General features: G+C 72.5%; 58 protein-coding genes and 1 tRNA gene (2 of these 59 running past the window's edge). 36 read left to right on the top strand and 23 right to left on the bottom strand.

The features are described from left to right. Positions 1-82, bottom strand: partial view of a hypothetical protein gene (locus tag OG715_RS17050; protein WP_266269648.1) — the 5' portion only. Its footprint begins 146 nt before the window's first position; 82 of the gene's 228 nt are visible here — the first part of the coding sequence; the start codon lies at positions 80-82; its stop codon lies beyond the left edge, outside the window. 275 nt (positions 83-357) lie between these two features. Here OG715_RS17050 and OG715_RS17045 point away from each other — a divergent pair, with 275 nt between their 5' ends. From OG715_RS17045 to mycP, 4 genes are all read left to right on the top strand, one after another. Continuing rightward, on the top strand, positions 358-1,104 hold the full coding sequence (locus OG715_RS17045; RefSeq protein ID WP_266269647.1) for an endonuclease V: 747 nt from the start codon (positions 358-360) through the stop codon (positions 1,102-1,104). A gap of 94 nt (positions 1,105-1,198) precedes the next feature. Further along, a complete protein-coding gene (locus tag OG715_RS17040; protein WP_266269645.1) occupies positions 1,199-1,663 on the top strand; it encodes a hypothetical protein in 465 nt (154 codons plus the stop codon). Further along, positions 1,660-3,183, top strand: coding sequence for a WXG100-like domain-containing protein (locus OG715_RS17035; RefSeq protein WP_266269644.1), 1,524 nt, complete (start codon positions 1,660-1,662; stop codon positions 3,181-3,183). The genes OG715_RS17040 and OG715_RS17035 overlap by 4 nt, the downstream gene beginning before the upstream one ends. A gap of 91 nt (positions 3,184-3,274) precedes the next feature. After that, on the top strand, positions 3,275-4,510 hold the full coding sequence (mycP, locus tag OG715_RS17030; protein ID WP_266269643.1) for a type VII secretion-associated serine protease mycosin: 1,236 nt from the start codon (positions 3,275-3,277) through the stop codon (positions 4,508-4,510). 3 nt (positions 4,511-4,513) lie between these two features. Here mycP and OG715_RS17025 read toward each other — a convergent pair whose 3' ends face one another. After that, positions 4,514-5,173 carry an NAD(P)-dependent oxidoreductase gene (locus OG715_RS17025; protein ID WP_266269642.1) on the bottom strand — a complete coding sequence of 220 codons (660 nt, stop codon included), beginning with the start codon at positions 5,171-5,173 and terminating at the stop codon, positions 4,514-4,516. 127 nt (positions 5,174-5,300) lie between these two features. Here OG715_RS17025 and OG715_RS17020 point away from each other — a divergent pair, with 127 nt between their 5' ends. Together OG715_RS17020 and OG715_RS17015 are read left to right on the top strand one after the other, a co-directional pair. Continuing rightward, the gene (locus OG715_RS17020) at positions 5,301-5,684 is read left to right on the top strand and encodes a winged helix-turn-helix transcriptional regulator (RefSeq protein ID WP_266269641.1); all 384 of its coding nucleotides are present in this window, start codon (positions 5,301-5,303) and stop codon (positions 5,682-5,684) included. 79 nt (positions 5,685-5,763) lie between these two features. Beyond that, positions 5,764-6,342 (top strand): DinB family protein, encoded by a 579-nt coding sequence (locus tag OG715_RS17015; RefSeq protein ID WP_266269640.1) that lies wholly within the window; start codon positions 5,764-5,766, stop codon positions 6,340-6,342. Between the two features lie 76 nt (positions 6,343-6,418). Here OG715_RS17015 and OG715_RS17010 read toward each other — a convergent pair whose 3' ends face one another. Both OG715_RS17010 and OG715_RS17005 read right to left on the bottom strand, forming a co-directional pair. Continuing rightward, positions 6,419-6,883, bottom strand: coding sequence for an RNA polymerase sigma factor (locus tag OG715_RS17010; protein WP_266269639.1), 465 nt, complete (start codon positions 6,881-6,883; stop codon positions 6,419-6,421). 540 nt (positions 6,884-7,423) lie between these two features. Then, positions 7,424-8,272: a hypothetical protein gene (locus OG715_RS17005; RefSeq protein ID WP_266269638.1), complete on the bottom strand. Its 849-nt coding sequence runs from the start codon at positions 8,270-8,272 to the stop codon at positions 7,424-7,426. A 256-nt stretch (positions 8,273-8,528) separates the two neighbouring features. Between OG715_RS17005 and OG715_RS17000 the strand changes: the two genes are divergently transcribed. Further along, positions 8,529-9,566, top strand: coding sequence for a hypothetical protein (locus OG715_RS17000; protein ID WP_266269637.1), 1,038 nt, complete (start codon positions 8,529-8,531; stop codon positions 9,564-9,566). A 73-nt stretch (positions 9,567-9,639) separates the two neighbouring features. Here the strand turns inward: OG715_RS17000 and OG715_RS16995 are convergent, their stop codons facing one another. Together OG715_RS16995 and OG715_RS16990 are read right to left on the bottom strand one after the other, a co-directional pair. Then, positions 9,640-10,230 carry an isochorismatase family protein gene (locus tag OG715_RS16995; protein ID WP_266269636.1) on the bottom strand — a complete coding sequence of 197 codons (591 nt, stop codon included), beginning with the start codon at positions 10,228-10,230 and terminating at the stop codon, positions 9,640-9,642. A gap of 221 nt (positions 10,231-10,451) precedes the next feature. Further along, positions 10,452-11,768: a nicotinate phosphoribosyltransferase gene (locus OG715_RS16990; RefSeq protein WP_266269635.1), complete on the bottom strand. Its 1,317-nt coding sequence runs from the start codon at positions 11,766-11,768 to the stop codon at positions 10,452-10,454. Positions 11,769-12,043: 275 nt separating this feature from the next. On the opposite strand from OG715_RS16990, the gene clpS reads away from it, so the two are divergent. The 9 genes from clpS (at position 12,044) to OG715_RS16945 (ending at position 18,258) form a co-directional block, all read left to right on the top strand. After that, a complete protein-coding gene (gene clpS, locus OG715_RS16985; RefSeq protein WP_030394235.1) occupies positions 12,044-12,337 on the top strand; it encodes an ATP-dependent Clp protease adapter ClpS in 294 nt (97 codons plus the stop codon). 106 nt (positions 12,338-12,443) lie between these two features. Next, positions 12,444-13,019: a DUF2017 domain-containing protein gene (locus tag OG715_RS16980; protein WP_266269634.1), complete on the top strand. Its 576-nt coding sequence runs from the start codon at positions 12,444-12,446 to the stop codon at positions 13,017-13,019. A gap of 225 nt (positions 13,020-13,244) precedes the next feature. Next, positions 13,245-14,699: an amino acid permease gene (locus OG715_RS16975; protein ID WP_266269633.1), complete on the top strand. Its 1,455-nt coding sequence runs from the start codon at positions 13,245-13,247 to the stop codon at positions 14,697-14,699. Positions 14,700-14,765: 66 nt separating this feature from the next. Further along, positions 14,766-15,197, top strand: a complete 432-nt coding sequence (locus OG715_RS16970; protein WP_030394232.1) for a Mov34/MPN/PAD-1 family protein — start codon at positions 14,766-14,768, stop codon at positions 15,195-15,197. Positions 15,198-15,346: 149 nt separating this feature from the next. Next, entirely contained in the window at positions 15,347-15,466 is a 120-nt protein-coding gene (locus tag OG715_RS16965) for a putative leader peptide (RefSeq protein WP_317621128.1), read from the top strand. A 103-nt stretch (positions 15,467-15,569) separates the two neighbouring features. After that, positions 15,570-15,848 carry a MoaD/ThiS family protein gene (locus OG715_RS16960; RefSeq protein ID WP_030394231.1) on the top strand — a complete coding sequence of 93 codons (279 nt, stop codon included), beginning with the start codon at positions 15,570-15,572 and terminating at the stop codon, positions 15,846-15,848. A gap of 104 nt (positions 15,849-15,952) precedes the next feature. Then, positions 15,953-16,921 (top strand): PLP-dependent cysteine synthase family protein, encoded by a 969-nt coding sequence (locus OG715_RS16955; RefSeq protein ID WP_266269632.1) that lies wholly within the window; start codon positions 15,953-15,955, stop codon positions 16,919-16,921. A gap of 156 nt (positions 16,922-17,077) precedes the next feature. Further along, the gene (locus OG715_RS16950; protein WP_266269631.1) at positions 17,078-17,269 is read left to right on the top strand and encodes a MerR family transcriptional regulator; all 192 of its coding nucleotides are present in this window, start codon (positions 17,078-17,080) and stop codon (positions 17,267-17,269) included. 242 nt (positions 17,270-17,511) lie between these two features. Then, a complete protein-coding gene (locus tag OG715_RS16945; RefSeq protein ID WP_030394228.1) occupies positions 17,512-18,258 on the top strand; it encodes an MBL fold metallo-hydrolase in 747 nt (248 codons plus the stop codon). Between the two features lie 79 nt (positions 18,259-18,337). On the opposite strand, the gene OG715_RS16940 is transcribed toward OG715_RS16945, so the two are convergent. The 4 genes from OG715_RS16940 to OG715_RS16925 form a co-directional block, all read right to left on the bottom strand. Further along, positions 18,338-19,627 carry an NtaA/DmoA family FMN-dependent monooxygenase gene (locus OG715_RS16940; RefSeq protein ID WP_266269630.1) on the bottom strand — a complete coding sequence of 430 codons (1,290 nt, stop codon included), beginning with the start codon at positions 19,625-19,627 and terminating at the stop codon, positions 18,338-18,340. Then, positions 19,624-20,739, bottom strand: a complete 1,116-nt coding sequence (locus tag OG715_RS16935; RefSeq protein ID WP_266269629.1) for an LLM class flavin-dependent oxidoreductase — start codon at positions 20,737-20,739, stop codon at positions 19,624-19,626. Before OG715_RS16935 ends, OG715_RS16940 begins: the two co-directional genes overlap by 4 nt. Before the next feature lie 571 nt (positions 20,740-21,310). Continuing rightward, positions 21,311-22,588 (bottom strand): PTS transporter subunit EIIC, encoded by a 1,278-nt coding sequence (locus tag OG715_RS16930; protein ID WP_266269628.1) that lies wholly within the window; start codon positions 22,586-22,588, stop codon positions 21,311-21,313. Positions 22,589-22,982: 394 nt separating this feature from the next. After that, positions 22,983-24,272 (bottom strand): PTS transporter subunit EIIC, encoded by a 1,290-nt coding sequence (locus OG715_RS16925; RefSeq protein ID WP_266269627.1) that lies wholly within the window; start codon positions 24,270-24,272, stop codon positions 22,983-22,985. Positions 24,273-24,652: 380 nt separating this feature from the next. Between OG715_RS16925 and OG715_RS16920 the strand changes: the two genes are divergently transcribed. From OG715_RS16920 to rdgB, 4 genes are all read left to right on the top strand, one after another. Further along, complete coding sequence (locus tag OG715_RS16920) at positions 24,653-24,886, top strand: glucose PTS transporter subunit EIIB (RefSeq protein WP_030060521.1); 234 nt, start codon at positions 24,653-24,655, stop codon at positions 24,884-24,886. A gap of 173 nt (positions 24,887-25,059) precedes the next feature. After that, positions 25,060-25,794 (top strand): ribonuclease PH, encoded by a 735-nt coding sequence (gene rph, locus OG715_RS16915; protein WP_266269626.1) that lies wholly within the window; start codon positions 25,060-25,062, stop codon positions 25,792-25,794. A 183-nt stretch (positions 25,795-25,977) separates the two neighbouring features. Next, positions 25,978-26,367, top strand: coding sequence for a hypothetical protein (locus OG715_RS16910; RefSeq protein WP_266269624.1), 390 nt, complete (start codon positions 25,978-25,980; stop codon positions 26,365-26,367). Between the two features lie 52 nt (positions 26,368-26,419). Then, complete coding sequence (gene rdgB / locus OG715_RS16905) at positions 26,420-27,025, top strand: RdgB/HAM1 family non-canonical purine NTP pyrophosphatase (protein ID WP_045938651.1); 606 nt, start codon at positions 26,420-26,422, stop codon at positions 27,023-27,025. Positions 27,026-27,100: 75 nt separating this feature from the next. Here rdgB and OG715_RS16900 read toward each other — a convergent pair. Together OG715_RS16900 and OG715_RS16895 are read right to left on the bottom strand one after the other, a co-directional pair. Continuing rightward, a tRNA-Leu gene (locus tag OG715_RS16900) sits at positions 27,101-27,185 on the bottom strand. A 62-nt stretch (positions 27,186-27,247) separates the two neighbouring features. After that, a complete protein-coding gene (locus tag OG715_RS16895; protein ID WP_266269623.1) occupies positions 27,248-27,886 on the bottom strand; it encodes an HNH endonuclease signature motif containing protein in 639 nt (212 codons plus the stop codon). A 434-nt stretch (positions 27,887-28,320) separates the two neighbouring features. Here OG715_RS16895 and OG715_RS16890 point away from each other — a divergent pair, with 434 nt between their 5' ends. After that, the gene (locus tag OG715_RS16890; protein ID WP_266271705.1) at positions 28,321-30,720 is read left to right on the top strand and encodes a chitinase C-terminal domain-containing protein; all 2,400 of its coding nucleotides are present in this window, start codon (positions 28,321-28,323) and stop codon (positions 30,718-30,720) included. A gap of 129 nt (positions 30,721-30,849) precedes the next feature. Here the strand turns inward: OG715_RS16890 and bcp are convergent, their stop codons facing one another. Next, on the bottom strand, positions 30,850-31,326 hold the full coding sequence (gene bcp, locus OG715_RS16885; protein ID WP_266269622.1) for a thioredoxin-dependent thiol peroxidase: 477 nt from the start codon (positions 31,324-31,326) through the stop codon (positions 30,850-30,852). Positions 31,327-31,466: 140 nt separating this feature from the next. Between bcp and OG715_RS16880 the strand changes: the two genes are divergently transcribed. From OG715_RS16880 to OG715_RS16870, 3 genes are all read left to right on the top strand, one after another. Continuing rightward, the gene (locus tag OG715_RS16880; protein WP_266269621.1) at positions 31,467-31,808 is read left to right on the top strand and encodes a DUF3618 domain-containing protein; all 342 of its coding nucleotides are present in this window, start codon (positions 31,467-31,469) and stop codon (positions 31,806-31,808) included. Between the two features lie 232 nt (positions 31,809-32,040). Next, positions 32,041-32,343, top strand: coding sequence for a GroES family chaperonin (locus OG715_RS16875; RefSeq protein WP_266271704.1), 303 nt, complete (start codon positions 32,041-32,043; stop codon positions 32,341-32,343). A 155-nt stretch (positions 32,344-32,498) separates the two neighbouring features. Then, positions 32,499-33,380 (top strand): MBL fold metallo-hydrolase, encoded by an 882-nt coding sequence (locus OG715_RS16870; protein WP_266269620.1) that lies wholly within the window; start codon positions 32,499-32,501, stop codon positions 33,378-33,380. A gap of 52 nt (positions 33,381-33,432) precedes the next feature. On the opposite strand, the gene OG715_RS16865 is transcribed toward OG715_RS16870, so the two are convergent. After that, positions 33,433-33,753, bottom strand: a complete 321-nt coding sequence (locus OG715_RS16865; RefSeq protein WP_266269619.1) for a hypothetical protein — start codon at positions 33,751-33,753, stop codon at positions 33,433-33,435. A 156-nt stretch (positions 33,754-33,909) separates the two neighbouring features. Between OG715_RS16865 and OG715_RS16860 the strand changes: the two genes are divergently transcribed. Continuing rightward, positions 33,910-34,554: a DNA glycosylase AlkZ-like family protein gene (locus OG715_RS16860; protein WP_266269618.1), complete on the top strand. Its 645-nt coding sequence runs from the start codon at positions 33,910-33,912 to the stop codon at positions 34,552-34,554. A gap of 80 nt (positions 34,555-34,634) precedes the next feature. On the opposite strand, the gene OG715_RS16855 is transcribed toward OG715_RS16860, so the two are convergent. Then, on the bottom strand, positions 34,635-37,115 hold the full coding sequence (locus OG715_RS16855) for a transglycosylase domain-containing protein (protein ID WP_266269617.1): 2,481 nt from the start codon (positions 37,113-37,115) through the stop codon (positions 34,635-34,637). Positions 37,116-37,502: 387 nt separating this feature from the next. Between OG715_RS16855 and OG715_RS16850 the strand changes: the two genes are divergently transcribed. The 9 genes from OG715_RS16850 to OG715_RS16810 all read left to right on the top strand — a co-directional run bounded on the left by OG715_RS16850 (position 37,503) and on the right by OG715_RS16810 (position 47,732). Continuing rightward, positions 37,503-38,303: an ABC transporter permease gene (locus tag OG715_RS16850; RefSeq protein WP_266271703.1), complete on the top strand. Its 801-nt coding sequence runs from the start codon at positions 37,503-37,505 to the stop codon at positions 38,301-38,303. After that, positions 38,296-39,168 carry an ABC transporter permease gene (locus OG715_RS16845; RefSeq protein ID WP_323182131.1) on the top strand — a complete coding sequence of 291 codons (873 nt, stop codon included), beginning with the start codon at positions 38,296-38,298 and terminating at the stop codon, positions 39,166-39,168. The genes OG715_RS16850 and OG715_RS16845 overlap by 8 nt, the downstream gene beginning before the upstream one ends. 29 nt (positions 39,169-39,197) lie before the next feature. Beyond that, positions 39,198-40,157 (top strand): ABC transporter ATP-binding protein, encoded by a 960-nt coding sequence (locus OG715_RS16840; protein ID WP_266269616.1) that lies wholly within the window; start codon positions 39,198-39,200, stop codon positions 40,155-40,157. A 318-nt stretch (positions 40,158-40,475) separates the two neighbouring features. Next, positions 40,476-41,774 (top strand): glycosyltransferase family 2 protein, encoded by a 1,299-nt coding sequence (locus OG715_RS16835; RefSeq protein ID WP_266269615.1) that lies wholly within the window; start codon positions 40,476-40,478, stop codon positions 41,772-41,774. Next, the gene (locus tag OG715_RS16830) at positions 41,771-43,114 is read left to right on the top strand and encodes a nucleotide sugar dehydrogenase (protein ID WP_266269614.1); all 1,344 of its coding nucleotides are present in this window, start codon (positions 41,771-41,773) and stop codon (positions 43,112-43,114) included. Before OG715_RS16835 ends, OG715_RS16830 begins: the two co-directional genes overlap by 4 nt. Before the next feature lie 145 nt (positions 43,115-43,259). Then, entirely contained in the window at positions 43,260-44,555 is a 1,296-nt protein-coding gene (locus tag OG715_RS16825) for a DUF445 domain-containing protein (RefSeq protein ID WP_407660986.1), read from the top strand. Between the two features lie 390 nt (positions 44,556-44,945). Next, entirely contained in the window at positions 44,946-46,010 is a 1,065-nt protein-coding gene (locus tag OG715_RS16820) for an adenosine deaminase (protein ID WP_407661113.1), read from the top strand. A gap of 230 nt (positions 46,011-46,240) precedes the next feature. Continuing rightward, complete coding sequence (locus OG715_RS16815; protein ID WP_266269613.1) at positions 46,241-46,807, top strand: toxin-antitoxin system HicB family antitoxin; 567 nt, start codon at positions 46,241-46,243, stop codon at positions 46,805-46,807. Between the two features lie 85 nt (positions 46,808-46,892). After that, the gene (locus OG715_RS16810; protein ID WP_266269612.1) at positions 46,893-47,732 is read left to right on the top strand and encodes a DUF4097 family beta strand repeat-containing protein; all 840 of its coding nucleotides are present in this window, start codon (positions 46,893-46,895) and stop codon (positions 47,730-47,732) included. Positions 47,733-47,875: 143 nt separating this feature from the next. Here the strand turns inward: OG715_RS16810 and OG715_RS16805 are convergent, their stop codons facing one another. Continuing rightward, the gene (locus tag OG715_RS16805; RefSeq protein WP_266269611.1) at positions 47,876-48,607 is read right to left on the bottom strand and encodes a TetR/AcrR family transcriptional regulator; all 732 of its coding nucleotides are present in this window, start codon (positions 48,605-48,607) and stop codon (positions 47,876-47,878) included. Between the two features lie 158 nt (positions 48,608-48,765). Here OG715_RS16805 and OG715_RS16800 point away from each other — a divergent pair, with 158 nt between their 5' ends. Then, complete coding sequence (locus tag OG715_RS16800) at positions 48,766-50,292, top strand: MFS transporter (protein ID WP_266269610.1); 1,527 nt, start codon at positions 48,766-48,768, stop codon at positions 50,290-50,292. An 81-nt stretch (positions 50,293-50,373) separates the two neighbouring features. On the opposite strand, the gene OG715_RS16795 is transcribed toward OG715_RS16800, so the two are convergent. From OG715_RS16795 to OG715_RS16765, 7 genes are all read right to left on the bottom strand, one after another. After that, positions 50,374-51,051: a peptidase inhibitor family I36 protein gene (locus tag OG715_RS16795; protein ID WP_266269608.1), complete on the bottom strand. Its 678-nt coding sequence runs from the start codon at positions 51,049-51,051 to the stop codon at positions 50,374-50,376. Between the two features lie 115 nt (positions 51,052-51,166). Beyond that, the gene (locus OG715_RS16790; protein WP_266269607.1) at positions 51,167-52,192 is read right to left on the bottom strand and encodes a CU044_5270 family protein; all 1,026 of its coding nucleotides are present in this window, start codon (positions 52,190-52,192) and stop codon (positions 51,167-51,169) included. After that, on the bottom strand, positions 52,189-52,815 hold the full coding sequence (locus tag OG715_RS16785) for an RNA polymerase sigma factor (RefSeq protein ID WP_266269605.1): 627 nt from the start codon (positions 52,813-52,815) through the stop codon (positions 52,189-52,191). Before OG715_RS16785 ends, OG715_RS16790 begins: the two co-directional genes overlap by 4 nt. A gap of 115 nt (positions 52,816-52,930) precedes the next feature. After that, positions 52,931-53,116 (bottom strand): DUF397 domain-containing protein, encoded by a 186-nt coding sequence (locus OG715_RS16780; RefSeq protein WP_266269604.1) that lies wholly within the window; start codon positions 53,114-53,116, stop codon positions 52,931-52,933. A gap of 113 nt (positions 53,117-53,229) precedes the next feature. After that, entirely contained in the window at positions 53,230-53,415 is a 186-nt protein-coding gene (locus OG715_RS16775) for a DUF397 domain-containing protein (RefSeq protein ID WP_266269603.1), read from the bottom strand. A 54-nt stretch (positions 53,416-53,469) separates the two neighbouring features. Next, entirely contained in the window at positions 53,470-53,655 is a 186-nt protein-coding gene (locus OG715_RS16770) for a DUF397 domain-containing protein (RefSeq protein ID WP_266269602.1), read from the bottom strand. 3 nt (positions 53,656-53,658) lie between these two features. Next, positions 53,659-54,510 (bottom strand): helix-turn-helix domain-containing protein, encoded by an 852-nt coding sequence (locus tag OG715_RS16765; protein WP_266269601.1) that lies wholly within the window; start codon positions 54,508-54,510, stop codon positions 53,659-53,661. Between the two features lie 210 nt (positions 54,511-54,720). On the opposite strand from OG715_RS16765, the gene OG715_RS16760 reads away from it, so the two are divergent. Further along, positions 54,721-54,760, top strand: the 5' portion of a protein-coding gene (locus tag OG715_RS16760; RefSeq protein WP_266269600.1) for an ATP-binding protein. It continues 323 nt past the right edge of the window; the window shows 40 of its 363 coding nt (coding positions 1-40); it begins with the start codon at positions 54,721-54,723; its stop codon lies beyond the right edge, outside the window.

The raw sequence follows: 54,760 nt of genomic DNA, 5'->3' as shown, positions 1-54,760 counted from the left end.
TGGCTGCCAGCAGGGCGACCGTGGCGGCGACCACGGTGAAGACACCGAGAGCGAACTGCGCGGTGGTCGGGCGGTGCGACATGGCGGAGTCCTTCGCGCGTCGGGGGGAACGGCGGGCCGTCGCCGGGGCGGACGCCGGCCGCCCGGGTGCCGCCCGGGCCGCGGTGGGGAAACCGTGCGGGGGAAGGGCGTTCGGCGCGTTCCGGCGGTCGTCCGCGGCATTCCCGTCCAGGCTAGCCCGGCGCGCCCGGGGCACGGGGGGCGCACGGGCTCACGGAACCGCCCCCGAGCCCGTCCGCCCCGCTCGGTACCGTGGGCCCGACCGCACCACCGCACCACGCACCAGGGGGAACCGCCGTGCCCATCCCCGCCGACTGGCCCACCACCGAGGCCGAGGCGCTCGCCGAACAGGAACGCCTGCGCCCGCTCGTCGACCCGACCGGGACGATCGGCGCCGGTGCGGCCCTTTCCTCCCCGGCCGGCGACGACCGACTGATCGCCGGCGTCGACGTCGCCTACGACGACGAACGGGACCTCGTCGTCGCGGCTGCCGTGGTGCTCGACCGCGCCACCCTCGCCGTCGTCGAAGAGGCCACCGCCACCGGGCACATCGCCTTCCCCTACATCCCCGGCCTGCTCGCCTTCCGCGAGATCCCCGCCGTGCTCGACGCCCTCGACGCCCTCGACCACCGCCCCGGCACCGTCGTCTGCGACGGCTACGGCCTCGCCCACCCCCGCCGCCTCGGCCTCGCCAGCCACCTCGGTGTCCTCACCGGCCTGCGCACCCTCGGCGTCGCCAAGACCCCGTTCACCTTCGACCACCTGCCGCCCGGCCCCGAGCGCGGTGATCGGACCCCGCTCACCGACCCGGCCAGCGGAGAAGAGGTCGGCAGCGCCGTTCGCACCCGGGCCGGGGTCAAACCCGTCTTCGTCTCGGTCGGGCACCGCATCGGCCTCGCCGAAGCCGTCGAGACCACCCTCGCCCTCGCCCCCCACTACCGCCTCCCCGAAACCACCCGGCACGCCGACTCGCTCTGCCGCCGAGCCCTCACTGCCCTCACTGCCCTCACCGCCGCCACCGGCGCTGTACCGGACGTGAACTGACGGCACGCCAGGGGCCCGGATCGTGTGTTAGACATGACCGGATCACCAGAACCGTGAACGACACACCGGCCGGACGCACGGGGGAGGCGCCGCAGTGGCAACGGGAAGCGGGACGGGGAACGGAACAGGATCGACCGGCGGGTCCGGCCGCGGCTACCGCGTCGAGGTCGAACAACTGCGCGCCTTCGCCGCCCAGGTACGGCTGCTCCTGGCCGAGTTCCAGCACCACGCGGACGGCACCGCAACCCACGGTCGCAGCGGCATCGGCCCCAAGGCCCTAGGCACCTTCGCCGAGGCCACCGACCTGCACAGCCGCTACCAGACCATGCGCGACGGCCTGCGCGACGTCCTCGACCAGCTCCAGGAAGCCGTCGACGAGGCCCAGAAGAAGGCCGAACTCACCGCGACCAACTACGAGGAACAGGAACACCGCACCAAAACCAAACTGAAACTCGGCGACGACGGCTGGTCCGTCGCCAACCCCTCCGCCACCAGCGCAGCCGCCTACACCCGGACCACCGCCCCGGCCCGGCACGACGACGGGAAGGGCGTCCGATGAAGTACACCGACTTCCGGCAGTTCAGCCACGCCGAACTCCGCGCCATGGTCCAGGCCCTCAACCCCGGCGAGGTGATGGCCGCCGCCGACCCCTGGCGCCGCGCCGCCGACACCCTCAAGGCCATCCGCACGACCCTCACCCGCGCCAGCACCGAGGCCGCCACCACCTGGGAAGGCAGCACCAGCGACGCCTTCCACACCCGCATGCTCCACCTCGCCACCACCATCAACACCGCCGCCTCCTACGCCAACGACGCGGCCATCACCCTCAAGGCGGTCTCCGAGGCCATCGCCGAGGCCAAACGCAACATGCCCGAGGAGCCCAGCGGCTGGGCCCAGTTCAAGGACGGCGTCGGCGACACCTTCTCCTCCCTCTTCGGCGCCGACGACGAGGACGCCCGCACGGACATCGCCAACCAGAAGAAGGCCGAAGCCGCCACCGTCCTCCAGACCCTCGCCATGCACTACCGCACCGCCGCCCCGATGCTGAAGCCACCTCCACCGCCGGGGCAGCCGCCGAAGCCGGGATCCACGAATCCGATCGACGACTTCACAGAGATCTCACCGGACGATTCGGGTGCGAGCGGCTACGCCGCGGTGGGTGGACTCCTCGGAAGTGCCGGCGCCGGCACGGGGACGGGGCCTGTGACCCGTGCGGGAGGATCGGGGGTGGCTGATCCGCGATTCTCAGGGGGAGGGCGATCGACCCCGAGTGAGAGTGGCCCCTCGCTGACCAAGACGCCGCCCGCCCCCACGGACCCTGGTGTCAAGGGTGGAGTCGCTGTGCCACCGGGCAAGGCCGCATCCGGGCGGTACGGCGCAGGGGCCGTCGTGGACGGCACGGTGCCTGCTCCGACGCCTTCACCGGCGTCTGGTGGGCAGTCATCGCCCGGGCCGAGCGGCACATCGATCCTTGGTACTCCAGGCAACAGCGGGAATCAACTGCCGAGCAGCCCCGCCCCGCAGTCGACCCTGTCGCCTCATGGCGGTGGGCTGGGTGGTCCACATCCCACGGGTGTGCCGCAGCCTTTCACTCCGACGGGGAAGCAGGGCGCCGGTGCCGGGGCGGAGCGGTCGGGCGGTCCGGCCGCACGGGCGAGTCGGGGAGGCGAGCCAGGGCGGACCGCCTTCGGCCGCAGTGGCGCCCTTTTTGGGGCCGAGGGCATGCCGTTGGTCACCGGGGGCGGCTCCGTCCCCGGTGGTTCCACCAGAGGACGGGGACCGGCCGGTGTCGGTGCCGGCCACGGGGGCGGCCCGGTAGCCGGTGTCGGTGACCGGTCGGGTCGGAGCGTCGGTGGCAAGCAGGCTTTCACTGAGGGTGGTTCGGGGGTGGGCGCACGCGCACGGACGCGGCCGGAGACCGGCGCGGCGGGCCCGATGACGCAGTCACCCATGGTCCCGTTGGGGGCTGCCGGGCGGCGGAGGCAGGACGACGAGGGGCGGAAGCGTCCCGACTATCTGGTCGAGGACGAGGAAACCTGGGCGTCGGACGAACCCGTCAATCCGAACGTGGTGGAATGACGGCCGGCCCTAGGGTTCGGGTGAATCGGTCGGTTGTCCCGTGGCTGCTCGGGCCGCTGGGCAGCCTCTGCGCTGAGTGGAGTGGCAGGGCTTGAAAGGCTGGCAGCTGAGTCGCGGAGCGGTCGTGTTGCTGGCGGGCGGACTGTTGGCGACCACCGCTGTACCGGCGTCGCGCGCCGATAGTGTGCGCGACGCGCAGTGGCCGCTGGCCGCCTACCGGGCCGAGTCCGCGATCTGGCCTGTCTCCCAGGGGGACGGTGTCACAGTGGCCGTCGTCGACACCGGCGTGCTGAAGGACCACCAGGATCTGACGGGGCAGGTACTGGCCGGAGCGGACTTCACCGGCGAGAGCACCGATGGCTCGGTGGACACCGACGGCCACGGCACCGGCATGGCGAGCCTCATCGCAGGCCACGGCCATGGGGCGGGGGCAGGCATCATGGGCCTGGCTCCCAAGGCCAAGATCCTTCCGATCCGGATCACCCTCGGAGAGAATCCGCCTTCGGGACGGTCGGAGATTGCCAAGGCCATCCGCTATGCCGTCGACCATGGTGCGAATGTCGTCAACATGTCGATCGGTGGACCCGTCGGCACCGATTCCGAGGAACGCGCAGCGGTCAAGTATGCGGTCGCCAAGGACGTGGTCATGGTGGCAGGAACGGGGAATGAGACGAGCTCCGTCGGTTACCCGGCGGCATTCCCCGGAGTTGTCGCGGTCGGGGCCGTCGACCGGAACGGCCAGCTCTGGAGCAAGTCCAATGTCGGCCCCGAGACCACTCTGGTGGCGCCCGGTGCCGACATCCCCCGGGCGAGTGCCAAGTCGACGAGCGGGCAGGGCATCGCCAACGGGACCTCCGATGCCACCGCCTACGTCTCCGCCACCGCCGCACTGATCCGCGCGAAGTACCCCCAGCTCTCCGCCGGGCAGGTCATCAACCGGATGATCAAGTCCGCCTCGGCACCCGGGGACGGTTCGGCCGTCCCCAGCAACCGCTACGGCTACGGGGTGTTGGCGCCGGCGAAGGCGTTGGAGGCGAATCCGGCGGTGGACAGCGGCCCGCGGGAGAATCCGCTGCTGGGCCGGGCGGAGTCGCAGGGCACGGTGCCGCCGCCGACCGAGGAGGCGTGGGAGTCGCCGGAGGCCGCGGCGCCGGTGGCGGACGGGGGGAACCGCGGGGTGCGGTGGGTGGCGGTCGGGGCCGCGGGGGTCGCCGGTGTCGTGGCGGTGGGGGGTGTGGTGGCGGTGCTGGTGGTGCGCGGGCGGCGTCGGCGGGAGCGGGCGGCCGCGGCGGCGTACCAGGGGTATCCGCCGCCGCGGCAGGGGTGAGCGCTACTCGGCGACGGCGATCTGCTCGCGGTGGCGGGCGGCCGGGCCGGTGAGTTGGTCGGTGACGGCGGTGGCGAGGTCGGCCTGGGCGATCCGTTCGCCGAGGACCTGGGGGCCGCCCACGCGGTAGTGGCCGGTGCCGGGGGCGGTGCGGTCGAGGTCGAGGGGCGGGGTGACGACGACCCAGTCGAGGGTGGCGGGGGAGTCGCGGAGCAGGTCGAGGGCGGCGGCGTGGCCGAGGGAGAAGGCGCGGTGGGCCTCCGGGAAGGCGGGGTCGTCGTGGACGGCGACGCCGGGGGCGGTCTCCAGGGTGGTGGCGATGCCGACGTGGACGAGGCGCCGGACGCCCGCGGTGGCGAGGCCGGCGATCAGGGCGCGGGTGGCGGCGGGGTAGAAGTCGCCGGCGGGGACGTCGGGCGTGTAGACGGTGCTGACGGCGGCGGCGTGGCCCCGGGCGGCGGTGGCGACGGCGGCGGGGTCGGTGATGTCGCAGGGGACCAGGGTGATTCCGGGGCCGGCCAGGTCGGGGTGCCGTTCGGGGGCGCGGACGGCGGCGGTGACGGTCAGTCCGCGGCGTCGCGCCTCTGCGACGACGGCGCGGCCGACCTGGCCGCCGGCGCCGAAGACGACGAGGTCGGTGGTGGTGGCGGGGGTGCGGTTCATGGCGGTCTCCGTCGGTGGGTCGGGGCGGGGCCGAGGGGGCCGTCCGCCGTCGCGGTGACGGTAGACCGGGGGGTGCCGGTTACTTCAACGGTACCGGCGGGGACCTCTGTTCGGTTACGGTCGGGGGATGACTCGGACCGTGCCCGCGCCGCTGCCACCGGACCTCTTCGACCCGGACTGCCCCGTTCCGACGGTCCCGGTGCTGGGCGGGAAGAAGTGGGCCTGGCGGATCCTGCGCTGTCTGGAGGGCGGCCCGCGCCGGTTCTCGGAGCTGCGGGTGCCGCTGCTCGGGATCACGGCGAAGGTGCTGACCGAGTCGCTGCGGTCGATGGAGCAGGACGGCGTGCTGGAGCGGACGGAGTTCGCGGAGAACCCGCCGCGGGTCGAGTACGCGCTGACGCCGCTCGGGCGGACGCTGCTGGGACCGATGGACGCGCTGTGCGACTGGAGCCGGGCGAATCTGGCGGAGCTGCTCGCCGCCCGGGAGGCCTCCGAGCTCGCGGAGCGGTAGGGCAGGCTGGCAGGATTTCGGTGGCCGCTGGCGCTGACGCCGCTGGTGGGAGCGGTCGGGGCGCGGTCATGCTGGGCGCATGACCAATTCCGAGCGCACCTCGCCCGAGCCCGTCCTCACCTCGGACCCGATCGTCCCCGACGCCAAGGACTGGACCTGGGTGCTGGAGCAGCCCTGCGCCGACTGCGGGCTGGACGCCGGCGCCGTGGTGCGGGAGGACGTGGCCGGGATGGTCCGGGCGAACGCGGCCGGCTGGACGGCGGTGCTGGGCGGCGACCTGGAGACGCTGCGCCGTCGTCCGCGTCCGGAGATCTGGTCGGACCTCGAATACGCGTGCCACGTCCGCGATGTCTTCCGGCTGTTCCGCGTCCGGCTGGACCTGACGCTGGACCAGGACGACCCGCTGTTCGCGAACTGGGACCAGGACGCGACGGCGGTCGCCGAGCGCTACGGCGAGCAGCGGCCGGCCGTGGTGGCGGTGGAACTGGCGGAGGCCGCGGAGGCGCTGGCGGCGGCGTTCGAGGGGGTGGCGGGCGCGCGGTGGGCGCGGACCGGCAACCGCTCCGACGGGGCGCGGTTCACGGTCGAGTCGTTCGCCCGCTACCTGATCCACGACCCGGTCCACCACCTGTACGACGTGACGGGCGAGCGGGTCTGAGCGCGGGAGCCGGTGTGCGGGCCGGCGTGCGGGCCCGGACGGGCCGCTGCGGGCCGGGTCGGGCCCGGGCGGCGGCTCACCAGCCGGAGGCCTCACGCAGCATGGTGCGGCGGAGCCGCCCGGCCACGCTGGCGGTGTCGGTGCCGATGACGTCGGCGATCTCGGGCGCGGCGAGACCGACGACGTAGTGCAGGATCGCGAGGTCGTCGTCGGCGGCGTGGCCGGGACGGTCCTGGGCGGTGGGGCGGCCGGAGGGCAGGCCGCTCTGCCGGGTGTGCTCGTCGACGGTGGCGCGCAGGATCTGCCAGGCGTGCGCGGTGGGATTCGAGCTCCCCAGTAATTCGCGCCACTGGACCGCGATTTCGGCGAAGGCCTGTTGGACGGCGCCGGTCGCCCGGTCCGGGTCGGGCAGCCAGACCCGGGCGTAGCTGAGGTACCGCGGCCGGTGCAGTTCGCAGAATGCCGCGAACTCCAGCGGTACGGCGGGTGGTTCGCCGGGCCCCGGGGGTGGCTCGGCGGTGCTGTCGTGGCGTTGGGTCATCTCGGCTTCTCGGCAAGTGAGATGGGCATCTGACGGTCGATCATCTGTGCTCACTCTACGGTAGGCGCTCGGTGCGCTGGGTTACCAATCGGATGGAATGCCCGGAAGGAGTCGCCGTGCGGCCGGTTCCGGCGGTGGCCGGACGGGGTCCGGCGTGCGGTGCGGCGGTGGCGGAGGGGCGTGGAGTGCTGCGCAGTGGTGTCAGAGGCTGGGGTGCGGTGCTTCGCGGCCGGTCAGCGGGGTGGCACGGCCGTGGTGGCGGATCGGTCGGTGCGCCACCGCGGGGGGTGTGATGTGCCACCGTAAGCGGTTCGGCGGTTCCCGTCCACGCCTGCGGCGCGAAGCCGCGCCCGCACCACCGGTCGCACTACCGCTCGCGCGCTGGGTGGGCCGGGCCGGGCTGCGGCGATGACGCGGGCAGCGGCCTGGCGGCGCGGTTCGGGAGGGGGTGGGGCGGTGGGCCGGCCCCGTCGCACGCGTCCCGCGTGCCCGGCCCTTCGTCGGCGTATCGCCGTGTACGAGCAGAGAGTTGACGAACTGTCAGGTTGTGTTGCGGGTCTTGGTCGGAGCGGTCAGGTCGTCCGGGGCGGTGCCCCGGGCGAGTTGGGCGGGGAAGGCTTCCGTGGCCCGGCGGCGGGCGCGTCGCGCGGCCGCCGCAGCCGCGGCCCCAGCGGTGCGGGCCACTTCCTCGGCCACGGCCAGCCGTTCCCGTTCGTGCTCCCGGCCCCGGAGGTCCTCGGGGCGGATGCCGGCCGTGCCGTGGTCCGAGGTCCCGCGTCCCGCCGCGCTGCCGTCCGGCAGGTCCGCGGCCGGTGCGTCGCGGTCCGGACGGTCCGGCGCACCTCGGTCGGTGGCCGTACGGTCCGGAGCCGTGCAGTCCGGAGCGGTACGGTCCGGAGCCGCGCCGTCCCGGGCGGCGGGCCCCGGGGCGGGATGCTCCGCGGCTTCGCGGCCAGGGTCCTCCCGGAGCTCGCGCAGCTCGTGCGCGGTGTCCTCGGCGGCCTCGTGCGCGGCCCTGGCGGCCGTGCGCAGGCGGGCCGCGTCGGAGGCCCCTCGGACCCGCCCGGGGGCGGTGCGCGCCGCTTGCTCCTCGGCTGCCTGTCTAGCCGCCAGGTAGGCCTGGACGGCCGCCATTCCGTAGACGGGCTGGATCAGTTGATGGCCCTTGAAGAAGGGGCGGGCGGGCGCGAATCCGGCGGCGACCACGAGGTCGCGGATCTCGGCTATCTCCGCTTCGCTGCGCGCGGTGAAGCGGACCTCCCAGCCCTTCTTGTAAGTATGGCCCTGTGCGCCGCCGCGGCGGGCCGGGTCCGGCCGGCGGACGTATCCGGGCAGGCGTCCGAGGCGGAGCTGGGCCGCGCGGAGGCCGGCGGTCTCGTCACGTGACATGTACTAAGGGTAGGCAATCCGGCGGGCTGGAGTGACGCCCGGAGGTGACTTTGCCGTATGTGCTTGGTCACGGACGGTCAGACGGCCTGGTGGTCGATCGAGAGTGATCGAGTATGACAAGACGATGATCACCCATTCCTCCGAATGGGTGAGGGTATGAGGACTTTAGTGCGGGCTGGTCCCGGTTTCGCGACGGTTGGGTAACAGTGCGTCAGGCGGCCGGGAAAGGCCCCTGAGCGTTGGGGATGGTGTCGGCATGAACTACCGGATTCCCGCGCCGCCGCCCTCCCTGGAGGAGCTGGCGCGCCGTCAGCAGAACGTCCTCACCGCCGGTCAGCTGCGCGCCAGGGGCGTGCCGTCCCGGGTCGTCAGCGAGCACTGCCGCCGCGGCGGGCCCTGGCGGCGGATGCTCCCCCGGGTCTATCTGATGCAGTCCGGCGAGCCCTCGCCGGAGCAGCGGATGTGGGCCGCGCTGCTGTACGCGGCGCAGAACGGCCGGGAGGAGGGCAGCCGGGAGGGGGCGGTGATCACCGGCCCGGCGGCGCTCGCGCTGTACGGCTTCGCCGCGGTGCCCCGGCTGCCGGCGGTCACCGGGGTGGACGTGCTGGTGCCGCGCCAGCGCCGGCTGAAGGACGCCGGGGAGGTGCGGATCCGGCGCACCGAGCGGGAGTTGGTGGCGCGCTCGGTGCACGGCCTGGCCTGCGCGCCGGTCGCCAGGGCGGTGGCCGACGCGCTGCGCGAGTGGACCTCCGCCGAGTGGACGGCCGGCGCCGGCGCCGGGGTGTTCGCTCCCGCGCCGGTAAGGGAGGTGCTCTGCGAGGCCGTCCGCCGGCCCGAGCTGCACTGCCCGGTGGGGGAGTTGGCCGCCGAGCTGGCCGAGTCCGGGCTGACCGCCGACCCCCGGGTGCGGGCCGTGCTGGACGGCCTGCTGGCCGCCGAACGGGACCGGGTGCTGGAGCGGGTCGGCGAGCTGGTGGACGAGTGGCTGCTGCCGGTGCCGCTGACCTCCCCGGAGCTGCGGATGCGCGGCGGCACCTACGTCGCCGTGCCGGACCTCTACTGGCCGCAGGCGGGCGTCGCGGTCGAGGTCGACTCGGAGCTGCGCTGCGTCAGCGAGGGCGAGGCGGCCTGGGTGCGCGGCGGGCAGCACCGGATGGAGTACCTCGGGGTCCGGGTGGTGTACGTCTCCGGCGCGCGGCTGGCCGAGGACGCGGACGCGGTGGGCACCGAACTGCGGGAGGCCTTCCGGCTGGGCGGCACCGATGTGGTGGAACTGCTGGTCACCGAGCGGTGAGCGCCCCGGAACCCGGAGCGGATGCCGCCGATGTCGCCGCCGGAAGGTCCGGACCGCCGGGACGGGGACCGGCTCAGCCCCCGACCATGGGGGTGCCGACCAGCTCCACCCCGGCCGCCCGCAGTTCGTCCAGCGCGGCGGCGGTGGTCGGCGCGGCCACCCCGGCGGTGAGGTCGAGCAGCACCCGGGTGCTGAACCCGGCCCGCACCGCGTCCAGCGCGGTGGCCTTGACGCAGTGGTCGGTGGCGATGCCGACCACGTCCACCTCGGTGACCTGCCGCTCGCGCAGCCACTCGGCGGGCCCCCGGTTGTTCTCGTCCACGCCCTCGAAGCCGCTGTAGGCCGCGGCGTAGGCGCCCTTGTCGAAGACCGCCTCGATCGCGCCGGAGGTGACGGAGGGCGCGAAGTTCGGGTGGAAGCCGACCCCTTCGGTCCCCGCGACGCAGTGCACCGGCCAGCTGTGCACGAAGTCGGGGTCCTCGGAGAAGTGGTCGCCCGGGTCGATGTGGTTGTCCCGGGTGGCGAGGATGTGCCGGTAGCCGGGGGCGGACTCGGCGATGAGGTCGGTGATCGCGGCGGCCACCTCGGCCCCGCCCGCGACGGCCAGGCTGCCGCCCTCGCAGAAGTCGTTCTGCACGTCGACGACGATCAGTGCCCGGTGCATGGCTGGTATTCCTCGGTCCGGTGGGGTCCTGCGGAGGACGTGGGGAGGGGCCGTGAGGGGACCTCGGGCCCCGTGTGAGGGGAACTCTACGGTCGACTGTAGGCAGTGGCATCCGGGGGCGGAAGGCCCGGGGAGGGCCCGGCCCCTCGGCCCGTCCACGAACCGTCACGCCGGTCCGCGCCGCCGACCTGCCGTACGGACCCGCCCCGCCGGCCCCGGTGTCACAGCCGGAACTCGGTCGTCAGCACCGGATCGCCCTTGGAGAGCTGGGTCGCCGACAGCGGCAGCGCCGCCCGGGCCCGGACGTGCCGCTCGCGCGCGGCCTCCAGCGGCTCCCGGCCGACCACCTCGCCGGCCTTGACCAGCGGCACCTGCACCAGGTGCGGGGCCAGTTCGACCGGGACCGTTCCGGTGCCGACCACCTCGGCGTCGGCGACGCCGTCCGCGTCCGGCCGCCGGGCGGCCCACTTGCGCCCGCCGACGCTGGTCTTGCCGCCGGCCGAGCGCTTGGCGACCGGCACCAGCGGCCCGTCCGGCCCGGCCGCCCGGGCGACCAGCTTGTAGACCATCGCGCAGGTCGGGTGCCCGCTGCCGGTGACCAGGCTGGTGCCGACGCCGTAGCCGTCCACCGGGGCGGCGGCCAGCGCGGCGATCGCGTACTCGTCGAGGTCGGAGGTGACGATGATCCGGGTGCCGGTGGCGCCGAGCTCGTCCAGCTGGCGGCGGACCCGGTGGGCGAGCAGGGTGAGGTCGCCGGAGTCGATCCGCACGGCGCCCAGCTCGGGACCGGCCACCTCGACGGCGGTGCGCACGGCCTCCCGCAGGTCGTAGGTGTCGACCAGCAGGGTGGTGCCCCGGCCCATCGAGTCGATCTGCGCCCGGAAGGCGTCCCGCTCGCTGTCGTGGACGAGGGTGAAGGCGTGCGCCGCGGTCCCGGTGGTCGGGATGCCGTAGGTGAAGCCGGCCTCCAGGTCGGAGGTGGCGGTGAAGCCGGCCACGTAGGCGGCGCGGGCGGCGGTGACGGCGGCCCGCTCGTGGGCGCGCCGGGCACCCATCTCGATCACCGGGCGCCCACCGGCCGCGGAGGTCATCCGGGAGGCGGCGGCGGCGATCGCCGAATCGTGGTTGAGGATCGAGAGGACCACCGTCTCCAGGATCACCCCCTCGGCGAAGCTGCCCTCGACGGTGAGCAGCGGGGAGCCGGGGAAGTAGACCTCGCCCTCGGGATAGCCGTGGATGTCGCCGGTGAACCGGTAGTCGGCGAGGAAGCGCAGGGTCTCCTCGTCGACGATCCGCTCGTCGGAGAGCCAGTCGAGCTGGGCGGAGGTGAACCGGAAGCTCTCCACGGCGTCCAGGACCCGGCCGGTGCCGGCGACCACGCCGTAGCGACGGCCCGCGGGCAGCCTGCGGGTGAACACCTCGAAGACGGAGCGGCGGTGCGCCGCCCCGCTGCGCAGGGCGGCCTGGAGCATGGTGAGCTCGTAGCGGTCGGTGAGCAGCGCGGTCGAGCCGGCCGCAGTCACGGAAGTGGCGTCCATGAGGATGATGCTACTACCCCTTAGCGTCAAAGTGACGATTTCTCGGGGCGGATCCTCGGCGGGCGCGTCGCGGGCCCCTCGCGGCGTCCCTCGCGAGCCCTGTACGGGCTGTCCGCAGGCGGGTTGCGGGCGGGTCCGGAGCGGGGCGCGGGGCCGGGGGCGGAATCGCCCCGAGGTCCCCCGGATGGCAGCATGGGGCTGAAGGGGCACGTGCAAACCACGTGACGGCCAGGTGGGAGCCACCTGGAGAGCCAGGCGACAGGAGGGACCCCGCGGTGAGTGTCGCGCCCGTGGAGATCGAGCGCCCGGAGGTCGAGGGCGTACCGGTGGCGGAACCGGACACCCCCTGGGTCACCATCGTGCACAACGACCCGGTCAACCTGATGAGCTACGTCCAGTACGTCTTCCAGGCCTACTTCGGCTATCCGAAGGACAAGGCCAGAAAGCTCATGATGGAGGTGCACACCAAGGGCCGGTCCGTGGTCTCCAGCGGCTCGCGCGAGGAGATGGAGCGCGACGTGCAGGCGATGCACGGCTACGGTCTCTGGGCCACCCTGCAGCACGACTGAGGTCGCGGCGGCGGCCGGGCCGACAGCGGCGACGGCGGTGGCGGCGCCAGCGAGGATGACAGCGACGATGACGGCGACGAAGACGAAGACGGGCTGACCGATACCGATGGCTGGGTTGTTCGAGAGTGCCGGTGGCGGGGGCGCGGTGCTCGCGCTGGAAGAGCTGGAGGCCTCCATCCTGCGCTCGCTGGAAGTGCAGATGCTGGAGCTGATCGGGCCGGGTCCGGGCGGGGACGGCGGTGACCCGCTGGCGGCGCTGTTCGCGGAGGGGCCGACCGAGGCACCCGCGGACCCGGCACTGGCGCGGCTCTTCCCCGACGCCTACGGGGATCCCGCCGGCGCGGCCGACCCGGAGGCCCGGGAGGCGGCCGGGGAGTTCCGCCGCTTCACCGAGCCGGACCTGCGGACCCGCAAGCGGGAGGACGCGCTGTACGCGGTGCGCACCCTGGACGGCCTGGGCGGCGAGGACGGCACGGTCGAGCTCGACCCCGTCGGGTGCCGGCACTGGCTGGGCGCGCTCAACGACCTGCGGCTGACCCTCGGGGTGCGCCTGGACGTCACCGACGAGGACGAGCGGGGCCTCTACGAGCTGCCGGACAGCGACGACCGCAAGCCGCTGGTGATGGCCTACCTGTGGCTCGGCGCGCTGCAGGAGTCGCTGCTGGAGGCGATGGCGGACTGAGTTCCCGGGGCGCCCCAGGAGCGGCCGCCCCGGTGCGAAGCAGGCCCCGACCGCCCGTCCGCATGCTGGACGGGCGGTCGGGGCTTTTCCGGTCAAAACGGGCGAAACCCTATCGGGACATGCTCAAATATCGCTCAGATGGACACCGCTATGCGGATCGGGCGTGGTACGACTGCTCCCCACCCCACGAGTCCCACCACGAGATCCCATCCAGGACGGTGCGCCATGGCCGAACAGCTCTACGACGAGGTCGTCGACGCGAAACCGGACGAGGAGGGCTACGAGCGGGGGCTCGGCAGCCGCCAGATCCAGATGATCGCGATCGGCGGCGCGATCGGCACCGGACTCTTCCTCGGCGCCGGCACCGCGATCTCCAAGTCCGGCCCCAGCCTGATCCTGTCCTACGCGGTCGCCGGCGTGGTGATCTTCGCGATCATGCGGGCGCTCGGCGAACTCCTCACCTACCGCCCGGTCTCCGGCAGCTTCGCCGAGTACGCGCGGGAGTTCCTCGGCCCCTTCGCCGGCTACGTGACCGGCTGGACGTACTGGCTGTTCTGGGTGGTCACCGGCATGGCGGAGACCACCGCCGCAGCCGTCTACATCCGCTTCTGGGCACCCGACATCCCGCAGTGGCTCAGCGCGCTGGTCTTCCTGGTGATCCTCTACGGCGCCAACCTGATCTCGGTGAAGCTCTTCGGCGAGATCGAGTTCTGGTTCTCCATGGTCAAGGTCACCGCCATCATCGGCATGATCCTGATCGGCATCGGCGTCCTCACCCTGGGCTTCAGCGACGCCGGCGACACCGCCTCGATCACCCACCTCTGGGAGAACGGCGGCTTCTTCCCCAAGGGCATCGGCGCCACCGTGATGACCCTGCAGATCGTCATGTTCGCCTACCTGGGCGTCGAACTCGTCGGCGTCACCGCCGGGGAGAGCGAGAACCCGCAGAAGACCCTCCCGCGCGCCATCAACACCCTGCCCTGGCGCATCGCGCTGTTCTACATCGGCGCCCTGGTGATCATCCTCTCGCTGGTGCCGTGGACCGAGTTCCAGCCCGGCGTCAGCCCGTTCGTCGCCGCCTTCGGCAAGATCGGCATCCCCGCCGCGGCCGGCATCATCAACTTCGTGGTGCTCACCGCCGCGCTCTCCTCCTGCAACTCCGGCATGTACTCCACCGGCCGGATGCTGCGCGACCTCGCGATGCGCGGCCAGGCCCCCGGACGGCTGACCAGGCTCAACTCCCACCGCTCGCCGTCCGTCGCGATCTCCCTCTCCTGCCTGCTGATGGGCGCCGGAGTGGTGCTCAACGCGTTCGTCCCGGCCCGCGCGTTCGAATACATCACCTCGGTCGCCACCGTCTGCGGCCTGTGGACCTGGGCGATGATCCTCATCTGCCAGATCCGCTACCGGAAGGCCTGGCAGGGCGGCCACCTGCCGCCGCCCACCTTCAAGGCCCCCGGCGGCGTCTGGAGCAGCTGGGCCTCGCTCGCCTTCCTCGTGTTCGTGGTCGTACTGATCGCCCTGGACAAGGACAACCGGATCTCGCTGTACGTCTTCCCGGTCTGGGCGGTCCTGCTCGTCGTCGGCTACCAGGTGCTCAAGCGCCGCCGCCCCGAGGCGGTGCACGCGGTCGCCCACGACCACCTGCACGCGGTCGGCGACGGCGCCGACACCCACTGAGACGGCACCCCCGGCCGTCGTGGACGCCCCGGCGGTGACCCGCCGGGGCGTGGCTATCCTGACGCCATGCTGACCATCACCCGAGAACTGCGCGACGCGATCGTCGCCCACGCCCGCGCCGACCACCCGGACGAGGCCTGCGGTGTGGTCGCCGGTCCGGAAGGCAGCGGCCGCCCCGAGCGGTTCGTCCCGATGCTCAACGCCGCGCGCTCGCCCACGTTCTACGAGTTCGACTCGGGCGACCTGCTGAAGCTCTACCGTGAGATGGACGACCGGGACGAGGAGCCCGTGATCGTCTACCACTCCCACACCGCCACCGAGGCCTACCCCTCGCGCACCGACGTGAGCTACGCCTCCGAGCCGAACGCCCACTACGTCCTGGTCTCCACCGCCGAGGGCAACGGCGCCGAAGACCCGTACGAGTTCCGCTCGTTCCGCATCGTGGACGGTGTGATCACGGAGGAAGACGTCCAGGTCGTCGAGGCCCACCAGGCCTGACCCGCACCCACCTGGGCGGGGCCCGCCGACCTCCGCGAGTGGTCGGCGGGCCACTGCTGTTCCCGGGGTATCTCGACATGGGGGACGAAACCATCCGAATGCCGGGACGGGCATGGAGGAGCGGGCCCGGGAATCTATACGATGAGCCCATGCGTTCCGTCGATGTGAGCAACCAGGCCCCGGGCACCCGCCTCGTGGCGCGCCTGCACATCGACCTGTGCCGGCACGCCGGCGCGATCTGTCCCGGTACGCCGGCGCGCTCGCGCTGAGCCGCCCGTCCCGGCCCGCAGCGGATCCCACCGCCCCGGGCCGTCACGCCCTGCCGCGCCCGCTGCGGCCCACCCACCTCACGACTCGCACAGGAGCGCAGCCATGGCCATCGAGGTCCGCATCCCGACCATCCTCCGCACCTACACCGACGGCGCCAAGGCCGTCGAGGGCACCGGCAGCAACCTCGGGGAACTCTTCCAGGACCTCGACGCCCGCCACCCGGGCATCGCCGCCCGACTGCTGGACGGCGGCGAGCTGCGCCGCTTCGTCAACGTCTACCTGAACGACGAGGACGTGCGCTTCCTGGAGGGCATCTCCACCGCCCTCGCCGACGGTGACAGCGTCACCATCCTGCCCGCCGTGGCCGGCGGCGCCCGCTGACACCCCGCCCTCCCCGGCCCGGCGCACCGCCCGGGCCGGGGAGGGCACCGCCCGACCGGACCCGCCCGGACCCGACCGAACCGCCGCTGCCGCCGGAGGACCCCTTGCGTTACGACAGCCCGCTCGAAGCCGTCGGCAACACCCCGCTGGTCCGCCTGCCCCGGCTGTCCGCCGCGGTGCCCGGCAACACCGACGGCCTGGTCACCCTGTGGGCGAAGCTGGAGGACCGCAACCCCACCGGCTCCATCAAGGACCGCCCGGCGCTGCACATGATCGAGCGCGCCGAGGCCGACGGCCGGCTCACCCCCGGCTGCACGATCCTCGAACCCACCAGCGGCAACACCGGCATCTCGCTCGCCATGGCGGCCAAGCTCAAGGGCTACCGGATGGTCTGCGTCATGCCCGAGAACACCAGCGAGGAACGGCGCGAACTGCTCCGCATGTGGGGCGCCCAGATCATCCCCTCGCCCGCCGCCGGCGGCTCCAACACCGCCGTCCGGATCGCCAAGGAGATCGCCGCCGAGCACCCCGACTGGGTCATGCTCTACCAGTACGGCAACCCCGACAACGCCGGCGCCCACTACGCCACCACCGGCCCCGAGATCCTCGCCGACCTGCCCACCGTCACCCACTTCGTGGCCGGACTCGGCACCACCGGCACCCTCATGGGCGTCGGCCGCTTCCTGCGCGAGAAGGTCCCCGGTGTGCGGATCGTCGCCGCCGAACCGCGCTACGACGACCTGGTCTACGGGCTGCGCAACCTCGACGAGGGCTTCGTCCCCGAGCTGTACGACGCCGAGGTGCTGACCACCCGCTTCTCGGTCGGCTCCGCCGACGCCGTCCGCCGCACCCGCGAACTCCTCCAGGAGGAGGGCATCTTCGCCGGCGTGTCCACCGGCGCGATCCTGCACGCGGCGATCGGCGTCGGCCGCAAGGCCGCCCAGGCCGGCGAACGCGCCGACATCGTCTTCGTGGTCGCGGACGGTGGCTGGAAGTACCTCTCCACCGGCATCTACACCGCCGAGTCCACCGAGGCCGCCGTCGAGGCGCTGCAGGGCCAGCTCTGGGCCTGAAACCTCCACCGCCCCGATCGTGACGATCGGGGATTTGTCCGTACCGTGCTCCCGGTTCGTCACGGTACGACCACGGTGGCCGTTCCGGTGCGGGGCCGCCGCCCGGCGTGGAAAGGCTGACCACGAACGTCTCCCACGCACCAGTGGAGGTGGCCCGTGAGTCGCAGCACCGACCTGTGGTCGTACGCCGAGATCGCCCGTCACATCAACGTCCAGCCGGAGACCGTCCGCAACTACCGGCGGCACGGCCTGCTCCCCGAACCCGATGTGGTCGACGGCGGCGGCCACCCGCGCTGGTACCCCGAGACCGTCCGCGCCTGGGCCCGGAGCCGCCCCGGCCACCGCTGAGCCGCCCCCGGTCACCGCCGGGCCGCCGCCCGGCCGGCGCGGAAGCACCACCGGCGCACCGTCCGTCCCCCGTCCCCCCGGCGTTCTGGTGATTCCAGCCACAGCACGGCACGGAGACGGGGGCAAAGTGCCGCTCCGCCCTTACTCTCGACAACACGCGCAGGGCAGCGCCTCCGGCCGGTACTCCCGGCCCGCTGTCATGACCAGCGGCAGCCAGGACGTGTCGGGGCGGAGGGGCTCGGATGAAACTGACCGTGGTGGGGTGCTCGGGGAGCTTCCCGTCGGCGGACTCGCCGTGCTCCAGCTACCTCGTGGAGGCCGACGGCTACCGGGTCGTGCTCGACCTCGGCAACGGCGCGCTCGGCGCCCTCCAGAAGTACGCCTCGATCTACGAGGTCGACGCGATCCTGCTCAGCCACCTGCACGCGGACCACTGCATCGACCTGTGCGCCTACTGGGTCGCCCGCAACTACCGGGCCGAGGGCTGCCCCGCGCCGATGCCCGTCTACGGTCCGGCCGGCACCGCCGAACGGATGGCCCGCGCCTACGACATGCCCGAGAACCCGGGGATGAAGGAGGTGTTCGAGTTCCGTACCCTCACCCCGGGCCGTTTCGACCTCGGTCCCTTCCGGATCGACGTCGCCCAGGTCAACCACCCCGTCGACGCCTTCGCCTTCCGGCTCGAACACGGCGGCCGCAGCCTGGTCTACTCCGGCGACACCGGGGAGAGCGCCGAACTCGTCGAACTCGCCCGGGACACCGACCTCTTCCTCTGCGAGGCCGCCTACCTGGACGGCCGGGACACCTACCGGGCCGTCCACCTCAACGGCCGCGAGGCGGGTGAGCACGCCACGGCGGCCGGCGCCCGCCGGCTCGTGCTCACCCACATCCCGCCGTGGACGGACGCCGAGCTCAACCGGCGGGACGCGGCCGCCGCCTATCCCGGGCCGGTCGAGATCGCCAGGGCCGGGGCGGTCTACGAGATCTGAGTCCGGCCCGGTCGGGCCCGCCGCCGCCGGGGTCGGCCCCGGCAGCGGCCGGGCAGCGACCCGACGGCGGCTCAGCGGCTCAGCGGCGGCCGGGAACCGGCAGGCCGAGGTGGTCGCGCAGCGTCGTCCCGGTGTACTCGGTGCGGAACACCCCGCGCTCCTGGAGCAGCGGCACCACCCGGTCGACGAACTCGTCCAGCCCGCCCGGGGTGAGGTGGGGGACGAGGATGAAGCCGTCCGCCGCGTCGCTCTGCACATGGCGGTCGATCTGCTCGGCCACGCTCCGCGGGGTGCCGATGAAGGACTGCCGGCCGGTCACCTCGATCACCAGCTCGCGGCTGCTGAGCCCCTTCGCGGCGGCCACCGCCCGCCACTCGGCGGCGATCTCCAGCGGATCGCCGAGCGAGGTCCGCCCCTGGACCAGCCCGGAGCCGCGCACCGGGTCGGCCTCCGGCAGCGGGCCGTCCACGTCGTGGCCGGAGAGGTCGACGCCCCAGACCTGTTCCAGGTAGGCGACGGTGGTGGCCGGGCTCACCTGGGCGCGGCGGATCGCGGCGGCCCGTTCGACGGCCTCCTCCTCGGTGTCGCCCAGCACCCAGGTCACCCCGGGCATGATCTTCAGTTCGTCGGGCTTGCGGCCGTACGCGGCCAGCCGCCGCTTGACGTCGGCGTGGAAGGCCTGCCCGGCGGCGAGGGTGGAGTGCCGGCTGAAGACCACGTCTGCGGTGGCGGCGGCGAACTCGCGGCCCTCGTCGGAGTCCCCGGCCTGGATCACCACCGGGTGGCCCTGCGGCGGGCGGGGCAGCGACAGGGTGCCCTCGACGTCGAACTGCGGGCCCTGGTGGCGGACCGTGCCGGCGCCCGCGGCGTCCCAGAACTCCCGGGCCAGCTGCACGAATTCGGCGGCCCGGGTGTAGCGGTCGGCGCGGTCGAGGTAGCCGCCGCGGCGGAAGTTCTCGCCGGTGAAGGCGTCCGAGGAGGTGACCACGTTCCAGGCGGCGCGGCCGCCGGAGAGATGGTCCAGCGAGGCGAAGCGGCGGGCCAGTTCGTACGGCTCGTTGAAGGTGGCGTTGACGGTCGCGGCCAGCCCCAGGTGGGTGGTGACGGCGGCGAGCGCGCCCAGCACGGTGATCGACTCGGGTCGGCCCAGCACGTCCAGGTCGTGGATCCGGCCCTTGACCTCGCGCAGCCGCAGGCCCTCGGCGAGGAAGAGGAAGTCGAACCGGCCGCGCTCGGCGGTGGCGGCGAGGTGGCGGAAGGACTCGAAGGCGATCTGGCTGCCGGCGGCCGGATCGGTCCACACCGTGGTGTTGTTGACGCCGGGGAAGTGCGCGGCGAGGTGGATCTGCTTGAGCGGACGGTCCGTCATCGGGTCACCTCGGCGGTCGCGGCGGGGCGGGTGGGCGTACCGGCGGGCGTTCCGGCGGCTGATGTGTCGGTGGCGGATGTCCCGGTGCGGGGTGGCTCGGTGGCGGCGGTGCCGGTGCCGGACGCGTAGCGGCTGGCGGGCCGGGCCAGGCCGAGCCGGTCGCGCAGGGTGCGGCCGGTGTAGGCGGTGCGGAACAGGCCGCGCTCGCGCAGGGCCGGCACCACGTGGTCGGCGAGCACCGCGAGGTCGCGGGCCGGGTCGGCGGGCACCAGGTGGAAGCCGTCGACCCCGCCGCCGCCCTCGGTGGCCTCGGTGAGCAGGGCGGCGGTCGCGGCGGCGGTGGTGAGCGCGACCGGGACCCGGGCCAGGATCCGCAGCGCCTCGCCGCCGCGCAGCCGCAGTTCGGTGGCGGCGGTCAGCCGGGTGGCCCGGTCGGGGGCGTCGAGCAGGACGACGTCCGCGTGGCGGGCCGCGGTGGCGACCCGGGCGCGGCCGCCGGGGTCGGCGTCCGGCGCGAGGTCGGCGGCGGCGACGGTGACCGCGATCACCGGGCGGCCCTGCGGCGGGCGCGGGGTGATGGACGGCCCCCGGACCGAGAAGTGCGGGCCCTCGAAGTCGACGTAGTGCAGCTTGGCGCGGTCGACGAAGCGGCCGGTCGCGGTGTCGCGGATCTCCGCGTCGTCCTCCCAGCTGTCCCAGAGCCGGGAGGCTGCCTCGGCGGCGTCGGCGGCCTCGGCCCAGAGTTCCTCGGCGGGGGCGGTGCCGCGGCGGCCGAAGGCCCTGGCCTCGGCCTCGGTGTCGGAGACCCCGACCAGCCAGCCGGCCCGGCCCTCGCTGACCCAGTCCAGGGTGTTGACCGCGATCGAGGTGTGGAAGGGCTCGGTGTGGGTGGTGGTGACGGTCGGGACCAGGCCGAGGCCCCGGGTGACCGGGGCGAGCCGGGCGAAGGTCGCCAGCGCGTCGAGCCGGCCGGGCTCGGGGGTGTAGGAGTCGTCGAGGGTGACGAAGTCGAGGGTGGCGCGTTCGGCGAGCCGGGCGAGGTCGGTGAAGTGGGCGGCGTCGAACCGGCCGGGGCTGTCGAGGGCGGTGGAAAGGTGCAGTTGGCGGGGCATGGGTGGCCTTGACTTTCCTCGTACGGAAGCGGTGCGTGCGGCGGTCGCGGACCGGCCCGTGACCCTCGGCGCACGGCCTGGACGCGGTGGGGCGGCCGGGGCGGTACGGGTACGGGGACGGGCGGTGCGGACGGGCACGGGGCCGCGCGCCCGGGGCACGGGCGGGCGCGGGGAAGGGGAGGAACGGCCGGGCGCGGCGGGAGGTCAGCCGGGCGGCGGCGCGGGGAGCGCTCGGGTCAGCCGCGACACGCCGCGGACCACACGCGACCGAAGTCGATGTGGCTGCGGGTCACCAGCGGGTGGGAGGCGTTCACCGCCCCAGTTGACCAGCGCCCTCGCCGGTTCGTCAACCGTCGTCCCAGCGGGTGGCCACCTCCGTGGACGCCCGCGCGGCCGGTGCGGGGACGCCGTGAACCGGCCCCGGGCCCGCAGAACGGCCCCGGGCCCGCAGAACGGCCCCGGGCCCGCAGAACGGCCCCGGGTACGCGGAACGGCCCCGCCCCGCCACCCGGGGGAGCGGGTGGCGGGGCGGGGCCGTGAGCGGCGTGCGGGTGGTTCCGGGCGTCGGGCCTCAGGCCTTGGTGACGTCCTCGATCTCGTCCTCGTCCTCGCGGCCGGGGGTCTTGAGGTCGAACTTCAGGATCGCGAAGCGGAAGAGGAAGTAGTACAGCGCGGCGAACGCCAGGCCGATCGGGATGATCATCCACGGGTCGGTGGCCTTGCTCCAGGCGAGCGCGTAGTCGATCAGACCGCCGGAGAAGGTGAAGCCGTCGTGCACGCCGAGCGCCCAGGTGACGGCCATCGAGATGCCGGTCAGCAGCGCGTGGATGACGTACAGCACCGGGGCGATGAAGACGAAGGAGAACTCGATCGGCTCGGTGACACCGGTCACGAAGGAGGTCAGGGCCAGCGACAGCATCATGCCGGTGACGGCCTTGCGGCGGTGCGGCTTGGCGGTGTGGGCGATCGCGAAGGCGGCGGCCGGGAGGGCGAACATCATGATCGGGAAGAAGCCCGACATGAACTGTCCGGCGGTCGGGTCGCCGGCGAAGAAGCGGGTCAGGTCGCCGTGCACGACGGTGCCGTCGGGCTTGGTGAAGTCACCGGTCTGGAACCAGGCGTAGGAGTTCACGAACTGGTGCATGCCGACCGGCAGCAGACCGCGGTTGACCAGGCCGAACGCGCCGGCGCCGACGGCGCCCGCACCGATGAGGGTGTCGTTCAGGCTCTTGATCGCGTCGCCGATGGGGCCCCAGGTCAGGGCGAAGAGGACACCGACGGCGGTGCCGACGAAGGCCATCAGGATCGGGACCAGGCGGCGGCCGTTGAAGAAGCCGAGCCAGTCGACCAGCTTGGTGCGGTGGTACTTCTGCCACAGCACGGCGCTGAGCAGGCCGATCACGATGCCGCCGAGCACACCGGGGTTCTGGTAGGTGGCGGGGACCCACTTGCCGTCGGCGATGTGGCCCTCGGCGATCGGGAACGCGGTGAGCACGTTCTTGTAGACCAGGAAGCCGACCAGGGCGGCCAGCGCGGTCGAGCCGTCGGCCTTCTTGGCGAAGCCGATGGCGATGCCGACCGCGAAGAGCAGCGGCAGGTTGTCGAAGACGCCGTTGCCCGCGGCGGCGAACACCGCGGCGACCTTGTCCCAGCCGAGGCCGTCCTTGCCGAACACGTCGTCCTGGCCCAGTCGCATCAGCAGACCGGCGGCGGGGAGGACGGCGATGGGCAGCTGGAGGCTGCGGCCGATCTTCTGCAGGCCCTGGAGCAGGTTCTGGCCGAACTTCTTGGCGGGACTGGGTGTGGCCGGAGCCGTGGCGGGCGCCGGTGCCTGCGCAGACTGACTCATGGGGGTGGATTCCTTACGGCAAGGGCGGGTCGGTCGGGGGGAGGGCACAGGGGCCGAACCGCGAACTGGTCTACACCACACGTGGTGTAGACCAGTTTTGTAGCACGGGTGGAGGGAGCGGGGAACCCTCGAAAGCGGTGCTGATGGGAAGCGCTATGAAATCGAAACCTACTTGCGGATCAACGATCTTGATTACCCGCCGTGATTGGGATTTTGGCTAATTGCGCAACAAAAAGCCGACGGCCCCCGGGACTCCCCGGCAGGTCACCGATGGCTCGTCACCGGTGACGGTCCGGCGTTCCGCACCGGGACCATCGGCCCGGGCCGGATATGCCGAAGGCCCCCGGACCATCGGTCCGGGGGCCTTTTCGGATTGGCGGCGGTGACGCTCGGTTTATGCCTTGGTCACGTCCTCGACCTCGCTCTCGTCCTCCCGCCCCGGGGTTTTCAGGTCGAATTTCACGATGATGAAGCGGAAGAGCGCGTAGTACACGGCGGCGAAGCAGGCGCCGATGACGATGATCAGCCAGGGCTTGGTGGCCAGGCTCCAGTTGATCGCGTAGTCGATCAGACCGGCCGAGAAGCTGAAGCCGTCGTGCACCCCCAGCGCCCAGGTGACCGCCATCGAGACGCCGGTCAGCAGGGCGTGCACCGCGTACAGCGCCGGGGCGATGTACGCGAAGGAGTACTCGATCGGCTCGGTGACGCCGGTCACGAAGGAGGTCAGGCCCAGCGAGACCATCAGGCCGTAGATCTCCTTGCGCCGGTGCGGCTTGGCGGCGTGCGCGATGGCCAGCGCGCACGCCGGCAGCGCGAACATCATGATCGGGAAGAAGCCGGACTGGAACTGCCCGGCCGTCGGGTCCCCGCCCAGGAAGCGCGGGATGTCGCCGTGCACGATCGTGCCGTCCGGCTTGGTGAACTCGCCGAACTGGAACCAGACGAAGGTGTTCAGCAGCTGGTGCATGCCGATCAGCAGCAGGGCCCGGTTGGCCACGCCGAAGATGCCCGCGCCGACCGATCCCAGGTCGGCCAGGGTCTGGCTGAAGTCGTTCAGGCCCCGGCCGATCGGCGGCCAGACCCACAGCGCCAGACAGGCCATGACCATCCCGACCAGGGCGGTGATCATCGGGACCAGGCGGCGGCCGTTGAAGAAGCCCAGCCAGTCGACCAGCCGGGTGCGGTGGAAGCGCACCCAGAGCCAGGCCGACATCAGGCCGATCAGGATGCCGCCCAGCACTCCGGGGTTCTGGTACGTCGCGGCGGCGGCCTTCGCCGAGGTGTAGTCCACGCACTGGTCGCTGATCAGCACCGTCGGCGGCTTGCACTGCTCGGGGAAGGCGTGCAGCACCCGGTAGAAGACGAGGAAGCCGACCACCGCGGCGAGCGCGGTCGAGCCGTCGGCCTTCTTCGCCATGCCGATCGCGACGCCGATGCAGAACAGCATCGGCAGGCCGAGCGAGGAGTCCAGCAGCGCGCCGCCCGCCGCGGCGAAGACCTTGGCGACGTTGTCCCAGCCCAGGCCGTCCTTGCCGAAGACGTCGGGCTGCCCGAGCCGGTTGAGGATGCCGGCGGCCGGGAGGACCGCCACCGGCAGCTGGAGCGAGCGGCCCATCTTCTGGAGCCCGCCGTAGAAGGTGTGCCACCACGTGGTCTGTGACGCCGCGGCGCCTGCCGTACTCATCCTTCGCCCTCCGAGTGCGGTTGCCGTCCGGTGGTCCCCGGCGGGACCTCGGGCGGGGACCGGGAACGCCCGGGGCCCTTCCTGCGTTCATCGGAGTACACATATATTGGTGTAGACCACTTTGGGACGCAGTCCGCGCACCGGGAGACCGGGCCCGCTGCTCGTCATCCTCGGGTGCCGAACAGGGGTATGCGCGTCGAAGTGGGCCAAAAGTGGACTAACGTGACATATCGGTCCGGATCGCGTCATGCTGGTCGCGCTGCTCCGACAGCACGCCACGGCACGACCGACCACTGACCACGTGTCACCCGCGACCGAGGTCACCGCGCAGCACGGCACCCGGCAGAGCAGCCGACGAGCCGAGACAGAGGGAGAAAGCAATGGCCAGCAAGGCTGAGAAGATCGTCGCCGGTCTCGGCGGCATCGACAACATCGAAGAGGTCGAGGGCTGCATCACCCGCCTTCGGACCGAGGTCAAGGACGCCTCCCTCGTCGACGAGGCCGCGCTGAAGGCCGCCGGCGCCCACGGCGTCGTCAAGATGGGCACCGCGATCCAGGTTGTCATCGGCACCGACGCCGACCCGATCGCCGCCGACATCGAGGACATGATGTGAGCTGAGCCCACCGGCTCGCTCCACCCGGCGCCCGCGCCGGCCCGGCCCCGGCCTCCGCGCCGGCCCGGCCCCGGCCCCCGCGCCACCCCGGCCCGCCGACCCCTCCGGTCGGCGGGCCGCGGCACGCCCGGCACGCCCGGGACGCCCCCCGCAACCGACTACGCTCGGTGTCTATGTCACGCATCGACGGCCGCACCCCCGACCAGCTCCGCCCCGTCACCATCGAACGGGGCTGGAGCAAGCACGCCGAAGGCTCCGTCCTCATCTCCTACGGCGACACCAAGGTGCTGTGCACCGCCAGCGTCACCGAGGGCGTCCCCCGCTGGCGCAAGGGCAGCGGCGAAGGCTGGGTCACCGCCGAGTACTCCATGCTCCCGCGCGCCACCAACACCCGCGGCGACCGCGAATCCGTCAAGGGCCGCCTCGGCGGACGCACCCACGAGATCAGCCGCCTCATCGGCCGCTCGCTGCGCGCCGTCGTCGACCACCGCGCCCTCGCCGAGAACACCATCGTCCTCGACTGCGACGTCCTCCAGGCCGACGGCGGCACCCGCACCGCCGCCATCACCGGCGCCTACGTCGCCCTCGTCGACGCCGTCGGCTGGGCCCGCGAGCGCAAGCTCCTCCGCGCCAAGGGCAAGCCGATCACCGGCGGGGTCAGCGCCGTCAGCGTCGGCATCATCGACGGCACCCCCATGCTCGACCTCCGCTACGAGGAGGACGTCCGCGCCGAGACCGACATGAACATCGTCTGCACCTCCGACGGCCGCTTCGTCGAGGTCCAGGGCACCGCCGAAGGCGCCCCCTTCGACCGCGCCCTGCTCGACCAGCTGCTCGACCTCGGCACCCTCGGCTGCGCCGAGCTCGACGAGGTCCAGCGCAAGGTCCTCGGCGAGCTGGAGGGCTGACACCGCTACGCCCCGCATACCGGTTCCATTTCGGTTCCGCGAAATCCCCCGGGCTCCGGACCAGGCCGCTGTACACGCCGGGTCCGGAGCCCGTACGGTTCCCGCAGCACCCCGTTCCGGGAACCGCGCACCCCTCAGCGCGCGTCCTTCCCTTCCGGAGACCCGCGCACCCAGGAGGACCGGATGCCCCAGAGCATTGCCCGCCCCACCATGCTCGCCGTGGCCGGCCTGATCGCCATCCTCCCCCTCAGCGCGGTCAGTTGCTCCGCGGCCCAGAAGGCACTCGACTGCGGCAACACCGCCGTCAAGATCACCGGGGACATCAACGAGGTCAGCAACGCCTACAGCAACGCGAGCAACGACTCGGCCGCCGCCGGGCAGGCGCTGCAGAAGCTCAAGAACGACCTCGACCAGCTGGGCAAGAACTCCAAGGACACCGACGTCGTCCAGGCCATCAACGACCTCAACACCCAGGTCGACAAGGTCCAGCAGGCCGTCAACAACAAGCAGGTCCCGGACTTCAAGCCGCTCGGCAGCGCCGCCTCCAACCTCACCAAGGTCTGCACCGGCTGACTCGGCACCGGCTGACGAGGGCTCACGGGCCCTGTCCGTTTAGGGTGGATCCATGACCACCCGACTCATCCTCGCCACCCGCAACCAGCACAAGGTCGCCGAACTCCGCGACATCCTCGGCGACGCCGGCCTGGACGTCGAACTGGTCGGCGCCGACGCCTATCCGGAGATCCCCGACGTCCCCGAGACCGGCATCACCTTCGCCGAGAACGCCCTGCTCAAGGCGCACGCCCTGGCCCGCGCCACCGGCCTGCCCGCCGTCGCCGACGACTCCGGTCTCTGCGTCGACGTCCTGGGCGGTGCCCCCGGCATCCTCTCCGCCCGCTGGTCCGGCAAGCACGGCGACGACCGCGCCAACCTCGACCTGCTGCTCGCCCAGCTCTCCGACATCGCCCCCGAGCACCGCGGCGCCCACTTCTTCTGCGCCGCCGCCCTCGCCCTGCCGGACGGCACCGAGCGCGTCGTCGAGGGCCGCCTGCTGGGCACCCTGCGAACCGCCCCGGCGGGCGACGGCGGCTTCGGCTACGACCCGATCCTCCAGCCCCTCGGCGAGACCCGCACCTGCGCCGAGCTCACCCCGGCGGAGAAGAACGCCATCAGCCACCGCGGCCAGGCCTTCCGCGCCCTCGCCCCGGTCGTGAAGGACCTGATCGGCTGATCCGGAACACCGCGAACGACGAAGGCCCGCCCCGAAGATCGATTCGGGGCGGGCCTTCGATTTGAAGCCGATACCTGGTGCGGCCGAAGGGATTCGAACCCTCAAGCCCTCACGGGCCAACGGACCTAAACCGTCTGCGTCGCCTCTGCGCCACGGCCGCCTGTCCTGCTGGCCATCATGGTACTGGGCTCGCGGAACCGTCGGCACCTTCCGATCGGCCTGTTACGGCCGGGCGCTCTTCCGTCGGCAGTACGTGGCAGTGATGGCGTGGCAGTTCGGACAGAGCAGTCGGAGGTTGTCCGGCCGATTGTCGGACCAGTCGCCGTTGATGTGGTCCACTTCCAAGGTCAACGGTCGCCCCCGCCACTCGGGGCCGGTGCCGCATCCCTCGCAGAGATCCGGTCGGCCGAGCTCGGCCAGTGCGGCGCGGATGCGGTGGCCGGGCAGGCGCTTCGCCTCCGAGGGGCGCTGGACCAGTATCTCGTTGGGCGAGAGCCGCCTGGTCGAGTGCTTGCCTCGATTGTGGGCCTGCCCGGTGAAGTGCGAGGTGTCGATGCCGAGCGCCTTGATCCGGCGTCCGATGTGGGCCTGGGTGCCACCGGCCTGCCGGAGCTGGAGGTGGCGGACGGCCCCGGCGACGCTGCAGGAGGCGTCGACCGCCTCCTGCAGCAGCTCCCGGGTGTAGATGCTGCCCCCGGGGCGGAAGTGCGAGGTGTCGACGGCGAACTCGGTCAGCTTGCGCCGCAGGTACTTGCGGCGGTCCTTGTTCGGCTCCCTGCCCAGCGCGACGAGCATCTCGTCGAGCGATGCGGCGGCCGCGGCCCTCTCCGCGAGCAGGTCACGGGTGTACTCGGCAGGCATGGTGCTCCCCCTTCGGGCTGGTGTGTGCCCGTCCCCCGTGTGTGCGAACGAGTGCGGGGGTGATCCGTTACGGGGTGCCTCCGGCGGGGTGCTGCGGGGGATGTGCCGGGGGTCGCTCCAGGGGGTGGAGGGGCGGTGGGGCGGGTGGGGGTGGTGGGGTTCGGGTGACGGGTGGAGGGGGGTCGTTCGACCGGCGGGGTTGGGGATTTGATTACCAATTGGTACAGACCTATTGACCTATGTGGTTCAGACCACATAGCTTCGGCGCCAATCTGCTTTCCCCCACGTGCGTGCTCCCCCACAGGCACGCGCCGACACTCTGCCCGGAGGACCGAGTGTTGATCCGATCCACGGCGGAGCGGCGTCCCACCGCTGCCCGTCGGTCCAAGAGCCCGGCGGCCCGCGCCGGCCTGGCCTCGCTGGCTGCGGCCACGATGGCCGGCCTGCTGATGGCCACGCTGGGCGCGGCGCCCTCCCAGGCGTCCGCCACCGTCGACAACGCCGCCTGTCGTCCCGACGGCCTCTACGCCACACCCGGTGTCGACGTCCCGTACTGCAGCGTCTACGACACCAACGGCCGCGAGAAGATGGGCGCCGATCACCAGCGCCGCATCATCGGCTACTTCACCGGCTGGCGCAGCGGCAAGGACGGCACGCCGCCGTACCTGGTCAGCGACATCCCGTGGGACAAGGTCACCCACCTCAACTACGCCTTCGGTCACGTCGGTTCGGACAACAAGCTGTCCGTCGGTACCGACAACGACAAGAACGAGGCCACCGGCATCTCGTTCCCCGGTGTGCCCGGCGCGGAGCTCGACCCTTCGCTGCCGTACAAGGGGAACTTCAACCTGCTGGCCAAGTACAAGAAGCAGTACCCGAACGTCAAGACCCTCATCTCGGTGGGTGGTTGGACGGAGACGGGTGGCTTCTTCGGTGACGACGGCAAGCGCGTCAACAGCGGCGGCTTCTACTCGATGACCGTCAACCCGGACGGCAGCGTCAACCAGGCGGGCATCGACACCTTCGCCGCCTCGGCCGTCGACTTCATCAAGAAGTACGGGTTCAACGGCGTCGACGTCGACTACGAGTACCCGACCTCGATGAAGGACGCGGGCAACCCGCTGGACTGGCAGCTCGCCAACAGCAAGCGCGGCTCGCTGGCCAAGGGCTACGCCGCCCTGATGAAGACCCTGCGGGAGAAGCTGGACCGGGCGGGTGCCGCCGACGGCAAGCACTACCTGCTCTCGGTCGCGGCCCCGTCGTCCGGCTACCTGCTGCGCGGCATGGAGACCTTCCAGGTGGCGCAGTACCTGGACTACGTCAACATCATGTCGTACGACCTGCACGGCGCCTGGAACAAGTACGTCGGCCCGAACGCCTCGCTGTTCGACGACGGCAAGGACGGCGAGCTGGCGGCGGCCAATGTCTACGGCACCGGCCAGTACGGCGGGATCGGGTATCTCAACGCGGACTGGTCGTACCACTACTTCCGCGGTTCGATGCCGGGCGGCCGGGTCAATGTCGGCCTGCCGTACTACACCCGCGGTTTCAAGAACGTCCAGGGCGGCACCAACGGCCTCTGGGGTACCGCCGCAGCGACGACCTGCCCGGTCGGCGCCGGCCTGACCTCCTGCGGTGACGGCGCGGTCGGTATCGACAACATCTGGAACGACAAGGACGACGCGGGCAAGGAGTCCCCGGCCGGGTCGAACCCGATGTGGCACGCGAAGAACCTGGAGAAGGGCATCCTGCCCGACTACCTGTCCAAGTACGGGGTCAAGGACACCGCGCTGCAGGGCAGCTACGTGCGCAACTACAGCTCCTCGCTGGTCGCGTCGTGGCTGTGGAACGACAGCAAGAAGGTCTTCCTGTCGACCGAGGACGAGCAGTCGGTCGCGGCCAAGGCCGACTACATCGTCAACCAGGGCGCCGGTGGCGCGATGATCTGGGAGCTCGCGGGCGACTACAAGTGGGACGCGGCCGCGAACGGCGGCAAGGGCCAGTACGTGCCCGGCAACACGCTGACCTCGCTGATGTACGACAAGTTCAAGGCGGCCTCGCCGTACGGGGCGATCCGTTCGACGACGGCGCTGCCGCAGCAGACGCTGCCGGTCGACGTGTCGTTCACCAACTTCGCCCTGGGCGACTCGAACTACCCGATCAACCCGAAGATCCACATCGTCAACAACTCGACGCTGACCCTGCCGGGCGGCACCGAGTTCCAGTTCGACTACGGCAACTCGGCCCCGGGCAACGCCAAGGACCAGTCGGGCTTCGGTCTGACGGTGATCAAGCAGGACCACACCGGTCCGAACGTGGGCGGTCTGAAGGGCAACTACAACCGGGTGTCGGTCAAGCTGCCGGGCTGGCAGTCGCTCGCCCCGGGGGCCTCGGTCGACCTGGACTTCGTCTACTACCTGCCTGTGTCGATGCCGTCCAACTGGACGGTCAACGTGGCGGGCACGCTGTACGGGCTCAAGGGCGACCTGACCCGCGGCGCGGTGGACGGCGGTACGACCCCGCCGACCACTCCGCCCACGACCCCGCCGACGACGCCTCCCACGACGCCGCCGACCACCCCGCCCACCACTCCGCCGACGACGCCTCCCACGACGCCGCCGACCACCCCGCCCACCACGCCTCCCACCACGCCGCCGACGACTCCGCCGGCCGGTTGCGCCGGTGCGCCGAGCTGGGACGCGGGCACCACCTATGCCAGCACGACCAAGGTCTCCTGGAAGGGCCACTACTACCAGAACAAGTGGTGGACCAAGGGCGACGACCCGAGCGCCAGCGGCGCCTGGGGTGTCTGGAGCGACCTCGGCGCCTGCTGATGACAGCGGACGCCTGAGGTGAGAGACGGCGGTGGCGGTGCACCCGGTCGGGGGGTGCGCCGCCACCGCTGCGTCGTCCGGGCGGCGGCCGTCCGGGCTCGTCGTCCTCCGGGGGAAGCCCCCGTCGGGTCAGGCCGCCTCGACCTCGAGGTCGCGCAGCAGCTTGGCCACGTGGCCGGTCGCCTTCACGTTGTAGAGCGCGTGCTCGACCTTGCCCTGCTCGTCCACGATCACGGTCGACCGGATCACGCCGGTGACGGTCTTGCCGTAGAGCTTCTTCTCGCCGAACGCGCCATAGGCCTCCAGCACCTTCTTCTCCGGGTCGGAGAGCAGGGTGACCTTGAGGTCCTCGGCCTCGCGGAACTTGCCGAGCTTCTCCGGCTTGTCCGGCGAGATGCCGATGACGTCGTAGCCGGCGCCGGCGAAGACCTCGAGGTTGTCGGTGAAGTCGCAGGCCTGCTTGGTGCAGCCGGGGGTGAGCGCGGCCGGGTAGAAGTAGACGATCACCTTGCGGCCGAGGTGTCCGGCCAGGGACACGTCGTTGCCGTCGGCGTCGGGCAGGGTGAAGGCGGGCGCGGTGTCACCGGGCTGGAGACGCTCACTCACGGGGTTTCTCCTGGTGCTGGGCGGGCAGTCGTACCACGGCCAACTTACCCCTGATGGTGGGTGGGGCCGCGCGGGCCCGGGTGGCAGCTGACACACTGGGTCAGTCGCACAGGACAACATCAGTGAATGGGGTGGCCCGAGTGGGCGAGGCGAGTACTACGGACAAGTCGGCGCGGACGACCGCCCAGATCGAGGCGGACATCACCCGTACCCGCACCCAGCTGGCGGCGACCCTGGACGAGCTCGCCGTGCGGGTGCATCCGACCACCGTCACCGCCCAGGTCAAGGCGAAGGCCGTGGCCGCGGTCGAGGAGAAGGCGGGCCGGGCGTACGTGGCCGCGAGCGGGCTGGTCGAGCAGGCCCGGGCGCAGTTCGTGGACGAGAAGGGGCAGCCGCGCAAGGAGCGGATCGTTCCGGCCGCGCTGGTCGGGGTCGGCCTGGTGCTGCTGGTCGCCTCCGCGCGCAAGCGCCGCAAGGGCTGATCCGCGGCGGCACGTCCTGGGCCGGGCACCTGGTGCCCGGCCCGACGTCGTCCGGGGCGGGGCCGCGCGGCGGGGGGCCTTTCGTGGTGGGGCCGGGCTGGCGTCACGCGCGGCGCCCGGGGGCGGTACCTTCGGGATCGTGAGCACGAACGACGAACCCACCCAGCAGTCCCTCTCCGTCGAGGCCGACGAGCGGCGCCACGACCGGTTGGGCGAGAAGCTGCCGATCAAGATGCTGCACGACCGCGTGCTGGTGCGGACCGAGGGCGGGGAGGGCGAGCGCCGTTCCACCGGCGGCATCCTCATCCCGGCCACGGCCGAGATCTCCAAGCGCTGCGCCTGGGCCGCGGCGGTCGCCGTCGGCCAGAGCGTGCGCTCGGTGGAGCCCGGCGACCGGGTGCTCTACGACCCCGAGGACAAGCTGGAGGTCGAGGTCCGCGGCGCCACCTACGTGCTGCTGCGGGAGCGCGATCTGCACGCCGTGGCCGCGACGCGCTTCGGTGACACCGAGGGGTCGACCGGGCTGTACCTGTGAGCCGCTGAACGCGGGCTCCCGGCGGGCCGCCGTGCCGTGGGCGCGGCGGCCCGCCGCCGTTCCCCGGAGGGCCCGGGGGCCGGTGCGGCGCGGTGGTAGCGTCGCCGAGGGGGACGGGTCGCACCTCACGGCGTACACGGAGCAAGGGGACGGGTATGGGCGGGAACGGCTCTTCGGTCGACTTCGGCGGGACCGCCGCGGAGGTGCGGGGGCTGGACGGGGTGCGGTGGATCCACGGCTCGGAGTCGGCGAAGCACAACACCGATCCGGACATCCAGGTCCACCGGTACGACGAGCACACCGTGATCCTGCGGCAGAACATGGCGGTGAACTACGAGGCGCCGTTCCTGTTCCTGCTGTTCGGCAATGAGCGGGCGGTGCTGATCGACACCGGGGCCACCGCGTCGGCGGAGTTCTTCCCGCTGCGGGAGACCGTCGACGGGCTCCTCGGCGAGTGGCTGGAGCGCAATCCGCGGGACGGGTACGAGCTGCTGGTGCTGCACACCCACGCGCACGGGGACCACGTCGCTGGGGACGGGCAGTTCGAGGGGCGGCCGGACACCCGGCTGGTCCCGGCGGACAGGGCGACCGTGTGGGCGTTCCTCGGTTTCGACGCGGACCCGGACGCGGTGGCGCGGGTCGACCTCGGGGGCCGGGTGCTGGAGTGCCTGGCGACGCCGGGGCACCACGAGGCGGCGGTGACGTTCTTCGATCCGTGGAGCGGGTTCCTGCTCACCGGTGACACGGTCTATCCCGGGCGGCTCTACATCCAGGACTGGGCGGCGTTCGGGCGTTCGATCGGGCGGCTGGTGGAGTTCTGCGAGGGGCGGGCGGTCAGCCATGTGCTGGGCTGCCACATCGAGATGAGCGCGGAGCCGGGGGTGGACTACCCGATCCGGTCCACCTACCAGCCGTACGAGGTGCCGCTGCAGTTGACGGTCGGCCACCTGCGGGAGATCCGGGCGGCGATGGAGGAGATCGGCGGGGTGCCGGAGCGCCGGGTGTTCCCGCTGTTCATCCTCTCGCCCGACGACTGACCAGGGCGGTCCCGCCGGGCGCACCGGTGTGCCCCGGCGGGACGGCGGCCGGTCAGCGGCTGCAGTACAGACGGGCCTGGCCCAGGTACCAGCCGATCCCGTCCGGGGTCGCATTGGTGAGGCCGATGTTGCACTGGCTGCGCAGCCAGAACGCCGAGACGGCCTTGGTGTAGGCCACCTCGCCGGCGGCGACGATCGCCGAGTTCGGTGTGTGCCCGTAGGCGGTGCCGACGAAGACCGCGGTCTCGGTCCAGGCGGTGGTCCGGGCGGGGGCGGCCGGGGCGGCGAGGGCCGTGCCGGCTCCGCCGAGCAGGAGGGCGGGGACGGCGAGGGCTGCGGCGGCGCGCAGCCGTAGCGCGGAGGAACGGTTCATGAGGACTCCTCGGTGATGGCCTCACGGCCGGGGCGACGGCGGACGCTCGGGGCGGGTCCCAGTGTGGCCCGGGTGCGCGTGGTCCGGTCAAGACCGGTCCAGGCCAGTCGGAAGTCCTTTCCGGCAGTTGTCGGTGACGGACCGTAGGATCCGCGCATGGTGAGCACTGGGGCGGTTCGGGTCGGTGACGGGCAGCGGCGGGCGCGGCTGGGGCTGCGGCAGGTGCTGGCGCCGGCGGCGCGGGTGGTGCGGGTGGAGGAGACCGCGGACGCGGTGGTCGGGCTGCACGCCTCCGATCCGGCGACGGTGTACCTGTCGGCGTGCGCGCGGCTGCGGGAGCCGTCGGCGGGGGAGGTGGAGCGGGCGCTGTACGAGGACGTCTCGCTGGTGAAGCTGCTGTCGATGCGGCGGACGCTGTTCGCGGTGACGGAGGAGTTCGCGCCGTTCGTGAGTGCGGCGGCGGCCCGGCCGATCGCGGTGAAGGAGCGGGCGACGCTGCTGAAGCACCTGGGCGAGTTCGCCGAGGGGTGGAGCGGGGCGCGGTTGGCGGAGACCGAGCGGGCGGTGATGGCGGTGCTCGCGGCGCGCGGGGAGGCGACCACGGCCGAGCTGGGCGAGGAGGTGCCGGCGCTGCGGGAGACCATGCTGATGGCGGCGGGCAAGCCGTACGAGGCGAAGCAGAGTGTGGGGAGCCGGCTGTTGCGGCTGCTGGCCTCGGACGGGCATGTGCGGCGGTCGCGGTGGCGGCCGTCGGGGCGGAGGCGGAGCGGTTGGTGGGCTGGTTGGGGGAGGTGCGGGTGACGCCGAGGTTCCGGACGCCGTTGGAGCGCGAGTTGGTGGCCTGAGCCGCCCGTGGCCGGGCCGGGCCGCGGCGGGGTGGCTCAGCCGGGCGGCGGGGTGGCCGGGTCGGCCGTGGCCGGGGGCCTGCTGGTGCCCGGGGGCTTGGTGGCCCCGGTGGGTGGCGGTGCGGGGGAGCGGGTCGGTTCCGGGGTCCCGGTGGGGGAGGTGGTGCCCGGTTCGGTGGTGGGCCGGGTGCTGGTGGGCCGGGCGGTGGGGGAGGGCTGCGACTGGGTGGGTTCGGGCCGGGTGGGCGGCACCAGGGTGGGCGGTTCGGGCGTGACGATGGTGATGACCGGGTCCGGCAGGGTGGTGCCGGGTCCGGTGCTCGCGGTGGGCCGGCGGGGGGCGGTCGGGGCCGGGGCGGCGGGGACCGGTGCGCCGCCGGTGCCGCCCGTGCCGGTGCTTCCGGTGGTGCCACCCGCGGGGGGTGACGGGGCGGGGGTGGCGGACGGGGAGGCCGAGGTCGGCGCGGTGGTGCTCGGGCCGCCGACGACGGGCCACTTGGTGGCCTCGGTGGGCTGGAGCTCGAAGGACCGGACGACGGTGCCGTCCAGGACGTCGCCCATGTAGCTGGTCCAGATCCGGGTGGGGAAGGCGCCGCCGTTGATCCGGGCGTAGCCGGCGGTGCCGGCCAGCGGTTCCTTGGCGTGGGTCTTCGGGTTCTCCCGGAAGAGTCCGACGGTGGTGGCGAGTTCTGGGGTGTAGCCGGCGAACCAGGCGGAGAGGTTGGCGTCGGTGGTGCCGGTCTTGCCGGCGGCGGGGCGTCCGAGGTCGAGGGCGGCGGCGCCGGTGCCGCGCGGGCCGATGACGTCGCGCAGGACGTCGGTGACGGCGTCGGCGGTGCCCCGGTCGAGGGCGGTGGTGCTGGACTGCTCGGGCAGGTCCGGTACGTCGAGCTGTCCCGGGCCGGGGTTGACCCGCTCCAGTTTGGCGACCGACCAGGGCCGGTGCGCCTCGCCGTGGTTGGCCAGGGCGGCGTAGACGCCGGCCAGGTCGAGGGCGCTGGGGGTGGCTGTGCCGAGGGTCATCGAGGTGTTGGCCGGGTCCAGGCCGGGCACGTCGGCGGGGATGCCGAGCCGGACGGCGGTCTCCCGGACGTGGGCGAGGCCGGCGTCGACGCCCTCCTGCGCGTAGACCGAGTTGACGGACTTGACCATGGCCTGGCGCAGGGTGATGGAGCCGTAGTCGATGTCGTCCTCGTTGGGCGGCGCGTACGGGGTGGGGGCGTCGGTGACGGGGCGTTCGCTGGTGCCGTCGTAGTGGGTCTCGGTGCTGATCGGGAGGCCGTCGGAGCTGCTGCCCCGGTGGGAGCTGAGCCCGGCGGCGAGGTCGATCGGTTTGAAGGTGGAGCCGATCTGGTTGTCCTGGCGCAGCGCGTCGTTGTAGGGCTGTTTGGCGTAGTCGGGGCCGCCGTAGACGGCGACGACGCGGCCGGTGGCGGGTTCGACGGAGGCGCCGGCGACCCGGACGTCGGTGTCGGTGGCGGGCCGGGCGGCGGGGTCGAGCTCCTCGGTGAGGTCGTCGTGGACGGCGCGCGCGAAGGCGTCCTGCTTGTCCTGGTCGAAGGTGGTGGTGATGCGCCAGCCGCCGGCCCTGAGGGTGGCGGAGTCGAGGATGCGGTTGGTGACGAGGTAGTCGTCGGCGACGCCGACCAGGTAGCCGGCCTGGCCGGCCAGGCCGGTGGCGGGCTGCGGGTCGATCGGGTCGGGGAAGGCGGTGTCGGCGCGTTCGGTGGCGCTGATGAAGCCGAGCTGGACCATGCCGTCGAGGGTGTACTGCCAGCGGGCGAGGGCGCGTTCGCGGTTGGCGGGGGTGGCGGTCTTCACGTCGTAGGCGCTGGGGGCCTGGAGCAGGGCGGCGAGGTAGGCGCTCTGCGGGAGGGTGAGTTCGGAGACGTCGACGCCGTAGTAGGCGCGGGCGGCGCTCTGGATGCCGTAGGCGCCCCGGCCGAAGTAGCTGGTGTTGAGGTAGCCGGCGAGAATCTCGTTCTTGTCGCGCTGCTGGTCGACCTTGAGGGCGATCAGGAGTTCGCGGCCCTTGCGTTCGATGGTCCGGCTCTGGGTGAGGTAGTAGTTCTTGACGTACTGCTGGGTGATGGTGGAGCCGCCCTGCATGCCCTGGCCGGTCAGGGTGTTCCAGCCGGCCCGGACCATGCCCTTCAGGTCGATGCCGCGGTTCTGGTAGAAGGTGCGGTCCTCGGCGGAGACGACGGCCTGCCGGGTGCTGACGGGGATCCGTTCGATGTCGACGTCGGTGCGGTTGACGGCCCCGGTGCGGGCGATCTCGGTGACGCCGTCGGCGTAGAGGTAGACGTTGCTCTGGGCGACGGCCTGGGCGTTGGGGTCGGGCAGCGGGACGATGACGTAGAGCACGGCGAAGGCGCCGACGGCGGTCAGCAGGATGCCGAGGACGGCGCCGAGGCACATCCGCCAGGTGGGCAGCAGCCGCCGCCGGAGCGGCAGGGCGCGGCGCGCCTCGCGGCGGGCGGCCCGTCTGGCACGGCGGCCGGTGCTCAAGGTCATGCCGAGATTATGTGCTATTTGACCGTCGATCAGGTGGTGGAGCGGCGCCGGGCGGTCGGGGGAAAACCGGGTGCGCGGCGGGTTGCCCGGCGCTACGGTGAAAGGTGCGAACCACATAGCGCGGCCACTTCGGGCTCCGGCCCGTCGCAGCTCCCTCCGCCGGGCCCGGTACCCCCCGGGTGCTGCGGGCGGGGCGGGTCCGGCATGCGCTTCCGCGGCCAGGGGTCTCCCTGTGCCGCTCTTTGTCGACAAGGAGACAATATGCAGAACGCTGGGCTCCATCCTCCTGATCCCGTCGGCGACCCGCCCGCACCCCCGCGTCCGCCGCGTCCGGCCGACGCCCCGGGCAGCACCCCGGGGGGCGTAGCAGCGGACCTCTACCCGGCCCTGCGCCTCTACGCGGCCGTCGTCCGGGGCGCGTTCCGGCGCTTCTCCACCTACCGGGCCGCCAGCCTCGCCGGGGCCTTCACCAACACCGTCTTCGGCTTCATCCTCGCCTCCACCTTCCTCGCCCTCTGGCAGGCCCGCCCCGGACTCGGCGGCTACGACGAGGTCACCGCGGTCACCTACATCTGGGTCAGCCAGGGACTGCTGGTCACCGTCGCCGTCATGGGCGGCGGCTTCCAGGACGACGTCCAGGAACGCTTCCGCAGCGGTGACATCGCCGTCGACCTCTACCGCCCGGTGGACTTCCAGGGCTGGTGGCTGGCCACCGACCTCGGCCGGGCCGCCTTCCACCTGTTCGCCCGGGGCGTGCCGCCGATGCTGGTCGGCTCCCTGGTCTTCCGTGTCCGGTTTCCCGAACACCCGCTGACCTGGGTGTACTTCCTGCTCGCCACCCTGCTCGCGGTGGTGGTCAGCTTCGGGGTGCGCTTCCTGGTCTCGCTCACCGGCTTCTGGCTGCAGGACTCCGAGGGCGTGCGCTCGGTGACCCTGGTGGTGTCGATGTTCTTCTCCGGGATGCTGCTGCCGCTCGCGCTCTTCCCCGGCCTGCTCGGCGACCTCGCCCCGCTGCTGCCCTGGGCGGCCCTGGTCAAGGTGCCCACCGATGTCTTCCTGGAGCGCGTCACCGGCCCCGGCCTGCTCGGCGCGCTCGGCTTCCAGCTCGGCTGGGCCGTCGTCCTGCTCGCGGCCGGCCGGCTGGTCCAGCTGCTGGCGACCCGCAAGGTGGTGGTCCAGGGTGGCTGACCAGGCCGTCGTGACCCGGGCGCCGCTGCCCGCCGTCACCCGCGAGTCCCCGGCCGCCCGGGCGGCGTGGGCGGTGCGCTCCTGGTGGCTCGCCGCCGCCATGTGGACCAGGGCGATCATGTCCTACCGGGCGTCTTTCGTGATGATGCTCTGCGCCAACGTCGTGGTGACCTTCCTCGACTTCGTCGTGGTGATCCTGATGTTCCGCCACACCGACACGCTCGGCGGCTGGACCCTGCCCGAATTCGGCTTCCTCTACGGCACCTCGGCGCTGGCCCTCGGCCTGGCGAACCTCTTCGTCGGCTCCATCGACGCCCTGGGCGAGCGGATCCGCACCGGCACGCTGGACATCATGCTGGTCCGGCCCGCGCCCGCGCTCGCCCAGCTGTGCGCCGAGCGGTTCTCGCTGCGCCGGCTCGGCCGGCCCGCCCAGGCGGCGGCCGTGCTGGTCTGGTCGCTGACGGCGCTGGACGTCCACTGGACCTGGGACCGGGTGCTGCTCCTGCCGGTCCTGGTGGTCTGCGGCACGCTGATCTTCGCCGCGGTCTTCATCGGCTTCGCCAGCCTCCAGTTCTGGTGGGGCGAGGCCAAGGAGCTCCAGAACTCCTTCACCTACGGCGGCGCCACCGTGCTGCAGTACCCGCCGACCGTCTTCGCCAAGGAACTCGTCGCCGGCACCGTCTTCGGCGTGCCGCTGGCCTTCGTCAACTGGCTGCCGGCGCTGCGGATCCTCGACCGGCCCGACCCGCTGGGCCTGCCCACCGCCTTCCAGTACGCCTCGCCGCTCGCGGCCGCGTGCGCCCTGGCCGTCGCCGGCCTGGCCTGGCGCGCCGGGCTGCGCGCCTACCGCGGCGCCGGCGGCTGACCCCCTCCCCCGACACCTGAGGAAGCACCATGGCACTGATCGAACTCGACGACGTCCGCCGCACCTTCACCGTCCGCGCCAAGGCCGGCCGACTGCGGCGGGAGAAGCGCGAGGTGCGCGCCGTCGACGGGCTGACCTTCACCGTCGAGGCCGGCGAGTGCGTCGGCTACATCGGCCCCAACGGCGCCGGAAAGTCCACCACCATCAAGATGCTGACCGGCATCCTCGTCCCCACCGCCGGACGGCTCCGGGTCGCCGGGGTCGACCCGGCCCGCGAACGGGTCGCCCTGGCCCGCCGGATCGGCGTCGTCTTCGGGCAGCGCACCACGCTCTGGTGGGACCTCCCGCTGCGCGACTCCTACGAACTCGCCCGCAGGCTCTACCGGATCCCCGACCACCGATATCGCGCCAACCTGGACCGCTGCGTCGAACTGCTCGACCTCGGCGCGCTGCTCGACACACCCGTCCGCCAGCTCTCGCTCGGCCAGCGGATGCGCGGCGACCTCGCCGCCGCGCTGCTGCACGACCCGCGGGTGCTGTACCTGGACGAGCCGACCATCGGCCTGGACGTGGTCAGCAAGGCCAAGGTGCGGGACTTCCTGCGCGAGGTGAACCGGGACCTCGGCACCACGGTGCTGCTCACCACCCACGACCTCACCGACATCGAGCAGCTGTGCGACCGGGTCATGGTGATCGACCACGGCCGGGTGGTCCACGACGGCGGACTGGAGGCCCTGCACGCGGCGGGGGACAGCGAGCGGACCCTGGTCGTCGACCTGGCCGGGAGCCACCCGCCGATCGAGGTGCCCGGCGCCCGGGTGGTCCGGGTGGAGGGCCCGCGCCAGTGGCTGGCCTTCCCGGCGCAGGAGAGCGCGGCCCCGGTGGTGGCGGCCGTCGCCGCCCGCTATCCGCTGGTCGACCTGTCGGTGCGGGAGCCGGCGATCGAGGACGTGATCGCCCGGATGTACGCCGAGGTCGCGATCGGCTGAGCGACCGGCTGGGCGTCCGTCTGGGCGTCCGGCTTGGCGTCCGGCCGGGGGTCCGGCCGGGGGTCCGGCCGGGGGTGTGTCGGGCGACCGGCCGAGCGTCCGCCGGGCGGGCGGGGCCGTCGCTCCGGGGGAGCAGGTGTTCAGCGCCCGGCCGGGCGTTCGGCCAGCCTCGCTCGTGCGGGTGGTGGACGTGACCCCACGGCGTGCCGCCGAGTTGACCTTGTATCGCCCGGCGACGCGCCGCCCGCCCCGTTCCGCGGACGGCGCGTCGCCGGGCGGCGACCGCTCGGCGACCCGCGCACCGGAGGGCAGCGCCCGATGACCGTACCCGACGTGACCGTGGTGATCGCGGTCTACAACACCATGCCGTACCTGACCGCCTGTCTGGACTCCCTGGTCCGGCAGACCGTCGGGCACGCGCGCATGGAGGTGGTCGCGGTCGACGACGGCTCCACGGACGGCTGCGGCGAACTGCTCGACACCTACGCGGCCCGGCACCCCGGGCTGTTCCAGGTCGTCCACCAGGCCAACTCCGGCGGCCCGGCCGCGCCGACCAACCGGGGACTGGCCCTCGCCCGCGGCCGCTACGTGCTCTTCCTCGGCGCCGACGACTGGCTCGGCGACGAGGCCCTGGCACGGATGGTCGCCTCCGCCGACGAGTGGCGGTCCGACGTCCTGATCCCCAAGCAGGTCGGGGTGAACGGGCGGCTGGTGCCGCAGGGCATCTTCGACGCCACCGCCGCCTCGGTCGGCTTCGAGGACTCCGCGCTGGCCTGGGCGCTCGCCGACACCAAGCTGTTCCGGCTCGACCTGATCAGGCGGCACAACCTGGCGCGCAAGGAGGAGCTGAAGGTCTACTCCGACCAGCCCTTCACCCTCGCCGCCTGCCTGCGGGCCCGCCGGATCTCCGTCCTCGCCGACTACGACCACTACTTCCTGGTCCTGCGCGAGGACCGGGGCAACGTCACCCAGCGGGCCGGCGCGCTGGACCGGGTCCGCGGGGTCGCGGCCGTGCAGTGGGTGGCCGCCGAACTGGCCGCGCCCGGCGGGCAGCTGGACGCCATCAGGGCCCGGCACTTCGGCTGGGAGGTGCCGCAGCTGCTCCAGGAGGGCCTGCTCGCCCTCGACGCCGGGCTGCGGGACCAGGTCTGCGACGGGGTCGGCGAGCTCGTCCGGCAGTTCGGCGCCCGCGAGGTGTACCACCGGCTCGCGGTGCCCGACCGGGTCCGGCTGGAGCTGGCCGCCACCGGGCGGTACCGGGAGCTGCGCGAGCTGATCGCGTACGAGGCGGAGCACGGCGCACCGCCGGAGGTGTCGGAGACCGGGGCGGACGGGGTCCGGCGGCGGTACGCGGCCTACCCGGTGTTCCGGGACGGCGCGGTGGGGTTGGCGGACGAGCTGTTCCTGCTCGGGGAGGAGCCGGTGGAGGAGCGGGCGGAGGCGCCGGTGGACCTTGAGGCGGGCAGGGAGACCGGGCCGCCGCCGCCCACGCTGGTGCAGCAGCTCTGGCGCGGCGCGGTGCCCGCCCAGGTGCGCCGCCGGCTGCGGAGCTACCCGGCCTGGCGCCGGCTCGCCGCCGCGGTGGCCGCCGACGGCCGGAACGGGGGACGGCGATGAGCCGGCCGGAACGGGGGACGGCGCCGGGCCCGCTCGACATCTGCGTGGTGGGCCTGGGCAAGCTCGGTCTGCCGCTCGCCGTCCAGTTCGCCGCCAAGGGCCACCGGGTGACCGGCGCCGACGTCGCCCCGACGGTGGTCGAGGCGGTCAACCAGGGCCGGCCGCCGTTCCCCCGCGAGGCCGGGCTGGACGAGGCGCTCAAACGGGTGGTCGCCGAGGGCCGGCTGCGCGCCACCACCGACACCTCGGCCGCCGTCGCCGGGGCCGAGGCGGTCGTCCTGGTCGTCCCGCTGGTCACCGCCGTCGACGGCACGCCCGACTTCACCCTGCTCGACGCCGCCACCGACGCGGTCGCGGCCGGGCTGCGCCGGGGCACGCTGGTCAGCTACGAGACCACCCTGCCGGTGGGCGTCACCCGGGGCCGCTGGGCGCCGCGCCTGGCGGCCGGCTCCGGGCTGACCGAGGGCCGGGACTTCGCGCTGGTCTTCAGCCCGGAGCGGGTCCGCACCGGCCGGGTCTTCGCCGACCTGCGCCGCTACCCCAAGCTGGTGGGCGGAACCGACCCGGCCGCCACCCGGCGCGGCGCCGAGTTCTACCGGGCGGTGCTGGACTTCGACCCGCGCCCCGAGCTGGCGGCGCAGGGCCGGCCGAACGGCGTCTGGGAGCTGGAGTCCGCCGAGGCGGCGGAGTTCGCCAAGCTCGCCGAGACCACCTACCGGGACGTCAACATCGCCCTGGCCAACCAGTTCGCCCGGTACGCGGACCGGATCGGGGTGGACTTCGCCGCCGTCGCCGACGCCTGCAACTCGCAGCCGTTCAGTCATCTGCACCGGCCGGGCATCGCGGTCGGCGGGCACTGCATCCCGGTCTACCCGCGGCTCTACCTGTGGAACGACCCCTCGGCGACGGTGGTCCGGGCGGCCCGGGCGGCCAACCTGGAGATGCCGGGCTACGCGGTCGGGGTGCTGGACGGCGCGCTGGAGGGCGGGATCGCCGGGCAGGGCGTGCTGGTGCTCGGCGCCGCGTACCGGGGCGGGGTCAAGGAGACCGCCTACTCGGGGGTGTTCCCTCTGGTGGAGGCGTTGCGGGCGGCGGGTGCCCGGCCGTACGTGGCCGACCCGCTGTACCCGGCGGGGGAACTGACGGCGCTGGGCCTGCCCGCGCACGGGGGCGAGCCGGTGGCCGCGGCGGTGCTGCAGGCGGACCACCCGGAGTACCGGGAGCTGGCCCCGTCCGACCTGCCGGGCGTCAGGGTCCTGCTGGACGGCCGGCGGTGCACCGATCCCGACCGCTGGGCGGGCGTGGCGGGGGTGCGCCGGATCGTGCTCGGGGGCGCCTGAGGCCGGGTGCCCGCCCTGAGGGCCTGCCCGGAGCGGGCGCGGTGGCGGCCGCAGGGGCGGGTGCAGGGGCGGCCGTGGTGTTCGACCGGCGCGCAGCCTCCGGACGCGCCGTCCGTTCGCGCCGGGCAACGGGCAGACTGGCGGGGTGAGTGACGAAGCCTTGAGCGGAACCGGCCCCGGGATGCGGTTCACCGCGGCCGACGAGGAGAAGAGACGCGGCGTCCGCCGGATGAAGACCATCGCGACCGGCCTGCTGGCCTTCGCGACCCTGGTCTTCGCCCTGGCCACCTGGGCGAAGGCGGTCGGCGCCGGTGCCTGGGCCGGCTACCTGGCGGCGGCCGCCGAGGCCGGCATGGTCGGTGCGCTGGCCGACTGGTTCGCGGTGACCGCGCTGTTCCGGCGCCCCTTCGGCCTGCCCATCCCGCACACCGCGATCATCCCGACCAAGAAGGACTCCTTCGGCCGGTCGCTGGGCGACTTCGTCGGGGAGAACTTCCTCTCCGGCCAGGTCGTGCGCGACCGGCTCGCCGCGCTCGGCATCGCCCGCCGGCTCGGCGAGTGGCTGGCCGCGCCCGGCAGCGCCGAACGGGTCACCAAGGAGGCCTCGGCGGCGCTGCGCGGCGTGCTGGCGGTGCTCCGCGACGACGACGTGCAGGCGGTCGTCGCCGAGGCGGTGACCCGGCGGGCCGCCGCCACCTCGGTCGCCGAGCCGGCCGGCCGGATGCTCGGCAAGGTGGTCGCCGACGGCGGCCACCACGGGGTGGTCGACCTGATCGCCGTCCGGGCGCACGACTGGCTGGCCGAGAACCACACCGAGGTGGTCCAGCGGGTCACCCAGAAGACCCCCGGCTGGACCCCGAAGTTCCTCGACCACCAGGTCGGCGAACGGGTCTACAAGGAGCTGATGCGGTTCGTCACCGACATCAGGGACGACCAGGAGCACCCGGCGCGAGGCGCGATCGACAACTTCCTCGCCGACTTCGCCACCGAGCTGCAGACCGACCCGGAGACCATCGCCCGGGTCGAGCGGGCCAAGGGCGAGCTGCTCGCCAGGCCCGAGGTGCAGGAGCTGATCGCCTCCACCTGGGCGGCCGTCCGCTCGCTGGTGCTGAACGCCGCAGAGGACGAGGACAGCGAACTGCGCCGGCGCATCCGCGAGGGCGTGCGAACCTTTGGTGCACGCCTGGCCACCGACCCCAAGCTCCAGGCCAAGGCGGACGGCTGGCTGCAGGACGCCGCCCAGTACCTGGTCGGCACCTACCGCACCGAGATCACCTCGCTGATCTCCGAGACGGTGGCGGGCTGGGACGCCGACGACGCCTCGCGCAAGATCGAGGCCAACGTCGGCCGGGACCTCCAGTTCATCCGGATCAACGGCACGGTGGTCGGCGCGCTGGCCGGGCTGCTGATCCACTCGGTGGCGGTCGCGTTCGGCGGCTGAGACAGCGGCGGTGTCTCCAACCGAAGCTTGAGACACCGCCCCCGGATGGGCTCTGACCTGCGGAAATATCCCCAGCGGTACTCGGAGACGCGGTGGGACGGCGAAAAACGGTTCGGCGGCCCCGGCGGCGTGCGCCACAGTGGTCCCAGCAGGTTCCGCGGCACGGTGATCGACCGGGGCGCGGATCCGCCCGCAGATGGACGACGCGGTGGCGGGCGGTGCGGTGGGGACAGCGGGCGGCACGGGGGTGTGCCCGCCGTCCCCACCGCACCACCCGCCTCTATCCTTGCCAGCACCACCTCGTACGCGCGTAGAAGTACGCGCGGCGCGGCGGCTCGTCGAGGCAGAGGAAGAAAGGGCACCACCGTGGTCCAGCCGGACGGAAGTCGGATCGGAACCCCCAGCAGCAACCCCGCGGACGCCGCGGACCGCTCGATCGAGGCGTTCATCGCCGCGATGCCGAAGGCGGAACTGCACGTCCACCACGTCGGATCGGCCTCGCCCCGGGTGGTCGCCGAGCTCGCCGCCCGGCACGAGGGCCGGACCAGGGTGCCCCTCGATCCGGCGGCCCTCGCCGAGTACTTCACCTTCACCGACTTCGCGCACTTCATCGAGGTCTACCTGAGCGTCGTGGACCTGGTCCGGGACGCCGAGGACGTCCGCGCCCTCACCTACGGCGTGGCCGAGGACATGGCCCGGCAGAACATCCGCTACGCCGAGCTGACCGTCACCCCGTACTCCTCGGTCAGCCGGGGCATCCCCGACGTCGCCTTCATGGAGGCCATCGAGGACGCCCGCCACCGCGCCGAGAAGGAGCTCGGGGTGGTGCTGCGCTGGTGCTTCGACATCCCCGGCGAGGCCGGCCTCGCGGCCGCGGAGGAGACCGCCCGGCTCGCCGTCGACCTGGCGCCCGAGGGCCTGGTCAGCTTCGGCCTCGGCGGCCCGGAGATCGGCGTACCGCGCCCGCAGTTCAAGCCCTACTTCGACCGGGCGCGGGCGGCCGGCCTGCGCAGCGTCCCGCACGCGGGGGAGACCACCGGGCCGGAGACGGTCTGGGACGCGCTGCGGGTGCTCGGCGCCGAGCGGATCGGCCACGGCACCCAGGCGGTGAAGGACCGGGCGCTGGTCGACCACCTGGGCGAGCACCGGATCCCGCTGGAGGTCTGCCCGACCTCCAACATCGCCACCCGGGCGGTGGAGCGGATCGAGGACCACCCGATCAAGCGGATGGTCGACGCCGGGCTGCTGGTGACCGTCAACAGCGACGACCCGCCGATGTTCGGCACCGACCTCAACATCGAGTACGCGGTGGCGGCGCGGCTGCTCGGCCTGGACGAGGCCGGGGTGGCCGGGCTGGCGAAGAACGCGGTCGAGGCGTCCTTCCTCGATGCCACCGGCAAGGCCCGGCTGGCCGGGGAGATCGACGCCCACCTGGCCCGGTGGTGCCAGGTCTGAGCCAGGTCCGAGTCCGGTCCGAGTCAGGTCCGGGTCCGAGCCGCGGCTTCCTGCGGCTCCGGGGCCCCGTCGGCGGTTGCCGGCGGGGTCCTCGGCGTTTCCGGGCGGGGCTTTCGGCGTTCCGGACGGGGCCGCCCGTCGCAGGTGGCGCCATTCACTCGTTCGAGTGGTGCCAAGAAGTGGCGCCAAATCGCTCGACATGGCGCCATGCGTGTGCCATTCTTCTGGACATGGACCTCACGCCGTACGTCGACAATCTCCGGCACGAGCTCGCGGTGGCCGCGGGTGCGGGCGGGGACGAAGCACGCGCTCTGGCCGAGCGCCTGACCCTGCCGCTGGAGTCGGCCGCCCGGCTCACGCTGCTGAACGCGCTCTCCGCCGCGATGGGGGAGGTGACCAGGGAGCTGGCCCCCGGATCGGTGGACGTCCGGCTGCGCGGGCTCGATCCGGAGTTCGTGGTCACCGTGCCGCCGAGCGGCGACACGTTCCACGGGCCGGGGCCGTTCCACGAGGCGGGGCCGGTCGGGCCCGGGCCGGTGGCGCCGTCGATGGTGCCACCGGTGGCGCCGCCCGGTGCGGCCGGGGAGGGCGAGGACGGCACCACCGCCCGGATCAACTTCCGGCTCCCCGGCCACCTCAAGGCCCGGGTCGAGGAGGCCGCCGGACAGGAGGGCCTCTCCGTCAACGCCTGGCTGGTCCGGGCCGTCGCCGCCGCGCTGGAGCCGGCCGCGCCCGCCAGGCCCGGGCCGAGGACCGGCCGCGGGGTCGGTCAGGGCTTCACGGGCTGGGTCCGCTAACCACCGGCCCCGCCCCCTCGAACATCCGTCAGTCACCCCTTTCACCTGCGGAAACGCAGCACAGAGCCACTAGGACGGAACAGCCATGCCTTCTTTCGACACCCCGGGCCCGATCCGCGCCACCCTGCGGTTCGACATCGGCTCGGTCCGGATCGCGGCCGCCAAGCGCACCGACACCGTGGTCGAGGTCCGCCCGACCGACCCCGCCGCCGCGCTGGACGTCCGGCTCGCCGAGCAGGCCGCGGTCTCGTGCGCCGACGGCGCCCTGGTCGTCAAGGTCCCGAAGAAGCGCGGGATCTTCGGCAAGACGGGATCGGTCGACATCACCGTCGAGGTTCCGGTCGGGACTTCGGTGGACGCCGACGCGCCGATGGGCGACTTCCTGCTGGAGGGCGTGTTCGGCGACTGCCGGATCAGGACTTCGGTCGGCCGGATCCGGATCGACGAGGCGGCGGCCGTCGACCTGAGGAACGAGCTCGGGGAGGTCCGGCTGGGGCGGGCCGACGGGGACGCCGAGGTGGCGTCCTCCGGCCGGATAGACATCGGCACCGTCGGGGGCGCGCTGAAGATCAAGAACCTCAACGGCGAGACCGCCGTCGGGGAGGTCGGCGGCGAGCTGCGGGCCGAGGCGGCCAACGGCGCCGTCACCGTCGGCACCGCGCTGGCCGGGGTCGACCTCCGGTCCGCCAACGGCGGCCTGCGGATCGGCGAGCTCGTCCGGGGCCGCGCCGCGCTGGAGACCGCCATCGGCACCGTCGAGGTCGGCATCGCCGAGGGCACCGCCGCCTGGCTCGACGTGCACACCGAGGTCGGCTCGGTGCGGAACGCGCTGGACGCCTCGGACGCGCCCGCCGGGGCGACCGGGGAGACCGTCCGGGTCACGGCCCGCACCCAGGTCGGTGACATCGTGATCCGGCGCGCCTGAGCGGCACCGCGGTGCCGTCCTTGAGACCGCCCGCGGCCGCCCGGACGGGGGGCGGCCGCGGGCTCCGGTGAGCAGGAGGCGGGAGGCCCGGCGCCGATCGGCGCGGAGGACGGGCCGGTACGGCGGTGGGCCGCCGACCGGGGTCAGCGCGGCAGGCGCAGTGCCAGGCCGTCGAGGATGACCTCCAGGCCGTAGTTGAACTTCTGGTCGCGCAGGGCCGCAGGGTTCGCCACGGCGTCGGCCGCGGTCGCGGCGAAGGCGTCGGCGAGGAAGTCGTGCCCGGCCACCGCCTCCGCGGTGGAGGGCATCAACCGGGCGATGAACTCGCCCTCGGTGTCGCCGCTCCTGGCCACCGTGGTGAGGAAGGCGGCCTCGGTGGTGCTCATCCCCAGGACGTAGGAGAGCAGGGTGTCGATGGCCCGCGAGGGTTCGAGGAAGCCGGCGGCCGAGAAGAGCGCGGCCATCCGCTCCGACACCGTCAACAGGTTGGGGCCCAGGTAGACCAGGCCGGCCTGCCCGATGACCGAGCCCAGCCAGCGGTGGCGCAGCGTGGTGGCCCGGAAGGATTCGCAGGTCAGGGTGACATCGGCGCGCCAGTCGGCGGCGCTCGGGTCCGGGACGGGGATCTCGCCGAACACCTCGTCCACCGCGAGCTCGATCAGCTCGTCCTTGGTGGCGACGTGCCGGTAGAGCGAGGTCGCGCCGGCGTTGAGCCGGGCGCCGAGCTTGCGCATGGACAGCGCCTCGACGCCGTCGGCGTCGAGCATCGCGATCGCCTCGCGGACGATCGTGTCCCGGTTGAGCGCGGGCTGTTCGGGCTCCCGCTGCTGCCGGGCCCACACGGACGGGATCGGGTTCGTCGCCTTGGCGGCCACCGGCTGGTCCTCCTTGGAATCGGTAACGGAAATCCCTGCGTACACCGTTCGCATCAAGCGTACAGGAGGCAGGGTTGCGCACACTGTTCCGGCGTGCGTACAGTGTTCGCATCGACGGTACATCGTACGCATCGGGCGTACTTCGGAGGGGAAAAGACATGGAAGGCCGTAACCCACGGCGCTGGTGGATCCTGCTCGTGCTGTGCCTCAGCACGCTCGTCCTGGTGGTCGACAGCATGGCGCTCACCGTGGCGGTGCCGTCGATGACCGAGGACCTCAAGGCCACCGCGCAGGACACGCAGTGGATCCTCGACTCCTACATCCTGGTCTTCGCCGGCCTGCTGCTGACCTCGGGAAGCCTCGGTGACCGGTTCGGCCGCCGCAAGGTGATGATCGCCGGCCTGGTGCTCTTCGGCGCGGCCTCGCTGGCGGCGACGCTCTGCACCAACCCCGGTGAGGTCATCGCGAGCCGGGTGGCGATGGGCGTGGGCGGCGCGCTGATCATGCCCTCGACGCTGTCCATCCTCATCACCGTCTTCGACGAGGACGAGCGGGGCAAGGCCATGGCGGCCTGGGGCTCGGTCTCGATGCTCGGCCTGGTCGGCAGCCCGGTGCTGGGCGGCGTGCTGATCGACCACTTCTCCTGGCACTCGATCTTCTTCATCAATGTGCCGGTGGTGGTCGTGGCGATCACGGCCGCGCTGCTCCTGATGCCCGAGTCCAAGGGCCCCTGGCAGAAGCCGGACCCGCTGGGCGCGGTCCTCTCGGCGGTCGGCATGACGGCGCTGATCTGGTGGATCATCGAGATCCCGAAGCACGGTGCGTTCGGCGGCGCCTCGCTGGTCTCCCTGCTGATCGCGGTCGGGGCCCTCGGCGGCTTCGTGGTCTGGGAGAACAAGGTCGCGGAGCCGATGGTGCCGCTGGCGCTCTTCAAGAAGCGCAACTTCAGCGGCGGTTCGCTCTCGCTGACCCTGGTGCAGATCGGCAACGGCGGCCTGCTGCTGGTCCTCACCCAGTACCTGCAGTTCGTGCTGGACTACTCGCCGGTCAAGGCGGGCACGGCCTTCGTGCCGATGGCGGTCGCCGCGCTGATCGGCAACGGCGCCGGCGCCGGGCTGAGTGCGAAGACCGGCCACCGGCCGCTGGTCCTGGTCGGCATGGCCCTGATGGCCGGCTCGTTCGTCCTGCTCAGCACGGTCGACGCGGACACCGGCTTCACCGTCCCGGCGGTGGCCCTGGGCCTGCTCGGCCTGGGCGCCGGCCTCGCGATGCCGGCCGCGGTCGGCGCGCTGATGAGCGAGATCCCGGCCGAGAAGGCGGGCGTCGGCTCCGCGCTCAACGACACCATCCAGCAGGCCGGCACCGCGCTCGGCATCGCGATCCTCGGGTCCCTGCTGGCCAGCGGCTACGCGGACAAGATGCCGGCCGGCTCCTCCGAGCAGGCCAAGCAGTCGATCGTCGGCGCGCTGGCCGAGGCCAAGGGCGACCCCGCCGCGGTGCACGCCGCCCGGGAGGCGTTCACCTCGGCGATGTCGACCACGCTCATGGTGAGCGCGGCGGGTGTCCTGGCGGCGGCCCTGGTGGCGGCGCTGGTGCTGCGGAACCGGAAGCCGGGCGCTGCCGCCGAGGCCCCCGGGGCTCCCGGGGCGACCAAGGAGGACGTGGCGGCCGAGCTGGCGGTCTGACCGACACGAGGCACGCGAAAGGCCGGCACCCCGTCACGGGGGGCCGGCCTTCGGCGTACCTCGTGGTGCTCGTCGTACGACTCAGAGCACGATGTAGTCGGCCTTGTCGTTCCAGCTGCCGCCGTAGGGGTAGCTGAGGCTGGTGAGGTTGTAGCAGTTGCCGTTCCACAGGTAGACCGACGGGTCCGGCTGCAGGGTGCGGTCGTCGTAGAGCGTGAGGTCCCCGCCGTTGCGGAACACGCAGGCGGAGCTGGCCCGGTCGCGGAAGGACCAGTCGGAGAGGTACTTGGTGCCGGGCTCCGACCAGCGCAGCAGCAGACCGGAGAAGTTGATGTCCTCCCAGAGGCAGGCCCAGCCGGACGGGCAGTCCGCGGTGGACTGCGCCACCTGGCCGCCGGTGGCGGGGGCCGCAGCTCCGGCGGCCTTCGCGGCCTTGACGGCGAGGGCCGCCGCCGGGTCGAGGGTGGTGAGCGCCCGGTCGGCCTCGGCGACACTGTCGTGGCAGTACACCGCGCCGCCCTTCACCTCGGTGCAGACGCTGGCGCCGGCCCAGCCCTTGGCCAGGTCGATCTTCTTGCCGCGGTAGGTGGCGATCACCGGCGTGGACGGCGTTGCCTTCGCCGGGCCGGCGGACTGCGGGACGTCGGCGGACGGGGCCGTCGGAACGGACGGCGCGGGCGTCGCCATGGCCGCCGGGGCCGCGAGCGCGAGCGCGCCGGCGACAGCGGTGACGACGGCGAGCGTGCGGAAGGAACGCACGGTCAGCTTCTCCCTTGGTGAGTCGTGGCAGGACAGTGCTGCCACGACCCAACGCCGGATCCGCCGTTCGCACAATAGTTCCGACGAGGACCGGACAATGGCTGACCGAATTCGGTCATTGGCTTGATTCTGCGGTCTCGATCGCGACCCCCTCGCCCGGAGCGCCCACGATGCCCTGCGCGACCAGCGCGAGGGAGTTCACCTCGTCCCCGGCCCGGCCCCACGGACCGTCCTTCACGAGCACGGCGCGCTTGCCCAGCAGTCGCATCGTCCGCTGGTCGAAGATCCACTCGAACCGGGTGCCGTCGTGCACCCGGGCGACGGCCACCCCGTGGCGTCCGACCGCGTCGACCGCGTCGTCGACGGTCGTCACACCGGGGATCCGGCCCGCCGCCCGGTACAGGGCGGCGGAGACGGCGGGCGGCGCGACCGCGTTGCACAGCAGGTCGCCGATGGTGACGAAGGCCTCCTGGTCGGAACCGGTGGTCGAGGCGGACCCGGCGCCGTGGTTGTACCCGGCGTCGGCGTAGATGAGCTTGGTCAGGGCCTCGGGCTCGCTCGGCAGACCGGCCAGCATCCGGTAGCTGGGCGCGTTCAGGGAGACCGGGTCCGGCGCGGGAAGCTGCTGGTCACCGCCGTCCCGGCGCTGGAGGCCCGGGCGGGCGCCGTTCACCGCCGTCCACCGCTCGGTGTTCGTCGTCGTGGTGCTGCGCTGCATCGAACCGTCGGCGGACTCCGCCAGCGCGGTGGTGTGGCCGACGGTCCTGATGTAGGTGTACTGGCTGTCCTGGGCCGAGGGCTGCGGCTGGGTGTAGGCGACCCTGGCGATCCGGTCGAGGAGTTCCACGGAGGCGGCGGTGGCGGGCGGCGCCTCCTCCGTGGAGGAGGAGTCCGGCGCGAGCGTCATCGCCGTGATGGCTGCGGCGGTGGCGACGGCGGTCACCAGGACCAGGCCCCGCCACCGGGTGGTGAGACCGGAGAAGGGGCGGGGCCGGGCGAACTCGGCGAGGAGGAAGCTGCGACGGTCGGCCAGTTGGGAGAGCGAGGGTTCCAAGTGGGGCGGCGGGGGGAGCAGCCGGGCGAGTTCACGGCGTTCGTAGTGCTCGTCCCACTCGGTGTGGTCGGTGCGTGGGTTGGTCATGGCCGCCTTTCCTGGTGGTGGCCCACGGACTGATGACTGATGGCGAGACCGGCGGGCGTCGACGAGGCGGAGGGGACCCGTGGAGCGGGGGGATCCTCGGCGTCGACGATCCGGCGGAGCTTGTCCCGGACCCGGGAGAGCCGGGAGCGGACGGTGCCGACGGGTATGCCCAGCGCCTCGGCGGCCTCCGCGTAGCCGAGCCCCGACCAGACGACGAGCGTGAAGACCTCGCGCTCGGGAACGGCGAGCTGGTCGAGCGCGCGGACGGCGGCCGCGGCCGTATTCGCGTCGGTGATCCGGCCGACCACCTCGTCGGCGAAGTCGGGGATCGGATCGCGACGGGGGAGGCGGGACATCGCGTCGCGGTGCCGGCGCGCCGTCCGGGCGGTGTTGCGGAGCACATTGGTGGCGATGGCCAGCAGCCACGCCCGGGGGTGGAGCACCTCGTCGCGGAGCTTCTTCCGGAGCCGCCAGGCTTCGAGGAAGGTCAGCGAGACGATGTCGTCCGCGAGGTCGCGGTCCCCGGTCGATCTGTACGCGTGCGCGAAGACCGTGCGAGCGTGCTGATCGTAGAGCTCGGCGAAGATCTGGCGCTCGCCGGCCTGCGTCTGCTTACTGGACAAGGAGGACTCCACGCAGATCTGGTGTCCGCAGGGCGGAGACGGTTCCAGAGAATCTTGGGGAAATTGAGAAGGCCGGTACCCCGGGGGACGGGGTACCGGCCCTGGGGCGCCGGGGTCAGACGTCGAACTCGCCGTTGCGGATCCCGGTGAGGAGGTCGCGCCACTCCGTAGGGGTCAGTTGGGTCACCTCGGTGGTCCGGAGGCTGCTCCGGATGTAGACGGTGTCGCCGGTGACGGCCACCTCGGGGCAGTTGCTGGAGTCGGCGCAGAGGCTCGGCCGCTGCCAGGCGAGTTCTTCCACTGGTTCCTCACAGGTCCTTCAGGATGCCGGAGATGAAATCACACGACAGATTCTGGGGGAAGTCGAGAAGGCCGGCGCCCCGAGGGTCGGGGCGCCGGCCTGGAGGCAGCGGTTCAGACGTCGAACTCGCCGTTGCGGATCCCCGCGAGCAGGTCGCGCCACTCGGTGAGGGTCAGTTGGGCTGTGGAGGACGGGAGGAGGCTGCTCCGGATGTGGACCGTGTCGCCGGTGATGGCCACTTCCGGACAGTTGTTACCGTCACCGCAGAGGCTCGGCCTCCGCCAGAGGAGTTCTTCCACTGCTTCCTCACAGGTGATCAGGATGCCGGCGCCCCGGGGCGGGGCACCGGCGACTCAGATGTCGAACTCCCCGTTGCGGATCCCGGCGAGGAGGTCGCGCCACTCCGTAGGGGTCAACTGGGTCACCTCGGTGGGCCGGAGGCTGCTTCGAAGATAGACGGCGGCGTCGGTGACGGCTACCTCCGGGCAGTTGGTGGCGTCGGCGCAGGCCGAGGGCCGGGTCCAGTTCATCGGTTCCATGGCTCAGATTCCCTTCTTGATGCGATTGATCAGATCGCACGACTGTTTCGGGGAGAGTGATCGCTCAATCATCCGATCTATGATCTGCCGATAGTTCTCCACCTGGTTTCGTTCATGGAGGAACACCGGGCCGCCAACCGCGTCGAGTTGGACGGTGTCCAGTCGTGGGACCGGCCCCCTGGCGTGGACGATTGTCTGCCCCGCGCCCTTGAATCCATCTGCTTCGAAGGTGACGACGTGGAGGGTCACGTGTGGCAGCTGGGCGAGCTCCAGAACTCTGTCCAACTGCCGTCGAGCCACCTCGGCCCCGCCGAAGCGCATTCGGAGAGCTGCCTCGTGGACCACGGCCGTGTAGGGATGAGAGCCCTGTTCCATGAGGATCTCCGAGCGGCGCAGACGGTTCTCCACCCGAGATTCCAAGAGCCTCGGCCTCAGCGGCGGATAGGCGTCCTGGAAGATCGCTCTGCTGTACTCCTCGGTCTGCATCGCCCCGGGCGGATGGCAGATCTGGTAGGTCATCATGCCCTGGGTGAAGTATTCGAGCTCCGACGTGTCGAGGAAGCCGGTCGGGACGGATCCTCGATACTCCTCCCACCATCCCTTGTGTCGCTCGTCCGCCATCCGGGCGAGCGCGTCGATGTACTCAAGATCTCCCTCTTCGTACTCGGCGGCGAGGGCTCGAACGCGATCGGGTGTGACCGGGTAGTAGCCCTTCTCGATCTGCGTGATCTTTGTTCTGTCGAGGCCGAAGAGGGCGGCGGCTTGAGTCGTCGTGCGGCCGGCGCAATCTCGCATCTTGCGCAGCTCGATACCCAGCCGCTCCTGCCTGACCGTTGGGGTGGCGCGTGGTGGCATGCGACAAGCATCTCCATGGGTGGCCGATCAGTCTAGCCGCATTCTGGTGGCACATGTTTCTCTGATCGCGTGGCACATGTGAGTTCATATGCCCTACAGTCTGTGATGCACCGCTCACCGGACGGAGTGTCATCAACTTCCCGGAACACGGCAGTTGGCACCTTCATGCCTCCGTCCGGTGCGCCCCCGCCTGCACCGCTGGGAGTCCCCATGTGTAACCGCAACACCCCCTCCCTCACCGTCGCCCGCG

It is taken from the genome of Kitasatospora purpeofusca (assembly GCF_036010405.1).
Taxonomy (GTDB): Bacteria; Actinomycetota; Actinomycetes; order Streptomycetales; family Streptomycetaceae; genus Kitasatospora; species Kitasatospora purpeofusca.
Note: the sequence above shows the minus strand (reverse complement) of the source record. Positions and strands in the feature narration are given on the sequence as shown.

What these genes read in the sequence shown, in the direction of transcription:
- OG715_RS16810 (WP_266269612.1), top strand. Translation starts at nt 46,893, where the DNA reads ATGCCTTCTTTCGACACCCCGGGCCCGATCCGCGCCACCCTGCGGTTC.
- OG715_RS16940 (WP_266269630.1), bottom strand. Translation starts at nt 19,627, where the DNA reads ATGACGGACCGTCCGCTCAAGCAGATCCACCTCGCCGCGCACTTCCCC.
- OG715_RS16800 (WP_266269610.1), top strand. Translation starts at nt 48,766, where the DNA reads ATGGAAGGCCGTAACCCACGGCGCTGGTGGATCCTGCTCGTGCTGTGC.
- OG715_RS16990 (WP_266269635.1), bottom strand. Translation starts at nt 11,768, where the DNA reads ATGGACGCCACTTCCGTGACTGCGGCCGGCTCGACCGCGCTGCTCACC.
- OG715_RS17035 (WP_266269644.1), top strand. Translation starts at nt 1,660, where the DNA reads ATGAAGTACACCGACTTCCGGCAGTTCAGCCACGCCGAACTCCGCGCC.
- OG715_RS16765 (WP_266269601.1), bottom strand. Translation starts at nt 54,510, where the DNA reads ATGCCACCACGCGCCACCCCAACGGTCAGGCAGGAGCGGCTGGGTATC.
- rph (WP_266269626.1), top strand. Translation starts at nt 25,060, where the DNA reads ATGTCACGCATCGACGGCCGCACCCCCGACCAGCTCCGCCCCGTCACC.
- OG715_RS17015 (WP_266269640.1), top strand. Translation starts at nt 5,764, where the DNA reads ATGACCAATTCCGAGCGCACCTCGCCCGAGCCCGTCCTCACCTCGGAC.
- OG715_RS16835 (WP_266269615.1), top strand. Translation starts at nt 40,476, where the DNA reads ATGACCGTACCCGACGTGACCGTGGTGATCGCGGTCTACAACACCATG.
- OG715_RS16925 (WP_266269627.1), bottom strand. Translation starts at nt 24,272, where the DNA reads ATGAGTACGGCAGGCGCCGCGGCGTCACAGACCACGTGGTGGCACACC.
- OG715_RS16855 (WP_266269617.1), bottom strand. Translation starts at nt 37,115, where the DNA reads ATGACCTTGAGCACCGGCCGCCGTGCCAGACGGGCCGCCCGCCGCGAG.
- OG715_RS16920 (WP_030060521.1), top strand. Translation starts at nt 24,653, where the DNA reads ATGGCCAGCAAGGCTGAGAAGATCGTCGCCGGTCTCGGCGGCATCGAC.
- OG715_RS16815 (WP_266269613.1), top strand. Translation starts at nt 46,241, where the DNA reads ATGGACCTCACGCCGTACGTCGACAATCTCCGGCACGAGCTCGCGGTG.
- OG715_RS16790 (WP_266269607.1), bottom strand. Translation starts at nt 52,192, where the DNA reads ATGACCAACCCACGCACCGACCACACCGAGTGGGACGAGCACTACGAA.
- OG715_RS16945 (WP_030394228.1), top strand. Translation starts at nt 17,512, where the DNA reads ATGAAACTGACCGTGGTGGGGTGCTCGGGGAGCTTCCCGTCGGCGGAC.
- OG715_RS16865 (WP_266269619.1), bottom strand. Translation starts at nt 33,753, where the DNA reads ATGAACCGTTCCTCCGCGCTACGGCTGCGCGCCGCCGCAGCCCTCGCC.
- OG715_RS17005 (WP_266269638.1), bottom strand. Translation starts at nt 8,272, where the DNA reads ATGTCACGTGACGAGACCGCCGGCCTCCGCGCGGCCCAGCTCCGCCTC.
- OG715_RS16840 (WP_266269616.1), top strand. Translation starts at nt 39,198, where the DNA reads ATGGCACTGATCGAACTCGACGACGTCCGCCGCACCTTCACCGTCCGC.
- OG715_RS16895 (WP_266269623.1), bottom strand. Translation starts at nt 27,886, where the DNA reads ATGCCTGCCGAGTACACCCGTGACCTGCTCGCGGAGAGGGCCGCGGCC.
- OG715_RS16830 (WP_266269614.1), top strand. Translation starts at nt 41,771, where the DNA reads ATGAGCCGGCCGGAACGGGGGACGGCGCCGGGCCCGCTCGACATCTGC.
- OG715_RS16980 (WP_266269634.1), top strand. Translation starts at nt 12,444, where the DNA reads ATGGCTGGGTTGTTCGAGAGTGCCGGTGGCGGGGGCGCGGTGCTCGCG.
- OG715_RS16965 (WP_317621128.1), top strand. Translation starts at nt 15,347, where the DNA reads ATGCGTTCCGTCGATGTGAGCAACCAGGCCCCGGGCACCCGCCTCGTG.
- OG715_RS17020 (WP_266269641.1), top strand. Translation starts at nt 5,301, where the DNA reads ATGACTCGGACCGTGCCCGCGCCGCTGCCACCGGACCTCTTCGACCCG.
- OG715_RS16935 (WP_266269629.1), bottom strand. Translation starts at nt 20,739, where the DNA reads ATGCCCCGCCAACTGCACCTTTCCACCGCCCTCGACAGCCCCGGCCGG.
- OG715_RS16910 (WP_266269624.1), top strand. Translation starts at nt 25,978, where the DNA reads ATGCCCCAGAGCATTGCCCGCCCCACCATGCTCGCCGTGGCCGGCCTG.
- OG715_RS16770 (WP_266269602.1), bottom strand. Translation starts at nt 53,655, where the DNA reads ATGGAACCGATGAACTGGACCCGGCCCTCGGCCTGCGCCGACGCCACC.
- OG715_RS16975 (WP_266269633.1), top strand. Translation starts at nt 13,245, where the DNA reads ATGGCCGAACAGCTCTACGACGAGGTCGTCGACGCGAAACCGGACGAG.
- OG715_RS16995 (WP_266269636.1), bottom strand. Translation starts at nt 10,230, where the DNA reads ATGCACCGGGCACTGATCGTCGTCGACGTGCAGAACGACTTCTGCGAG.
- OG715_RS16960 (WP_030394231.1), top strand. Translation starts at nt 15,570, where the DNA reads ATGGCCATCGAGGTCCGCATCCCGACCATCCTCCGCACCTACACCGAC.
- OG715_RS17010 (WP_266269639.1), bottom strand. Translation starts at nt 6,883, where the DNA reads ATGACCCAACGCCACGACAGCACCGCCGAGCCACCCCCGGGGCCCGGC.
- OG715_RS16860 (WP_266269618.1), top strand. Translation starts at nt 33,910, where the DNA reads ATGGTGAGCACTGGGGCGGTTCGGGTCGGTGACGGGCAGCGGCGGGCG.
- OG715_RS17025 (WP_266269642.1), bottom strand. Translation starts at nt 5,173, where the DNA reads ATGAACCGCACCCCCGCCACCACCACCGACCTCGTCGTCTTCGGCGCC.
- OG715_RS16930 (WP_266269628.1), bottom strand. Translation starts at nt 22,588, where the DNA reads ATGAGTCAGTCTGCGCAGGCACCGGCGCCCGCCACGGCTCCGGCCACA.
- OG715_RS16870 (WP_266269620.1), top strand. Translation starts at nt 32,499, where the DNA reads ATGGGCGGGAACGGCTCTTCGGTCGACTTCGGCGGGACCGCCGCGGAG.
- OG715_RS17000 (WP_266269637.1), top strand. Translation starts at nt 8,529, where the DNA reads ATGAACTACCGGATTCCCGCGCCGCCGCCCTCCCTGGAGGAGCTGGCG.
- OG715_RS16890 (WP_266271705.1), top strand. Translation starts at nt 28,321, where the DNA reads ATGGCCGGCCTGCTGATGGCCACGCTGGGCGCGGCGCCCTCCCAGGCG.
- rdgB (WP_045938651.1), top strand. Translation starts at nt 26,420, where the DNA reads ATGACCACCCGACTCATCCTCGCCACCCGCAACCAGCACAAGGTCGCC.
- OG715_RS16875 (WP_266271704.1), top strand. Translation starts at nt 32,041, where the DNA reads ATGCTGCACGACCGCGTGCTGGTGCGGACCGAGGGCGGGGAGGGCGAG.
- OG715_RS16970 (WP_030394232.1), top strand. Translation starts at nt 14,766, where the DNA reads ATGCTGACCATCACCCGAGAACTGCGCGACGCGATCGTCGCCCACGCC.